This window comes from Thiocystis minor (genome assembly GCF_016653465.1).
Taxonomy (GTDB): Bacteria; Pseudomonadota; Gammaproteobacteria; order Chromatiales; family Chromatiaceae; genus Chromatium; species Chromatium minus.
Window position 1 is genome coordinate 115,344 of the sequence record NZ_NHSQ01000084.1, and the last position, 40,706, is coordinate 156,049.

A 40,706-nucleotide genomic window follows, 5' to 3' on the forward strand; every position below is an offset into this window, starting at 1 on the left:
ATATCATGGTGTTTTCGCCCTTCGCCGGCGCCGTGGAGGCGGGCGCGGTGGCCGGTATCCATGTTGCCGATCGCATCCTTCCGGCGATCAACCGAACCCAGGCGCAACGCGCCCGCGTCCGGTTCAAGCCGTTCTTTCTGAAGGTGGCCTGGCAATATGACTAAGACCGCCTTCACCGCCTTCGCCGCCTTCCTTCCTCGCTCGCCGAGGTCGGAGAGAAATCTCGCGTTGATCTTCGGCCTGCTCGGTCTGATGCTCACCGCCCTGATCGCGCTGCATTGGTTCCTCGTGCTGGAACCGACTCTACGCGCCGAGGCCGAGAGCCGGGCAACCGCCCTGGCTACCGCGAATCTTCAGGAGATCGGGAAACTGCTCGGGAGCGACCAACCGCCAGAGCGCCTGAAGCAGGAGTTGCTGACCGCCCTGGACGCCATCCTGCTGCTCAAGGAACAGCCTACGGGGGTGCCATTCATCCAGAGGATCGAAGTGCGCTTCGACGATGGCGAGTTGGATGCGCCACTCGGGAGCCTCGACCTCTGCCGGGGGATCGGCAAGCAGGAGTGCGCGAACTGTTTCGTCGCCGACATCCCGATCTACCATCCGCGCAGTCATCAGCTCATCGGGATCGCGACCTGTTACTCCAACCCCTGGGTGTTCGAGCACCTGGTCCTGGATATCCGCGTCAAGCTGCTCTGGGTGGTCGGGTTCGTGCTGCTGCTGATCGGCATCGCCTGGCTGGAAACCAGCAGGCTGCTGCGGCGTCTGGGCGAAAGCGAGTCCAATCTGCGCAATGTCATTGAGGCCGCCCCCTTCCCCATGATGCTTCACGAGCCCAACCAGCTCGGATTGCGTCAGGCCAATCGCGCGGCCAAGGACTATCTCGCGCTCCGCGAGGATGCCACCGGCCACTTCTCCAGCGAACCCTGGCTGGCGCTCCATGCCGCGGGTTTGCCGGGCGACGACGGCGAGGCCCGCGAAATGCCCGTCCCCGCCGCGGACGGGACGCCGCGCTGGGCCTTGGTCTCGGCGATCCCCTTGCGGTTTTCCGGCGCGGCCAGCCGGCTCGTCTCGCTGGTCGACGTCTCCGACATGAAGCAGCGTCAGGACGAACTGCGCGCGGCATCGCTCACCGACGGACTCACCGGACTCGCCAACCGGCGCTATTTGTTTCTGCGCATGGCCAAGGAGATCGAGTTGGTCAATCGGTATGGCAACGCCTTGGCAATCATCCTGCTCGATCTGGATCTGTTTAAAACCATCAACGACACCTACGGGCATCGGGTTGGCGATGAGGTTCTGGTCCAGGTCGCCGCCACGCTCGGCACCTGCATTCGTGACGTCGATGTCGCCGGGCGCTACGGCGGCGAGGAATTTCTCGTGATCCTGCCGCACGCGGACGTCGCGAAGGCTCGGGATATCGCCGAGCGAATCCGCATCAATCTCAAGGCGTTGAAGTGGCCGCAGCCGCGCCTGCGGGTGACTATGAGCGCGGGCGTCCAGGAATACCGCAGCGAGAGTCTCGACGAATTCGTCGAGGCTGCGGATCGCAAGCTGTATCAGGCGAAAGAGAGCGGGCGGGATCGGGTGGTTTAAACCCTCTTCCGAGAGAAGACCGATCTTTCTGATCTAAGCTTTTGTAATAATTAAAAATACTTAAAAACGACAACGAATACACTCGTTGTCGTTGTCGTTGTCGTTGTCGTTGTCGTTGTCGTTGTCGTTGTCGTTGATTCGATTACGACAACGACAACGAGTGATGGCCGAAACGATTGATCGACGCCCGACAACCTGTCGGCGGTCCCAGGGGTTGGCGCAAAACCGTCAGCCCTTCATCGAGGAAAAGAACTCGTCATTGGTCTTGGTCGCCTTGAGCTTGTCGTGCAGAAACTCCATCGCGGCCAGTTCGTCCATCGGATGCAGGATCTTGCGCAGAATCCACATCTTCTGAAGCTCCGCCTGACCCATCAGCAACTCCTCGCGGCGGGTGCCGGAGCGGTTGATGTTGATCGAGGGGAAGATCCGACGTTCGGCGATACGGCGATCCATGTGAATCTCCATGTTGCCGGTACCCTTGAATTCCTCGTAGATGACATCGTCCATGCGCGAGCCGGTATCGACCAGCGCGGTCGCCAGAATCGTCAGACTGCCGCCTTCCTCGACATTGCGGGCCGCACCGAAAAAGCGTTTTGGCCGTTGCAGCGCGTTGGCGTCCACGCCGCCGGTCAGCACCTTGCCGGAGGAGGGCACCACGGTGTTATAGGCGCGCGCCAGGCGGGTGATCGAATCGAGCAGAATCACCACGTCGAGTTTGTGCTCGACCAGCCGCTTGGCCTTTTCGATCACCATCTCGGCGACCTGGACATGACGGGTGGCGGGTTCGTCGAAAGTACTGGAGATCACCTCGCCGCGCACCGAACGGCTCATTTCGGTGACCTCTTCCGGACGCTCGTCGATCAGCAACACGATCAGATAACAGTCCGGATGATTGTGTCCGATGGATTGCGCGATATTCTGCAACATCATGGTCTTACCGGCCTTGGGCGGGGAGACGATGAGTCCGCGCTGGCCCTTGCCGATGGGTGCCACCAGATCGATCGTGCGCGCCGTGATGTCCTCGGTGCTGCCGTTGCCGATCTCCAGCGTGAGCCGCTTGTTGGCGAACAGCGGGGTGAAGTTCTCGAACAGGATCTTCGACTTGGCGTTCTCGGGCCGGTCGAAGTTGATGTCGTTGACCTTCAGCAGCGCGAAATAGCGTTCGCCGTCCTTGGGCGGACGAATCTTGCCGGAAATGGTGTCGCCGGTGCGTAGCGCGAAGCGGCGGATCTGGCTGGGCGAGACATAGATGTCGTCGGGGCCGGCCAGGTAGGAAGCATCGGCGGAGCGCAGAAAGCCGAAGCCGTCCGAGAGGATTTCCAGTACGCCGTCGCCGGAAATATCCTCGCCCCGCTTGGCCTGCGCCTTGAGGATGGCAAAGATCAGATCCTGTTTGCGCGAGCGTCCGACGCCCTCGATTTCCATGGATTGAGCCAGGGCAACCAACTCGGGCACGGGCGTTTTCTTCAGTTCGGTTAGATTCATCGCGATTTTCGTTAAGGACAGAGGTCGTGGCTGGTCGGCAGCGCCCGTGAAGGGCCGGAGTCGCGCGGGAAGGCGACTGAAGGGCGGCAGCTTACCGGAGAGAGGGCGCCCGGTCGGGCGCCCCGTGTTGGTTTGTTCCAGGTGGTTTCGTGAAAAACACGCGGATCTGGTCGGCGCGTCGTTTCAAAGATTGCTATCGATGAAGGCCGTCAGTTGCGACTTGGACACGGCGCCGACCTTGGTCGCCTCGACCTCGCCGGCGCGAAACAGCATCAGCGTCGGGATGCCGCGAATGCCGTAGCGCGGCGGCGTGCCGGGGTTTTCGTCGATATTGAGTTTGGCGACCTTGAGCCGGCCCGCGTATTCCCCGGCAATCTCGTCGAGCACCGGCGCGATCATCTTGCACGGCCCGCACCAGTCGGCCCAGTAATCCACGAGCACGGGTTCGGGGGATTTCAAAACCTCTTCTTCGAAAGAGTCATCGGTCACATGGACGATGCTATCGCTCACTGAAGTTATCTCCCATTTGTATTTTGCATTGAGTTGTGTGAAAGGCGTGATGACCGGCCTGTGAAGGCGGCGCGCGGATCGGCTTGAGGAGCGGGCGGGCGGATTGGCGTTGATAACAGCCCTTGGGTAAGATGCTATTTGATCCAAAGCGAAGACAATTTGCAAGCCTTGCCCGTTCGCGAGGCTCATGGCCTCAACGATCGACAATTCCGACACCCAATTTTCATGACAGATAAACATCTCACCCAGGTCCGTTTCGACAGCTTCGACCTCGATCCGCGTATCCTGGCTGGCCTCGCCGATGCGGGCTTTTCCCGCTGCACCCCGATTCAGGCCGAAACCCTCCCGATCGCCCTGGCCGGTCGCGATGTCGCTGGTCAGGCCCAGACCGGTACCGGCAAGACCGCCGCCTTTCTGCTGGTCGTCATGCAGCGACTGCTCAACACGCCGCCACCGCCGCCGGGACAGATCAGCCACCCGCGCGCGCTGATTCTGGCGCCGACGCGCGAACTGGCGGTACAGATCCATCGCGACACGTTGCTGCTCGCCACCCACACCGGACTGCGCAGCGGCCTGGTCTACGGCGGCACCGGCTATCAACAGCAACGCGACGATCTCGCCGCCGGGGTCGATATCCTCATCGGCACGCCGGGACGCCTGATCGACTATCTGAAACAAAACGTCTTCGATCTCAAAGCCATCGAAGTCGTGGTACTCGACGAGGCGGACCGCATGTTCGATCTCGGATTCATCAAGGACATCCGTTTTCTGCTGCGCCGGATGCCGCCCCCCGAGTCGCGGCTTGGCATGCTGTTCTCGGCCACGCTTTCCTATCGGGTGACCGAACTCGCCTACGAGCACATGAACCGCCCGCAACTGATCAAGATCGAGACCGACAAGATCACCGCCGACCGCGTGCGTCAGTGCTGTTACATGACCTCCAACGAGGAAAAGATCCCGCTGCTGATCGGACTGGTGCGCGGCTGGGAGGATGCCCGCATCATGGTCTTCGTCAACACCAAGCGCGAGGCGGACCGGGTCTGGGGCTATCTGCAGGGCAACGGCATCAACACCGCCGTGCTCTCGGGCGACGTGCCGCAGAGCAAGCGTCTCAAGCTGCTACGCGATTTCACCGAAGGCCGGCTGCCGGTGCTGGTCGGCACCGACGTGGCCGCGCGCGGTCTGCACATCCCGGACGTGACCCATGTGGTCAACTACGACCTGCCGGAAGATCCCGAGGATTACGTTCACCGCATCGGCCGCACCGCGCGCGCCGGCGCGGCCGGCGACGCCATCGGCTTCGTCTGCGAGACCTACGCCTTCTGCCTGCCCGATATCGAAACCTTCATCGGCGCCAAGATTCCGGTCTTCCCGGTGGACCCGGCGCTGCTGGCCGAGGTGGATCCGCGCAGCCGATTGCGTCCGGCCCGCGAGGACCGGGAAGAACGGCGCGACGGACGCGGCACCCGCAGCGCGGCACCCGCGCGTGGCGAGCGGACCAGGCGTGAGGGTCCGGGTGCGCGCGAGGAGCGGAGCCGGGCGTCAACGCCAAGGCGCGTTTCCGAAGCCAGGCCAACGGCGTCAGTCAAACCCGCTGAAGCGACGGTGCCGGTCGCCGCGCCGGTCTCGACACCCGCGCTCACGATCGCTCCAGACATTCAACCGATCCCGCATGTGCTTCCGCCAACGTCTCCCGCCAGGGTCCGGCGGCCGGCGTCAACCCGTCCCAAGGTCGAGCGGGCCGCCTTGACCAGTCGACCGCTCTCCCCGGTGACACCGAAACCCGAGCCCGCCCCAGCCACGTTGACCGTGCCGGTCGCGGAGTCCGGTTCGGAACCGGCGACGAGCGTCGACGAGACCAAGCCCAAGCGCCGCCGGCGTCGGCGCAAACCGACCGACAGCGGAGCGGAAGAGCAGCAAGTCAGCTCGAATCCGACGCCGGAAACCGTGGCATAAAACTCGGCGGCTTGCTGGGCGAAGCGCTCCTCGAAGATCCGCTCGTTCTTGAAGCGGTTGAACCAGCTCTCGGTAGGGGTATTGTCCCAGCCGTTTCCCTGGCGGCTCATGGACCGCTTTAGTGTCTCTCGTAACACTTGGGCGTGACTCCCGATTTTTGATGTTTTCCGCCCACTGGAGGCGAGTGTCATGAGGAGATGAGGATCACGTTCATGGGATCCTCGATTCCTCCAAATCTCCGGTAGGCACAGCAAATGATGAGCATCTTTGTTGAGGTCGGGTAGCATCCGGACACGCGGACGCCCATCGACCAGTTCGTCTTTGACTGCGGCTCGGGTCTGCGCCACTGGACGCATCGGTGACCGCTCTGGGTCGATTCTCCCGACCTTCTTTCTGACCGCTGAGGCGGTGTGGCAATGCGGGCAACATCGCCGGTGGCGAAGCGGGCGAATCTTGGAAATTCGCGACGAAATCGTTTTGGAAACAACAACTGCCCGGAACGGAACGATCCTGGACGGATTGGTCGAGGACAGTCAAAGTGTCAGATGCGACAAAGACAGAATGAAGGAGAATCTCAGGCGACTGTCGCCTGAACCGATGTCGCAGTGGGGGACTAATTGGGGGGCCGCTTAAATCAATGATGACATAACCGGCTGAATAAAAAATAATTTATTTATTTAATTGGCGGAGAGGGTGGGATTCGAACCCACGGTACGCTCGCGCGTACACCTGATTTCGAGTCAGGCCCATTCGGCCACTCTGGCACCTCTCCGGGAACGGTCGATCTGCACTGAAATGCAGACCGGGCATTCTAATCCTGGGTCCGCTTCCTGTCTATCCGATTCAGCCTCAACCAGCAATTCTCATTTTGAGGTAGGTGCCCGCTTGCGGTTGATGGAGGTTGGCAGACCCAAAGGCTTTGGCAGGTCATGTCGCCTGCAAGCGGGCTCCGACGATGGCGGATGACACCAAAATGAGCACGGCTGAACCTCAACGCCTGCTAATTTTGTCTGAACTGAACCAGCCAGCCAGGGTCCGCGTAGCCCGGCCATCCTGGCTTGGTTTTCCAGGGCTTACAGCCCTGGCGGTGCAAACCTTATCCCGCCGACTTGAACAACAGCGGCAGTACATCTTCGTAACGGGAGGCGAAGTGCACCTTCAGCCCCTTGCGAACATGCTCCGGCACTTCCTCGAAATCTCCCCGATTATCCTCGGGCAGGATGATTTCCTTGATCCCGGCGCGGCGCGCGGCGATGAGTTTTTCGCGGATGCCGCCGACCGGGAAGACTTCGCCGGTGAGGGTGATCTCGCCGGTCATGGCGATGCGGCGGACCGGTTCGTTGCGCGCCAGCGAAAGCAGGGCGGAGGTCAGGGTGACGCCGGCGGAGGGGCCGTCCTTGGGCGTAGCGCCGGCGGGAACGTGGACATGGATGAATGATTTCTCGAAAAAGCCTGGATCGGCCCCGAATTCCTTGGCATGGCTGACCAGATAGCCGTAGGCGATCTCGGCGGATTCCTTCATGACATCGCCCAACTGCCCGGTCAGCTTGAAACCGCGCGTGAAGCTATGAGTGCGCGCGGCTTCGATGGAGAGCGTCGCGCCGCCCATGGCGGTCCAGGCCAGCCCGGTGACGACGCCGGGACCGCTCAATTTGCGCTCGTCGCGGAAGACCGGGCTGCCGAGATAGCCTTTGAGGTCCGTGTCGGCGATGTCGATGGGCGTTTCCTCGCCCTCCAGCATCCGCACCGCGACCTTGCGCACGATCTTGCCGAGCTGTTTTTCCAGCCGGCGCACGCCGGCGTCGCGCGCGTAGCCCTCGATCAGCGCGCGCAGGGTTTTGGTGTCCAGCTTGACCGCGCCCTTGGGCAGTCCCGCCCGGTCGATCTGGCGCGGCAGGAGATATTTTTTGGCGATCTGGAGCTTTTCCTCGGCGATGTAACCGGAGAGCTGGATGACTTCCATACGGTCGAGCAGCGGGCCGGGAATGCTGTCGAGCTGATTGGCGGTGCAGACGAACAGCACCTTGGACAGATCGAAGCGCAGATCCAGATAGTGATCGAGAAAATCCGAGTTCTGTTCCGGGTCCAGTACTTCCAGCAAGGCCGAGGCCGGGTCGCCGTGATAGGAGGCGCCGATCTTGTCGATCTCGTCGAGCATGATGACCGGGTTGGCGGTCCCGGCGTCCTTCATGGCCTGCAGAAACTTGCCGGGCATGGCACCGATGTAGGTGCGCCGGTGGCCCTTGATTTCGGCCTCGTCGCGGATGCCGCCGACCGAGAAGCGGAAGAACCGTCGCCCCAGCGCATCGGCGATGGAGTGGCCAATGGAGGTTTTGCCCACGCCGGGCGGGCCGACCAGCAGGATGATGGAGCCGGCGATCTCGCCCTTGTGGATGCCGACCGCAAGGAATTCGAGGATGCGCTTTTTGACATCCTCCAGCCCGTAATGGTCGCGGTCGAGAACACGGCGAGCGCGCTTGAGATCCAGTTTATCCGCCGAGTGCTTGCCCCAGGGCAGCAGGGTGATCCAGTCGAGATAGTTGCGGGTGACCGAATACTCGGGCGAGCCGGTCTCCAGGATGCCCATCTTCTCCAGCTCTTCCTCGACCTGCTTTTTCGCCTGTTCGGTCAAGGTCAATTCCTTGATCCGCGACCGAAACTTGTCGATCTCGGCGGTGCGGTCGTCCTTGGCGATGCCCAACTCTTTCTGGATCGCCTTGAGCTGCTCGCGCAGAAAGAATTCGCGCTGCTGCTTCTGCATCTTCTCCTCGACCGTGCGCCGGATCTTCTGCTGGGCGCGGGCCAGTTCGAGTTCGTTGTTGAGCAGAACCAGTACCTTTTCCATGCGCTGAAGCAGGGGCAGGATCTCCAGCACGTCCTGCAGTTGCTCCTTGGTGGAGGTCGTCAGACTGGCCGCGAAATCGGCGAGATGTGAGGGATCGTCCGGGCCGAAGCGATCCAGAAACATCCGCAGTTCTTCCACGTACAGCGGATTGAGCGGAAGCAACTCCTTGATGGTGTTGATGACCGCCATGGCATAGGCTTTGATTTCGCTGCTGGGCGGACCGGCGGGCTCGGGCAGATAGGTGACGCGGGCGCGGAAGGGTGCCTCGGGGTTTGCCCAATCGGCAATGCGGAAGCGCTGGAGACATTCCACCAGCACTTGCAGATGACCGTCCTGCTGATGGATGCGATGCACCCGGCAGGCGGTGCCGATGGCGTGGAAATTCCCGGTGGTGGCTTCCTCCGAGGTTTCGCTGTCCACCAGCAGGACGCCGAGCATTTTGTGATCGGTGTCGGCGACTGCCTTCATGGTCGAGGCCCAATGCTCGGCATCCATCATCAGCGGGACCGCCTGCCCGGGGAAGAAGGGCCGGGAGGCAACGGGCAGGATATGAATCTCGGTGGGCAGGACATCGTTGGCGCGCGCGAGCTGGATCGGCTCCAGATTCTCGCTGACGCCATCCTCGCTCGTATGATCCCCGCGTTCCTCATCCGACATGCCATGTACCTCGCTTGAAAAACCCTGATCCGGGGTAGCGAATTTCAGGTCTTTGGCGTGGATTTGCAAGCGGCATTCGCGAGCCGGGCGTAACTGGCGACATCTAGGTTTTCCGCCCGCAGCGTCTGATCGATCCCGGTTTCATCGAACAGGCTCTGATCAATCAGTTTGGAGAGGCTGTTGCGCAGGGTCTTGCGCCGCTGCCCGAAGGCGGCCGCGACGATGCGCGCATGGAGCGCCGGATCGTCGATCTGATGGGGCTGGGGGCGCAGCGGGCGCAGACGCACAAAGGCGGATTCGACCTTGGGGGCCGGAGTAAAGGCGCCGGGTCCGATCCGAAACAGACAGCTTGCGCTGCACAGGCTCTGCACCATGACCGAGAGACGCCCATAGATCTTGTCGCCCGGGTCGGCGACGATCCGGTCCACGACTTCCTTTTGCAGCATCAAGTGCAGATCGAGGATGCAGTCGGATTGCTCCAGGAAATGAAACAGGATGGGGGTGGAGATGTTGTAGGGCAGATTGCCGACGATGCGCAGTCGCTCGCCATTGCTGGCCAGATCACGCAAATCGAACTTGAGCGCGTCGACATTGTGGATGCGTAGATCCCCGAGCGGACCCAGGCGTTGGCGCAGCGGCTCGATAAGGTCGCGGTCAAGTTCGACCACATCGAGCGTGCCTGCCGCAGTCAGCAAACCTTTGGTGATGGCGCCCTGTCCGGGGCCGATCTCCAGGAGCCGTTCTCCTGGTTTGGCGCCAATGACGGAGTGGATCCGCTCAATGATCGCGGGATCGTGGAGAAAATTCTGGCCGAAGCGTTTGCGGGGATGATGTTCCATCCGGCTAGGGTACTCGAAAGCGCGGGCGGTTGGCGTTTAATCCCGCTGCTCTCGCAACGCGCGTACCTCGGTCTCGCTCAACCCGGTCTTGTCGGCCAGCAGCCGGTTATCGTCGATGACATCCAGCAGGCTCCGGGCGATGCGCAGGCGTTCCTGTTGTTGGCCTTCTTCTCGCCCTTCTTCTCGCCCTTCCTCTCGCCCTTCCTCTCGCCCCAGCTTCCGCCCCAGCTTCCGCCCCTGATGCATCCCCCAGCCATAGGAGGACTGCACCATGCTGGCCTGCTGGTGCAAATCGTCCTGATAGCGTTCGTAGGCGCGCCGCTCGGCATCGGGGAGTTTCAGAATATCCAACTGTTCTTTGGCCTGTTGTAACCCGCGTGCCCGGAAGCCCTCCGGAACCTCCTCGTGCTTGAGAAAATAAATCCACTCGTCCAGCGAGTCTCGCGCTACGTCGTCGAATTGATTCACCTTGATCAGGTAGTACTCCGGGAACAAGGCATGCGGTTCGCGCCGTCGGTAGAGTTCCTCCTGCGCCTCGCTCAGCCGCAATTCGTCGTGCTGGTGCAGACCGATGAAGCGGGTCGCGCCGTGATAGACATAATCCTGCCCCTGACCCAGGTCGAAATAGAGAATGCTGACCGAGATGACCTTGGCCACTTCGCCGTAGGGCTGACCTTCCTGAAGATTTTCCACCACCGTGCGCGCGGTGCTGTGCAGAATCCGCTGCAAATAATCGAACTGCCGTTGATATTGCACCTCGATCAGGACGATCTCGCCCCCGGCATTGCGCGTCTTCAGATCCACCCGGTTCTGTTTCTCGATCGCGGTGTCCTTGTTGCTCTCGCTCTCCAGGATTTCCAGGATCTGAATGTCTTCGCGCAGCAGTTCGCTGAGGAAGCCTTCGAGAATCCCGAAATGGGCCTTGCTGCGTAATAGGCGCTTCATCGCCCAGTCGAAGCTGATCAAGCGACGGGCGCGCGTCATGGTCGCGCTCCCGTCCCTGCCGCGAGGTGGCCCGGATTCCGCTGTGCGGTGCTGTGTGGTGTCATGGTTTCACTGCTCAACAAGATCCAGCGATCAGCCGCCGGGGATTGTTCTAAAGCCATCAAGTAGCGCCAACATAAAGCTAGCAACTGCCAACTGTCTCAACAACTCCGACAAACTTCGTGGGCGAACTGCTCCAATTTGCGGGTATCGGCGGTAAACAGCCGGATGCCTTCGGCAAGCTTTTCGGTCGCCATGGCGTCTTCGTTGAGTTCCCAGCGGAAGCCGGGTTCGTCATAGGCGACCTTCGGAATCTCCAGCGTGCGCGCCCGCTCGGCATCCAGCTTGCGCGGAACCTCGCCCTCCGTGGAGGCCAGCTCGCCCAGCAAGGCGGGCGAGATGGTCAGGTAATCGCAACCGGCCAGTTCCAGAATCTCGTCGAGATTGCGGAAACTGGCGCCCATGACGACCGTCTCATAGCCGTGACGCTTGTAATAGTTGAAGATCCGGGTCACCGATTGGACTCCCGGATCCTCGTCGGCGGGGTAGCCGGCGACGTTTTCGGCTTTTTTATACCAATCGAGGATCCGCCCGACGAAGGGCGAGATCAACGTCACGCCGGCGTCGGCGCAGGCGACGGCCTGGGCGAAGCCGAATAGAAGGGTCAGGTTGCAGTGAATGCCCTGGCGTTCCAGAATCCCGGCGGCGCGGATGCCCTCCCAGGTGGCGGCGATCTTGAACAGCACCTGGCGGCTCGGATCGATGCCCGTGTCCTGATAAAGCGCCACCAGCCCCTCGGCGCGGCGCAGGGTGGCATCCGTGTCGAAGGAGAGCCGCGCGTCGATCTCGGTGGAGACCCGCCCCGGCACGATCTTGAGGATCTCGGTGCCGAAGTTGACGGCCAGTTTGTCCATGGTCCATCTTGCCTGGGCAAGACTGTCGCTGCCGCCCCGCTCCTGACCGAACAGCGCCGCTTCCTGCATCAGGTCGCGATACTGGGGCATCTGGGCCGCTTTGTAGAGCAGCGATGGATTCGTCGTGGCGTCCTGGGGTTGATAATCGATGATCGCCTCGAAATCTCCGGTGTCCGCGACCACGGTGGTCATGCTCTTGAGTTGCGCGAGTTTGCTCATGAGTCGGTCTCTCCGCGTTGGTTGTGAGCGGTCAGTCCGTGACCTTAGCTCAAACGGATGAAGGTTTCGACTGCTCGAACCTCGCGGGGTTTGCCAGGCGGCGTCGATCCATCAATACTTTGACTGACGATTGGATCTTTACCACGCTCCACCCGGTGCGTATGGGCGCTGTAGCCGTTCTCATTTTGACGTATGAGCCCGCTTGCGGGCGATTGACGGGCCTGCGGGTGATTTGCGGGCGCGGGGAGCAAACCCAAAGGCTTTTCGCAGATCATGTCGCCCGCAAGCGGGCTCCTGCGATGGCGGATGACGCCAAAACGAGAACGGCTGTGGGTACTGAGATCAACAAGACAGAGGGATCGGTAAATGACCAAATCCAGCGCGCCCGATCCATCGCTCGATGCGACCCAGCGGGCGGATGTCGTCGCCAAGGAAATTCTGAAAAGACAGTTCGACACCCTGCTCGCGAATCTCGATGGGGTGCGGGCGAATCAGGATCCCGAGTTTCTGCACGATCTGCGCGTCGCCACGCGGCGGACCCGCTCGGCACTGACACAGATCAAAGGGGTTTTCCCGGGCGATCTGGTGGAGATTTACAAATCCCGTTTCGCCTGGCTTCAGCAGGTGACCAATCCGTTGCGCGATCTGGATGTCCATCTGCTGCATTTCGAGGGTTATGAACAGAGTCTGCCCGCGTCCCTGCGGCCGGCTCTGGAGCCGCTGCGCGACTATCTTCTGACGCTCCAGGAGGGCGAACATGGCCGCTTGTTGGCGGCACTCGATTCTGACGAGTTCGTCCATCTGGTCCAGGACTGGTTGGCCTTTCTGGACGCGCCGGTCCCCGAGGTGTCCGGCACCGCCAATGGCCTGCGCCCCGTCAAGGAGCTTGCCGACGAGCGCATCTGGCGACTCGTCAGGCGGGTGCGTCGGGAGGGCCGGGCGTTGCGGGCGGATTCACCGCCCGAGGATCTGCACGAACTGCGCAAGAGCTGCAAGAAGCTGCGGTATCTGATGGAGTTTTTCCGGACGATCTATCCCGACCATGACATCCGTCGCCTGATCGATCTGCTCAAGACCCTGCTCGATCATCTCGGCGGGTTTCAGGATCTGGTGGTCCAGGTTGGCCATCTGTCCGAACTGGCGCAACGGATGCGCGACGAGGGCCGTGCCGAGACCGCAACCCTGCTGGCCATGGGGGCATTGATCGGGCATCTGCTGGAGCGCCAGCAGGCCCTGCGCGACGGTTTCGCGGCGGTCTTTGCCGACGCGTTCGACAAGGAGCGGCGGGCGCTGTGCCGCGAACTTTTTGCGTCCGGGCGCTGAACCGAGATCCGGCGGAGGACCGATGAATCAAGCCGACTTTGCACGCGTGGTCGACGCACTGAGTTTCGCCGCGCACAAACACCGGGATCAGCGGCGCAAGGACCGGGATGCCTCACCCTACATCAATCACCCCATCGCGCTGATGCGCGTGCTCGCGCTGGAGGCCGGGATCCAGGATCCGCTCGTCCTCGGCGCGGCGCTGCTCCATGACACGGTGGAAGACACCGAGACCACACCCGAGGAACTCGCGGAACGGTTTGGCCCCGCGATCCGCGATCTGGTCATGGAGGTGACGGACGACAAGGCATTGCCGAAGGCCGAGCGGAAACGCCAGCAGGTGCTTCACGCCGCGGGCGCCAGCGAAGGGGCGCGGCTGGTCAAACTTGCCGACAAGATCTGCAACCTGCGGGATGTGGCGGACAATCCGCCGAGCGGCTGGGATCTCGCGCGCCGCCAAGGCTATTTCGATTGGTCCGCCGAAGTGATCGATCAGTTGCGCGGCACGCATCCCGGACTGGAAGCGATTTTCGATGCGGCTTACGCGCGGCGGCCTTGAGGGGTTGGCCCGACAGCGGAGTCTGCCGGGCCGTTGGACGACAGGCGCTCAATGCGCTCTGGTCTGCTTCACGTCAAAACGGGGCCAACTTTTGCCCGTTTTTATCCCGCTTCGTTCAAGCCGCCGGCTTCCCGTCGCTTGTAGCGCACTGAGGAAATCAGGGCCAAAACGATAAAGGCGACGCCGATCAAACCGGTGATGACCTCGGGGATGTGGATCACGATGCTTGCCAGCATGATGCCCGCCAGGGCACCAATCGCCCAGTGCGCGCCATGCTCCAGAAACACATATTCGTCCAGAGTGCCTTTGTTGACCAGATAAACGGTCAGCGAGCGCACGAACATGGCGCCGATGGCCAGGCCCAGCATGATAATGACGACATCGCGGGTGATGGCGAAGGCGCCGATGACGCCGTCGAAGGAGAAGGATGCATCCAGCACTTCCAGGTAGAGAAAGCCGGCGATACCCGAGCGCTTGGCGGTGTTCACCATGGCAGCGCCTTCCTCCTCGTTCTCGAACAGACTGTCCAGGCTGCTCACGGCGACATAGAGAATCACCCCGCCGATGCCCGCCACCAACAACGAAAGACGCTCGGCGGTTTCAAGCGGCAAGAATCCCTGAAGGAGAAACAGAACGATCAGTGCCAGCATGACCTCGATGGCATCGAGCTTGCCGAGTCTGGATAACCGCTCCTCGACGGCACCGAGCCAATGCAGTTCCTTGGTGGCATCCATCATGAAATAAAGAAAGACCAACAGCAGGAACATCCCGCCAAAAGCCGAGATGCCGATATGGCTTTCCTCCAGATATTTGGCGTACTGCTCCGGTTGTTGCAGGGCCATGGTCGCGACCTCTCCCATGCCTTGTCCCGAGGCGACGGCAACGATCACGATGGGAAAGACGAGTCGCATGCCGAACACGGCGATCAGGATACCCACGGTCAGGAAGATCTGCTGCCATTTGGCATCCATCTCCTTGAGGACCGAGGCGTTCACCACGGCATTGTCGAAAGACAGGCTCACTTCCATGATTCCGAGGATGATGACCAGGAACACGGCGGCCATGCCTCCAGCCGGGGTCTGCAGACCCCAGTAATACGCCGCGATCAGGCAGGCGACGGTGACAATAATGGAATAACGAAAAGCTTTCATTGACTCCCCCTGCATAATCCGAAAGATGAAGTGCGATTTTCTCCGAAGCGCACTCTAACCGATTTTCAAGGCATTCATGCGCTCGATCGCGGTTGCCCGGATGGACCGTGCGGGGTGCCTACCCGACTCATGCATCTTTCCTATTGTTTTTGAATCCCGTCTGCTTGAAAACGGCGACGATCTGCGCGAAGGTGTGCGCAGCGCGTCGTGCGAGACTGCGGTTCGCTGCTCTTCGTCGCACTGGAGAGAGAGTTCGGCGGCTGGACATTCAACGCTACCGACATCCCATCGGAGTCTGACACCGCCGTGGAGTGGCTCAAGCAATCCGTCTGAGTGAGGCCAACATGAGCATCAGAAGACTCCCCGTTTACATCCTGCTCGATACCTCCGGGTCGATGCGCGGCGAGCCCATCCACTCGGTCAACGTCGGTCTCCAGGCGATGCTGAGCGCGCTGCGGCAGGATCCCTACGCGCTGGAGAGCGTCCATCTCTCGATCATCACCTTCGACATCCAGGCGCGCGAATCGCTGCCGCTGACCCCGCTGGCCGATGTGAAACTCGACGAGATCCCGGCGCCCGATTCCGGCGCGACCTTCATGGGCGCGGCGCTGGAACTGCTGATCCAGTGCGTCGACCGCGACGTGAAAAAAAGCACCGCCGACGCCAAGGGCGACTGGCGTCCGCTGCTGTTTCTCATGACCGACGGCAGCCCCTCGGATCTCCATGCCTTCCGGCAGGCCATTCCCGAGGTGAAGATGCGCAATTTCGGCTCGATCGTCGCCTGTGCCGCCGGTCCCAAGGTCAAGCAGGAGGCGCTGCTCGAACTGACCGACCGGGTCGTCCTGCTCGACACCATGGACGCGGCGACCTTCTCGGGCTTTTTCAAATGGGTGTCGGCGAGCGTCGCCGCCGGATCGAGCAGCGCGGGCGTCTCGGATCAGGTGACGCTACCGCCGCCACCACCCGAGGTGCAGCTCGTGCTGTGATCGAACTGAACGCCGACCGATGGCACCGCAAAGGAGCAACGCATGCGCAGGCTTCCCGTGTTTTTCGTCCTCGACTGCTCGGAATCCATGGTGGGAGACCATCTCAGACAGATGGAAGACGGCTTTCAGGCCGTCGTCCGCACGCTGCGCGGCGATCCTCACGCGCTTGAGACCGTCCATCTCTCGGTAATCGCCTTCGCGGGCGTCGCCAACACCATCGTCCCGCTGATCGAGGTGTTTTCCTTCTATCCGCCGAAACTCCCGCTGGGCGGCGGAACCAGTCTCGGGGCCGCGCTCGATGCGCTGATGGCGGAGATCGACCGCTCGGTGGTCAAGACCACCCCTAACCAAAAGGGCGACTGGAAGCCGCTGGTCTATCTGTTCACCGACGGTCATCCGACCGACGACCCTGGTCCAGCCATTGCCCGTTGGAATTCGCACTACGCCAGGAGAGCCTCGCTGATCGCGGTCGGGATCGGCAAGGACACAGATTTTTCGGTGCTGAAGCGCCTGACCGAGAACGTCATCCTGTTCGAGGAGACGCGGGAGGGCGATTTCAGCCGCTTCGTCAACTGGATCAGCGCCTCCGTGGTCGCCCAGAGCAAGAGCCTGGGCGAGGGGCTCGACACCCAGACGCTGCCGGACCTGGACGAGCGTTTCATGAAGGTCGTCAAGGATCCCCCGCCAGCACTCGCCGATGCGGCCTGCGTGACCCTGGTTGGCCGCTGTCAGAAGACCCGCAAGCCCTACCTCATCAAATACGAACGCGAGCTACAGGATGTCGCTACGCTCGACTTCAAGTTCGAGGTGCCGATTTACCGGCTCGCGGGCTGCTATCCGCTCGATGAAGACTATTTCGCCTGGTCGGATACTCGCGCCGTCGACCTGAAGGTGAACACCTCCGATCTGATCGGCGCGCCGGGCTGTCCGCACTGCGGCAACGCCACCGCCTTCGCGGTCTGCGGCTGCGGGAAGCTCTTGTGCATCAATGGCCCGGAAGAGGCGACCTGTCCCTGGTGCGAAAAGCAGGTGACCTTCACCCCCCGTCCGGCGAGCGAGGATGACGGGTTCGATGTTAGACGCGGCAGGGGCTGACGGCGCGATGACATCCATGGCCCGCAAGCCAACGCCCGAGCAGCGTCAAAAATTGGCGCCGGAGATCGAGAATTTGCTCTGGGGGCTGTTCGGACCCAATGATCGTCCATTCTTCGACCGCGGCGACATTGCGCCGCTTACGCTGGATGAGTTTGTCCAGTGCGACGAGGTGTTCGAGGAGACCTTCCGGTTCCTGGACGCGTTGACGGCAATATGGAATCGCCTCTGTCCGGGAAGGCCGCTTAAACCCTGTACTCAGGACCGGCAACCCAAGGAGATTGCAATGCCGATGGCGCTGCCCGTCCAGTCCGAGACTCCGGTGTCCAGGCGCGAGGCGTCCAAGGCCGGCGAGGCGTTGGCAGCGACGGAAGCGAACATCGAGGAGACGAAAGCCATGTCCCTTCCGCACCCGCCCGACACGCCGACGTCCGGCTCCGTTCAGGGCGCGCCCGGACAGGTTCCAGCGGCCAGCATAGCGCCCGCCAAGCCTCGGGAGCCCAGGGCAACTTTCCAACTGCCCAACGGTAAGGTGGGCGTCGACTATGCTGCGCGCATCGAGGGACGGGATGCGGAAGGCCGATCAGTGCGTATCCGGGATGTCCGGATTCCCGATGGCCTTGGTCTGTCCTTCGACCCGGATCGCGGCGAACTGCGCGGAACCCCCGCGCTGGACGGCGACCACCGACTCCCGTTGAGCTGGACCCTGGACGAGAAAACGCGCTATTCGGGCGATTGCCTGCTAATCGTCAACCCCGACCCCAAGAGTCTCTGGAAGGTGATCGAGCCGCCGGACGGTTCGCCTTACCTCAAGCCCCACGCGGATCGCCGTCTGCTGACCGGTCGCGGGTTCAGCATCGCCGCCGCCAGTCGTCGCGGACGCTCGCACGAGCACGCGGGAACCTTCCGCGACGACGATTTTTTCATCGGCCATGATGCACAGACGCAATGGTCCGTGATCCTGGTCGCGGACGGGGCCGGCAGCGCGCGATACTCCCGCGAAGGCGCCTGGCTGGCCGTTGCAAGCGCCGGCGCGCATCTGTCGGAGGCGCTGGCGGGCGAGCTTGGCGCCAGGATGACCGCCGCCCTGGACGGTTGGGAGGCCGATCCCGAAGGCGTCGCGCAGGCCATGGGCGCCGAGTTCCATTATCTGTTCCACCAGTCGGGCACGCTCGCCGTGCAGTCCATCGAACAGGCGGCGCGGAGCGCGGGTGCCGAGGTTCGGGATTATGCGACGACCCTGCTCGCCGCGGCGCTCAAGCGGCAGGACCGCGAGACCTTTCTGGCGATCTTCTGGGTGGGCGACGGCGCCATCGCGGCCTATGGGCCGCGCGGCAAGGTTCGTCTGATGGGGACGCCCGACGGCGGCGAGTTCGCCGGTCAGACGCGTTTTCTGGATCGCGCCGCGCTTTCCGATCAGGGCTTCGCCAAGCGCATCGGCATCGGCCGTTATCCTGACTTGACCGCCGTCATGCTGATGACCGATGGCGTCTCCGATCCGCGCTTCGAGACCGACAACGGGCTGAACGATCCGGTCAAATGGGATGCTCTTTGGGATGAGATCGCGCCGCTGCTGGCCACGTCAGAACCCGATAAGTGTCTGCTCGACTGGCTGCATTTTTTTGCGCCGGGACACCATGACGACCGCACGCTCGCGCTGCTCTGGTGAGCGCTGATGCCAGCGCGATGTCTCCGCGTCCTGGCGTCTGCGTGAGCGCCTGGCCTTCATCGGCGAAGACGAGGCATTCATCCGTTCGCTAATCGCTCACAGCTACGGCAGGCTGAATCTCAGCGAGGACGAGTTCATCTCCAACCGCTCCGTCATCAAAAATCACATCGACAGCGTTGCCTTGGGAAGTCAATCTCCAGCAGACGGAGCCTCCGGCCTTTTAATCCGGTAGAGGCATCGAAGTCAGCAACTCCGAAAAATCGCCAATGGCCAAAAACTCGCTGACCGAGCGGCGCGGTCTCTTGGAGTCCGGCTTCAGCACCGCGACCAGCCAGCGGAAGCCGAATGCCTGAGCCGCCCGCAGGACGCTCAGGTTGTCGTCGACGAACAGCGTGCGCTCCGGGTCGAAGGGTTCGATGGCCTGGAGTGTCGACCAGAAATCCGGCGCCTCTTTCGCCAGCCCCAAATCGTGCGCGGACAGGATGCGTTCGAAATGTCCACCGAGCCGGGTGCGTTCCAGCTTCAGGCCGAGCGACTTCTGGTGCGCGTTGGTGACCAGCACGCGCCGCTTGCCGAGCGCCGCGAGCGTCTCCAGGAAGTCCACCACATGCGGGTGCACGGCGATCAGATGTTCGACTTCCTGCTTGAGCAGGAGGATATCCAGCCCCAGTTCGCGGCTCCAGTGATCCAGGCAATACCAGTTCAGGGTACCCTCGATCTCGCGATAGCGCGGCAGCAGTTCCGCCTTGGCCGCCTCGACCGCTAACCCGCGTGCCTCGGCATAGCGGCGCGGCACATGCTCCAACCAGAAATGGTTATCGAAATGCAGGTCGAGCAGGGTGCCGTCCATGTCCAAAAAGACGCTGTCGATCCGGTTCCAATCGATCATATTTTTGACCTCGGGATGTCGCGTATGCCTCTAAAACCTAAAATTCTTGACCGCCGTCTGGTCGCCGAGAGCCTGTTGTTTCGGGTCGAGCAGGTCGATCTGGAATTCGCCAACGGCAACCGCCGGACCTACGAACGCATCCCCGGCGGCGCCGATTCGGTGATGATTGTGCCCATGCTCGATGCCGAAACGGTATTGCTGATCCGCGAATACGGCGCTGGCACCGACCGTTATGAATTGGGTCTACCCAAGGGTGTGGTCGAGCCTGGCGAGGAGCCCATCGCCGCCGCCAATCGCGAGATCCAGGAGGAAATCGGTTATGCCGCCCGCGATCTGCGCATCATCGACCGCGTGTCGCTGGTGCCCGGCTATATCCAGCACCACAGCTTGATCGTGCTGGCGCAGGGGCTCTATGCGCAACGCCTGCCGGGCGACGAGCCCGAGCCGATCGAGGTCGTGCCCTGGCGGCTGAACGACCTGGACGCACTGCTCGCCCGCGACGATTTCGACGAGGCGCGCTCCATCGCCGCGCTGTTTCTGGCCATGCGAGCGTTACGAAGCTGAGGTGTTTACAGAAAAAACTGATCCCCGTGGTGGCCATTGCCTTCACCTCGACGACAACAGCATTGGAAACTTCGCATGTCATCCTTCACTACCCTCGCGGCGCTGCTGGTCTGCCTCGTCGCCGCATGGCCGCCGCCAACCCTGCTGGCCGCCACGCCCGACCCGTCAGCGGACGAAGCCTACAGCTTCGACGACTTCCCTCGCGAGGAAATTCTCGTGTACCCGGAGTGGTTCAAACGCAGTTTCCTGGACATTCGCGCGGACCTGGCCGAGGCAGTCGCGGCGGGCAAACAGGGGCTGATGGTCTATTTCGGACAGAAACGCTGTCCCTACTGCCATCAGCTCATGCAGGTGAATTTCGGACTCTCCGACATCGTCGAATACACCCGCCGGCATTTCGATGCCGTCCCCATCGATATCTGGGGGACCGAGGAGGTCACCACCCTCGACGGCGAGACCCTGACCGAGCGCGAATGGTCGCAGCGCGAGGACAGCGACTTCACGCCCGCTATCCTGTTCTATGCCGCAGACGGGACCGTCGCGCTGCATCTGCGCGGCTATTACCCGCCCTATCAGTTCCGCGCCGCCCTGGAGTATGTCGCCGACGGACACTACCGGCGCGAATCCTTTCGCGACTATCTGGCGCGTGGCGAGGATCGCATGGTGTTCGAGCCCGAGGATCTGAACGAAGAGTCCTTCTTCACGCCCCCGCCGTATAACCTCGACCGTCGCTATCCGGCCGAGCGTCCGCTGGCCGTCTTCTTCGAGCAGGGCGACTGCCACCCCTGCGACGTGCTGCACGGCCAGGTACTGCGCGCGCCGGCCATCCATCGGTATTTTGGCGAGTTCGACAGCGTTCAGTTGGATCTGCGTTCGGCGACCCCGGTGATCACGCCCGCCGGCCAGCGCACCACGGCGCGCGACTGGGCCGCCGAGCTTGGCCTGTTCTATGCTCCAGCGATCCTCTTTTTCGACGAACAGGGCAAAGAGCTGATACGGGTCGATTCGGTGGTCGGCTTCTACCGACTGCGCAATGTCCTGAACTATCTCGCCAGCCGGGCGTATCTGAGCGAAAGCTATGGGGCCTGGCGGGTGTCGCGGGCGTTTTAAGAGCGAATCTGGTATTTTTGCGCAGTGCAGCATTCGGTGCCTCCAGTGTCGTCTGCCCCTTCCTTCAAGAGAGAGAACAATGCAAAGCGTCTATATCGCCGGCGCCGGTTCCGGCAGCGGAAAATCCGTCGTGGTTCTAGGTTTTATGGAACTATTGTCGGCCGTCAACCAAAAGGTCGGTTTTTTTCGCCCATTCGCGCCAAAGGAATCCGAACCGGACAATCTCACCGACCTGATCCGCAGCCGCTACGATCTGCCTTTTCCACCCGAGATGTTCTACGGCTGTACCCTGGAAACGGCACGTCAGCTCCTCGGCAGCGGTCATTACGATGAGCTGCTCAAGCTCATCATGAACAAATTCAAGATGCTGGAGGAACGCTGCGACCTAGTCGTCTGCGCGGGAACCGACTACAACGGACTCATCCCCTCGCTGGAATTCGACTTCAACGCGGATCTGGCCAATAACTTCGGCTGCCGCCTGGTGGTCGTGGTCAAGGGGTTTGGGCGCGGCCCGCAGGAGGCGGTCGACGCCCTGCATATCGCGCACGAAATGATGCGCGAGCGCGGCGGCGATTTCCTGGCGAGCGTCGTCAATGGCGTGGCCGCCGAGCATGTGGAAACGGTCAAGAGCCGTGCCTACGATCTGCTGACCGAGAACGAAAACGTCTATGTGCTCCCCGAGCAATCCGTCCTCGGAATGCCGACGGTTGGCGAAATCCGTCAGGCGCTCGCTGCCGATTGTCTCTGCGGCGAGGGAGATGCCATGAATCAGGTGGTCACGAATTACAAGATCGCGGCGATGGAGATCCCGGATTTCCTGGGCTATATCGAGGATGGCTGTCTCATCATCACCCCCGGCGACCGCTCCGACATCATTCTCGCGAGTCTGGCGGCGGATGCGTCTTCCTCCTTTCCGCGCGTGGCCGGTCTGCTGCTGACCGGCGGTCTGCGCCCGGCCGAGAAGGTCCAGCGTCTGATCGAGGGTCTGCGCCGCACCAAGGTCTCGATCATGCAGGTGCCCGCCGACACCTTTACCACGGCCATGAACCTCAACCGCATTGAGGCGACCATCCTGCCCGGCGATGACCGTAAGATCGCCGCCGCGCTCGGTCTGTTCGAAAGCTACGTGGACGTAGAGGAATTGCGCGGGCGGATCGCCGTGCATCATTCCGACCGGATCACGCCGCTGATGTTCGAGTATGAACTGATCCGGCGCGCCAAGGCGCGGCGCCAGCGCATCGTGCTCCCGGAAGGCAGCGACGAGCGGATTCTGCGCGCAGCCGAGATTCTGACCCTGCGTCAGGTCGCCGATCTCACCCTGCTCGGCGACCCGGACAAGATCCGCCGCCGCATCGGTGAACTGGGCCTCAAACTCGACGATATCCGCATCATCGACCCTCTGACATCGCCCGACCGCAAGCGTTATGCCCAAACCTATTTCGAGCTGCGCAAGCACAAGTGCATCTCCGAGCAGATGGCGTATGACGTCCTGGAGGATGTCAGCTATTTCGGCACCCTGATGGTCTATCTGGGCGAAGCCGATGGGATGGTCTCCGGCGCCGCCCACACCACCCAACACACCATTCGGCCCGCCTTCGAGACGGTCAAGACCAAGCCTGGCATCAAGCTGGTTTCCAGTGTCTTTTTCATGTGTTTGCCGGATCGGGTGCTGGTCTATGGCGACTGTGCCGTTAACCCCAATCCGAACTCCCGGGATTTGGCCGACATCGCCATCAGCTCCGCCGCGACCGCGGCCGCTTTCGGGATCGAGCCACGCATCGCCATGCTGTCCTATTCGAGCGGCAGCTCGGGCAAGGGCGAGGACGTGGAGAAGGTGCGCGAGGCGGTGCGGATCGCGCGCGAACGCCGCCCCGACCTGAAGCTGGAGGGGCCGATCCAGTACGATGCCGCCGTCGATATCGAGATCGGACGCTCCAAGATGCCCGACAGCGAGGTGGCCGGCCACGCCACCGTGCTGATCTTCCCGGACCTCAACACCGGCAACAATACCTACAAGGCGGTGCAGCGCAGCGCCGGCGCGGTCGCCATCGGCCCGGTGCTGCAGGGGCTGAACAAACCGGTCAACGATTTGAGCCGGGGCTGCACAGTGACGGATATCGTCAATACCGTTGCCATCACCGCCATTCAGGCACAGAACGAACGCGACGCCCTCCAGGAGAACGCCGAATGAAGGTGCTGGTGCTCAATTCGGGGAGTTCCTCGATCAAATATCAACTCTTCCGCAGCGAGGACTGGGTCGCCATCGCCTTTGGGCAGGTGGCGCGGATCGGCGAGGCCGAAGGGGAACTCAAGCTGAACTGGCTCGACGGCGACGGCAATCCTCAGTCCAGACAGGAGACACCGGCAATCCCGACGCATCAGGAAGGCATCGATCACATCGTCGCCGGTCTACGGGCGAGCGGCGCGCTGGCGGATGTCTCTGAGCTGGCGGCGATCGGCCATCGGGTGGTGCACGGCGGACCCAACTTCAAGCATCCGGTGATCGTCGACGACGCCGTGGAGGCCGAGATTCGGGGCGTCGTTCCGTTGGCACCGCTGCATAATCCGGGGCATCTGGCCGGGATCGCGGTGGCGCGTCGGCTGTTTCCAACCGTGCCCTCGGTCGCGGTCTTCGACACCGCCTTTCATCAGACCATGCCGCCGACCGCTTATCGCTACGCGATCCCGGAGTTCCTCTATACCGAGCACCGCATCCGGCGCTATGGCTTCCACGGCACCTCGCATGGTTACGTCGCCAAACGCGCTGCCCGCGTTCTCGGCAAGCCGCTGGAGCAATGCAATCTGATCACCCTGCATCTGGGCAATGGGGCCAGTGCCGCCGCCATTCGCTCGGGCCAGTGCATCGATACCTCGATGGGATTGACCCCGCTGGAGGGATTGGTGATGGGCACGCGCTGCGGCGACATCGACCCGGCCGTGCTCATCTATCTCGGCAAAAATCTGGGGCTCGACGCCGAGGCGCAGGACCAGTTGCTCAATCGTCAGAGCGGTCTGCTCGGGATCTGCGGCGTCAACGACATGCGCGAGATCGAGCAACTTGCCGCGGACGGCAACGCACGCGCCGAACTGGCCATCGGCATTACCGTCCATCGCCTGAAGAAATACATCGGCGCCTATTACGCCGAGTTGGGCCGGGTCGACGCCATCGTCTTTACCGGCGGGATCGGCGAGAATTCGCTTGGCATCCGGCGGCGGGCCTGCGAGGGGTTGGAGCGCCTGGGAATCGCGCTCGACGAGGAGGCCAACGCCTCGCGCGAATCGCGTGGCGAGCGTTGCATCAGCGCGTCGGACGGCGAGGTCAAAGTGCTGGTGATCCCGACCAACGAGGAACTGGAGATCGCCCGGCAGGCGCTGGCGGCGGTTGGGGGCTAACGCGGGCTTTATCAAGCATCGTCGGCGCAAATGCAGGATAATCGCGCCGTTCGATGCCGAAGAGCGATCACCGCCGCAATCCACCCGAAGGAGATAATGATGTCCGACTCCAGCACGTCGTTCTGGAAATCCATGGCGTTTTTTCTGCTGCTTGCCCTGATTGGCGTCTACCTGCTCTATGAGTGGTACGACGACCAACTCTACGCCCGACTCGCGGAAAAGGATGCGCTGATTGACCAGTCGAGCGCACAGATCAGAGCAACCGATACGCGGCTCCATCAAGTGGTCGACGCTCAGGATAGCGTTCAAGCCGAAATCGCTGCCCTGCGGAACCGACATCAAGAAGAAAAAGCCCTTTTGACAGAGCAGTTAGAGAGGCTCGCACAGGAGAAAGCCGCTTTTGGCCAGAATCTGGCATCGCTTCGCGCAACCCACGCGGACGATTTGGCCGCCGAGCAACAGAAGACCCGTCAGGCGGTCAGCGAGCGTGAAGAGCTTGACGCAGCCTATGCCGAGTTGAAACGGCTCCACGAGGCCGATCAAGCAAAAATGATCGCCTTGCAGTCAGACCTGTCAAATGTGCACAAAGCGATTGAAAAAACGGCCGCGGAGCATCAGGCGAAGGTCACAGAGCTGGAAAACCATCTCAATGAGCGGGTCAAGCTGTCCAAAACAACGCCAATGGACGCCGACCTGTTACGCACGGCGTTAGCCGCGGGCGTTCTGACCTCAGACGAGGTCGCTGTCGAGGACGGGCAGGCATTGACCGGTCAACTCGCCGAGACGACGTCGCGATTGGAAGCGCTCCAGGCGGACCATGACGCCGTGCGCCAGCAACTCGCCGAGACGCAGCAACAACTTGAGCGTACTCAGTCCGAACTGGAACAAAGCCAGAGCAAGCTGACCGAGGTCAGTCCGCTCGACGGAGACGGGGACCGCATTGCCGTCTTAAATGAGCAGATTGAAACCGAGAAGAACGTACGCACGGAATTATTGCAACAACACCAGGCCGCGCTGATCGCGCTCATGGATACGCTGGACGATACCAAGCAAAAACTGGCTGCGGTCGAAGACAAATTACGGACGGCCCAAGCGGAAACCAGCGAGACGGATCAAGGCGTTTTGGAGCAGGTCGCGTCAGCCAATGCCCAGGTCGCCACGCTTGAGGCCCGTTTGGAAGAAGATCGGCGCCAATCGGCATCGGCCCAACAGACGCTTCGTGATGAGGCCGAAAAGGCCATCGCAAAACTGCGCGCGCGCGAGGCCGGTTTTGCCGATCTTGGCGGTACTTACACGCCTCGCGGCGTTTTGTTGCGATTGATGGAGGCTGAGCTGCGTTTTTCTCCAGGGCAGGCGACGCTGCCGGCTGGTGAGCTTGCCAGCCTTGAACGCATCGCCGCCTTACTCAAGGAACAGCCTGAGTTGACTGTCCGAATTGAAGGCCACACGGACAGTTTGGGTGGCGCCGAACTAAATCTGTCTCTTTCCCAGCGGCGCGCCGAAGCCGTGAGGCAGTCATTGATCGAGCGTGGCGTTGAGGCGGTGCGCCTGAGCGTCGAAGGGATCGGCGCCGCGCGCCCGATCGCCGACAATGCCACGGCCGCTGGCCGGAGTCTGAACCGGCGTGTAGAAGTGTACGTCAAGGAATAGCCACCGACGCTAAAACCAAGTTCGGGCAGAGCGTCCGCGTCAGCCATCCGCCGGCGTTGATTGGAACTTGCCCGAGTTTGGAAAACGACTTCGCTCGACCGTGCCAAGGCAATAGCAGATCGAAAAGCTTGGGCTATAATTAAAATGGAAATCAAGAAGAGGAGGATTGTCATGAAAACCAAACGCACCGAGCTCGCCGAGGCGGTTCCGCGTCGTGAAATGACCCTTTTCGACGAAATGGATCGCGCTTTCGACGATCTCTTGACACGAGGTGGATTGCGGCGTGGCTGGTTGCATCCGTTCCGTGGGCTGTGGCCGGAGTGGGGTGGCATGGAGACGGCGTTCGAGATCACCCCGATGATTGATGTGATCGACCGCGAGGCCGAGGTTCTGGTCCGGGCTGAGGTGCCGGGTGTCGAGAAGAAAGACCTCGAAGTGGATCTGGCGGGCGATATGCTGACGATCAAGGGCGAGCGCAGGCACGAGGAAACCAAGGATGAGGGCGCCTACTTCCGTTCCGAGATCGCGCACGGTCATTTCAGCCGTACGATCCGGTTGCCGGCCGAAGTGGCGATGGAGGATGTCAAGGCCGAGTTCAAGGATGGCGTGCTTGAGATCCATCTGCCGAAGACGGAGAAGACCGAGCGGCGTCGCATCGAGGTTCAATGAACCAGCGTCAGCGCTGAAGACGCTCTCGATAAAGGAAGAGCGCGCGGCGGAGAGCAGGGAAGCCAGAAAAGGCCGGCCATCGGGTCGGCCTTTTTGTTAACGCGGTCAGCGGGCCTCACAACGAATCGAATCGATCGGGAAGGGCTTTTTCGCCGTGTCACACAAGTCGTGCCACACTCGCCCTGCCAACGGCCAACTTTGATATGACTGCTTCGCCATTGACCTTCACCATCCTCGGCACTGGTGCCGTGGGCGGGTTCTACGGATCGCGATTGCTCCAGGGCGGGGCTGTGGTGCGTTTCATCGCGCACAGCGATGTGGATTTCATTCGCCAGCAGGGATTGCGCGTCGATTCGCCGCTCGGCAACCGGCAGCATGCTCCGGTTGATGTCTATGCCTCCTCGGAGCCGATTCCGCCGAGCGAGGTGGTCTGCATCGCGCTCAAGACGACTCGGAATCACCGTCTGCCGGAACTGCTCAAGCCCTTGATCCACGACGGGACGGTCATTCTGAATCTCCAGAACGGCTTGACCATGGAGGATGAATTGGCCGAAGCGTTTCCCCAGGCATGCCTGATTGCGGGGCTGTGTTTTCTGTGCTCGAACAAGGTCGGTCCCGGACACGTCGCACACCTCGATTACGGTAAGATCAGCTTTGCCCCCTTTGACGATCGCGGGCGCGACTGGATCCCTCGGCTGATGGAGTCGTTTGCTGCGGGCGGGGTCGCGGTCGAATCGTTGCCCTCGCTGACCCAGGCCCGCTGGCGCAAACTCGCCTGGAATATCCCCTTCAACGGGCTGTCGGTCCTGCTGGAGGCGAACACCGATGTCCTCATGGCGGACCCGGACGCGCGGCGGCTGGCAGAGCAGTTGATGGCCGAGGTCGCGGTCGGTGCCACGGCCTGCGGAGTGCCGTTCGAGGATGATTTTACGCGCAAGCTGCTGGAGTCCACGGAACGGATGGCGTCTTATGCGCCCAGCATGCGGTTGGATTTTCTGGCCAGGCGCGAACTGGAAATCGAGTATCTGTACCGTCGACCGCTGCGCGAGGTGGCCAGACAGGGCGTTCGGTTGCCGGCGGTCGAGACGATCGCCAGTCAGTTGGCCTTTGTCGATCGCAGGAATCGTCAGCCGTAATCCGTCCATGGTCGTCCGGTCATCGCACTTGTCGTGCCCATGCCCGCGCCCCTACATGATGAAGATGGATTTAACGCGAGCCAATCCGGAGCACCTAATGAAAGCAATCGAGATGCGCGAAACCGGCGAACCGTCAGTCCTGCAATGGGTTGAGCGGCCCCGCCCCGAGATCGCGGGACCGGAAGAGATTCTGGTCAAACTCAGCGCGGCCGGCGTTAATCCAGTCGATGCCAAGATCCGTCGCAACGGCCCGCTGGCACCCGAGGGGCTTCCCGCGATTCTGGGCTGTGACGGCGCGGGCGTGGTGGAGGCCGTGGGCGAGTCGGTGATCCGCTTCAAACCGGGCGACGAGGTCTGGTTCTGTCACGGCGGTCTCGGCGGCTCCGTCGGGAACTATGCCGAATACATTGTTCTGGATCAACATTTTGCGCAGGCCAAGCCCCGCGCCATCGACATGGTCGAGGCCGCGGCCGCGCCACTCGTGCTACTCACCGCCTGGGAGGCGCTGCATGACCGGGCGCGGCTCGTCGAAGGGCAGCGGGTGTTGATCCATGGCGGCGCGGGCGGTGTAGGACATGTCGCCATCCAGCTTGCCAGGGCGGCCGGCGCGCGTGTCTGCACCACGGTCAGCAGTCCGGAAAAAGCCGATTTCGCCCATGCGCTCGGGGCCGAATACTGCATCAATTACCGGGAGGAGGATCTGGTCGAGTCCGTGATGGAATGGACCGAGGGGCAGGGCGTGGACATTGCCCTCGACACGGTCGGCCCCGCGGTCTTTCGTCAGACCATTCCGGCCATGGCCCAGTATGGCGACCTGGTGACGATTCTGGATCCAGGTCCGGAGCTGGATCTGAAGGAGGCGCGTCTGCGCAATCTGCGCATCAGTTTTGAATTGATGCTAACCCCAATGCTCCGGAACCTCCCACGCGCGCGCATCCATCAGGGCGAAATCCTGCGTCGCTGCGGCGATCTGATCGATGGCGGCGAACTGCGCATTCAGGTCTCCCAAACCTTTCCGCTGGAACAGGCCGCGCAGGCGCACACGCTTATCGAGCAGGGGCATGTGACGGGCAAGCTGGCGCTGGTCATGGCCTGAGCCGGTGAAACCAGGTCCGTCTCTTCCAGAAAGTTTTGCCAGCATGGATCGACTGCGTGTCGCCATCCTGTCCGATACTCACGGCGCGCTTGATGCGCGCATCCAGGAACTCGTGAGTCAATGCGATCTGGCCATGCATGGCGGCGACATCGGACATGCCGCCATCCTCGCCCAGCTTCAGCCCCGGCTGGGGCGAGTGCTGGCGGTGTTCGGCAATAACGATGTCGCGCGCAAATGGCCGGAGGAAGATCGGCAACTTCTCGTGCATCTGCCGGAATGGCTTGATCAGCCGCTGCCTGGCGGGCATCTGGTGGTGATCCACGGTCATCAGACCAATGCGCGCGATCGTCACAGACTGCTGCGCGGACGTTTCCCGCATGCCCGGGCAATCGTCTATGGACACAGTCATCGGCTGCTGCTGGAGGTCGACGCTCGGCCCTGGATCCTCAACCCTGGCGCGGCCGGGCGTTCTCGCACGCACGGCGGGCCTTCCTGCATGGTCCTGACCGCGACTCCGATGGAGTGGCAGGTCGAGACCTATCGTTATCCTCTATCCTTATCGAATCAGGGCGTCAGATACACCTGCCAGCATGAGCATACCCAGCCCCAATTCTCTCAAGCCGCCCAAATCGCTGCTCCGTCAGGTCGGTCGCGCGATCGCTGATTTTCGCATGATCGGCGCGGGCGACCGCATTCTGCTCGGCGTTTCAGGCGGCAAGGATTCGCTCTCGCTGCTCCAGATCCTCCACCATCTGCGCACCTATGCGCCGGTGCGCTTCGAACTCGCCGTGCTGACCGTCGACCCGGAGGTGCCGGGCTTCGATCCCCGTTCGCTCAAGGACTATTACGACACCCTCGGCATCCCTTGGCACTACGAACAGCAACCGCTGATGGAACAGGCCCGGGAGCACATGGATGGAGATTCCTTCTGCGCCTATTGCTCGCGCATGAAGCGCGGCATCATGTACCGCATCTGCCGCGAGCAGGGCTACAACGTCCTCGCGCTCGGGCAACACCTGGACGACCTGGCCGAGAGCCTGCTGATGTCGCTATTCCACGGCGGTCAACTGCGAACCATGAAGGCCCATTACACCAACCAGGAAGGCAACGTTCGCGTCATCCGCCCGTTGGTCTACTGTCGCGAGCGCCAGACCGCCGACTATGCCGTGCGGGCCAGCCTGCCGGTCATCCCGGACTCCTGTCCCGCCTGCTTTTCCATGCCGACCCGGCGCGAACACATGAAGGCGCTGCTGGCCCGCGAGGAGGCCGGTCACGGCCACCTGTTCGCCAACATCCTGCATGCGATCCGGCCGATCATGACCGAGGGCGGACTGCCGGAGCCGGGCTGGCCGCTGAAAGCCGCGCCAGAAGGGGACGCTGCGGCGGACTGAAGGATCTGGCGGGTGCCTTGAGAAAACACGGATCCTTGCGGATGTTCTATTCTTTACCTCGCGTCTGCTCCCGCGGTCATGTGCTCATGCCAACCTGGCCGATCCATCGAAACGTCGTCGATCATGAGTCATGATGGACGTGGTTTCGGTTGAACGGAAACGCATTGGCTGGTCTGACACCACCGCCCATTCCAAACGCTCGACTTCACAGGGGAGATCGTCATGGGCAAATACGTCAAACGTCAAACCCCTCGCGCCATGCCAAACGCGGAACGGGTCGCTCGCTTCGTCAAGGATCTGCAACAGCCTTTCCTGGTGGCGGGATGCCGGGGCGAGACGACGCAGCAGAACGATCGGCCGCGTTTCGACATCCATGGCCAATTCCGCTTTGCGACGGGCGGCCTCGATCAATTCCAGGACAAGCACCTGGTGGTCTTCGCTCACGGCTATAACAACACGCCAGACGATGCGCTACGCTCGGCCAATGAATTTTTCGGAAAGATCCATGAGTCGATTGTGCACGATGGCATCGATCCCGCCACCTGTGTCTATCTGCTCTTTACCTGGCCGGGCGATACCGGTCCGGTTTTTTTTAACACGGCTCAGGAATATGCCCATCTCTCCGGGGTGGCGCTCTACCGTTTGTTGAGCGAGGCGCAGACCGTCGCCGCCCCGAAATCCATCTCGCTGGTGTCCCATTCGCTGGGTGCGCATGTGGTGCTGCGTTGCCTGGCGGTGTTGGGAGAGCGCTTCTTTCGGGAGAAGTCGACCTTGCGAGTCGACCATGCCCTGCTGCTGGCCGCCGCCGTCGAGGATGATGTCTTTCATAACCCTGATCGCCTGGAGGAATATCACTTTCCGGAAGCCGCTTTTGGGGTGTCCAGCCTGCACATCTCCACTTCGCGCTCCGACGAGGTTCTGGGCGGGGCGTTCCGCGTCAACGAGCATGACGCGGCCCTGGGTTTCAAAGGCCCGGAATCCATGTCACCGCTCGCCTCGCTGGCGCGCCGGGTCGATGAGGTCTCGAATGGTCAGGCGAGGTTCCGATTCGAGATCCACGATTTCAGCCCCAACTCGGCGACCATCATGAATCCCGCCTTGCATGTGTATGATCATGGCGGCTATTGGACGAATCCAGAGCAAACGAATTATTACGTCAACCTGATCCATCGGGCGTGATGTTGGGTTTTTCTGATATGGTTTGAAAGTTGATTGTGCGGCGAGGCTTTAAACGTCCGGGACGGGTTGAATAACCCGACCCTGATCATGTGCTATTTGCGTGAGACTCCATTCGGCGCGGAAAAGAGGGCACACAATAAAAGGTGTTGATCGTCAATGAATTGTTTTTGCAAAAAGTGTGCGCAATATGAAAATAGTCAAGTTCGATCTGTCCATCGACGGCGTGAAAGCGAGAAGACGTTGCCTTGGAGCAGGAGCGAGCCGGTATGCCGCTGATACACGCGCGAGTTCCCTTTCAAGGTGGCCAATCGGAGAACGCTGTCATCGAAGCCAAACTTGACAGGCTTAGGCATGGCGGGAAGCCTCGTGTGCTCGACTTGTTTGCCGGGTGCGGCGGCTTGTCACTGGGCTTTCATGCAGCCGGCTTCAAGATCATGGGAGCGGTCGAAATCGATGCGGCGGCCGCCAAGTCGCACGCCCGCAACTTTCATCGCGAGACTTTACCGGAACTATTTCAGGCGCACGCCAAATCACGAGATATTACACTGATTGAGCCTGAGCAACTCCTGTTCGATTTTGGCCTGACGGATCCATTGGTCAGTCAGATTGATGTCATCGTTGGAGGCCCCCCTTGTCAAGCCTTTGCCCGCGTTGGCAGGGCCAAGCTGCGGGAGGTTGCAGCACACCCCGAGGCATTTCTGCGCGATCCGCGCAGTAATCTCTACATCCGTTATCTCGATTACGTCCGGGCGCTGAAGCCAGTCGCCTTACTGATGGAAAACGTTCCGGATATCGTCAACTATGGTGGTCATAACATTGCCGAGGAGATTTGCGAGGTATTGGACGACCTGGGTTACGAGCCGCGCTACACGCTGTTAAACGCTGTCTTTTATGGTGTACCCCAGATGCGCGAACGCATGCTGCTGGTTGCTTACCGCAGGGAGCTTGGAGCGAGGTGCTGGCACCCAGATCCCACCCATTGGATTGATTTGCCGCAAGGCTACCATGGCTCGAGGCAGGTCGCCCTGCAGACCATTAGGAGGGATCTCATTCAATCGGACCCCTACTTTGTCGATCCTCCACAGCCTTGCCAGGATCGCTGCCATGCGGCTATCACAGCTGAGGATGCTTTGTCTGATCTGCCCTGTATTGATGATGACTCCGAACTTAAGAAGAGCAAGGGGCCTCGTCGGTTTCATTGGCTGACGCGCTATCCGACCACGCCGCACAATGATTATCAGCGGCTGATGCGCGAATGGGATGGATTCGAGTCGCAGGAAGGTGTGTATGATCACGTCATCCGGTTCCTACCACGCGACTACAAGATTTTTGCCCGCATGCGGCCGGGCGATCAGTATCCCGAGGCTCACCGGCTCGCGCTCAGAATGTTCGAGGAGCGATTGGACGAGATCGAGCGGAGTGAAGGCCACCGGCTGAGGCTTGGTTCGACACGTTACGAGCAGGAGAGGGTTGCCCATGTGCCGGGCTATGATCCAGACAAGTTTCCGAACAAGTGGCGAAAGATGGAAGCGGACAGGCCGGCGAGGACGTTGATGGCGCACCTCGGCAAGGACGGCTATTCCCACATTCATTATGATCACGCCCAGGCACGGACGATTTCTGTTCGTGAAGCGGCAAGGCTTCAGTCCTTTCCTGACGGATTTGTTTTCGAGGGGCCAATGAACCCGGCGTTCAGGCAGGTGGGCAATGCGGTTCCCGTGCTGCTTGCGAAAGCGCTTGGCGAGACGATGATCGTTCAAATAACCGGGATAAGGATTGACGCGAATGAAGAGGAAAATCACGATCAAGCGGCTGTCGGGGTCTGATCTAACGCTGTTCGAAACACAGTATCGAAACACGCCGGGAGCCAAACAAAAAGCCATCAATCTCGACCGCGATGTTTTCATTGACGGGCTTTTCCCTGGTCTTCCACAGCGGATCAATCTCACCGATGGCAGAGTGATCGTCTCATTGCTCGTTTACGGTCCTGGCGGAGCTGACGCCCATGGCATCACACGAAAAATCCTGAAGCAGCAGAAGAACTGGCGGCTGAACGGCGAACTTATCGTTAATCCGCCCGAGGAGCCCCAGCGCTACGATGCGTTGCAGAAGGGGGATTTCGCGATTATCGACTTCGCCGGCGAGGTTGAGCCTCATACGGCGCGCGTGTATCTGATCTCAGGCGCGATGCCACGAGACAAGGCGCTGCATTCGGCACTCGATGCAAAGTACGGAGCGCTTTTTACCCAGCACAAGGGTATGGCTGAGATCGACCAGGAGAGTCTTGCCAACGTGGTTGATGGCGTCGGTTTGTCAGACGGACATCCTGTTCTCGATCTCGTGGACCTGGACGCCCTTGAAGATGCGGCCCAAGGTGGCCTGGAAGGGGCAGCCAAACTGCAACAGCGCCGCCGTGCCCGAGGCGTAACCAGCGAGGAATTGGGCAGGGCAAAGCGGAGCGCGGAACAGATCGGACGACTCGGCGAAGAAGTTCTCGATGCTTGGCTCGATTCGCAACAGCGGGCAGGCGTTGGGCACGAGTACATATGGGAGTCGGTACTCAACGCGGTCTCCCCGTATGACTTCACTCTTCTGGAGAAAAAAACGCCGGCGCGTCGCATCGACGCAAAATCCACGGCGGGTGACTTCAGAAACCCGATTCATGTCTCCATGGCGGAGCTTCTGGAGATGGCTGAGGGCGATCTTCCCTACGATATTTACCGACTGTACGGGGTTGGTGAGGCGACCGCGCGTTTAAGGATTGTCAGTAACCTGCGTCCGTTTGCCGCTGCAGTTCTGATGAACCTGTCCGGTCTTCCGGAATATGTCACCGTTGACGCGATATCGATTAAACCTCAGGCATTGAATTTCGAAAGAGAAATCCAAATCGATCTTGCTGAAAACGAGGAAAAGGATGCAGACGATACCACTGCTCCCTGAATTCGCTTCCGCTGGATCAGACGTGTTAACGCCGGATCAGCGTCGACACTGCATGTCATGTATCCGGGGTCGGGATACCAAACCGGAAAGGATCGTTCGATCATTGGTGTTCAGGATGGGTTACCGGTACCGGCTGCATGATCGGCGCCTTCCTGGCAAACCAGACTTGGTGTTCCGCGGACGCCGCAAGGTGATTTTTGTCCATGGTTGTTTTTGGCACACGCATGACTGTCGGAACGGTCAGGTTAAACCCAAAACGAACAGTGATTTTTGGGAGTCCAAGCGCAGGAGGACGCAAGAGAGGGATGCAGAGAACATCGCTGCGTTGGAAAAGGCGATGTGGACTTCCCTCATCATCTGGGAGTGCGAAACCAAGGACGCTGCGACGCTCGTTAAAAAATTAAGAAAATTTCTCGATTAAGCTGTGTGGTATGTGCGCCCGGATTCACGTCTATTGATGTTCAGATGGGGTGTTTGCCCCATCCTGAACATCATCCTCCGGCGGCAATCCTTGCGGCCGCCTACACCCGCAACAACAACCGTGCCGGATCTTCCAGCGTCTCCTTGATGGCGACCAGAAACTGCACCGCCTCGCGTCCGTCGATGATCCGATGATCGTAGGTCAGGGCCAGATACATCATGGGGGCGATGACGATCTGGCCATTCTCCACGATGGGGCGCTCCTGGATCTTGTGCATCCCTAGAATCGCGCTTTGCGGCGGGTTGAGGATGGGCGTGGAGAGCAGTGAGCCAAACACCCCGCCGTTGGTGATGGAAAAGGTGCCGCCGGTGAGTTCTTCGTAGCTCAGGCTGCCGTCTTGCGCCTTCTGGCCAAAGTCGGCGATGGCCTTTTCGATGTCGGCCATGCTCAACTGGTCGCAGTTGCGCAGGGTGGGGACGACCAGTCCGCGCGGTGAACTGACGGCGATGCCGATGTCGAAATAGCCGTAATAGATGATGTCCTCGTCGTCGACCGAGGCGTTGATGCTCGGGAAGCGCTGTAGCGCATCCACCGCCGCCTTGACAAAGAAAGACATGAAGCCCAGCCGCGTGCCGTAACGGGTCTCGAACAGTCCTTTGTACTTCTCGCGCAGTTCCAGCACCGCTCGCAGATTGACCTCATTGAAGGTGGTCAGCAGGGCGGCGTTTTGCTGCGCCTGGACCAGCCGCTCGGCGATGCGCGCGCGCAGACGGGTCATGGGCACCCGCTGTTCGGGGCGTCCGGCCTCGCCGGTCAGGCTCGGGGCCGACGATTCGGTCAGGGTGAGCGCGTCCGGGTCGTGCTCGGGTGCCGCCTGTTCGCGCTCGTCCAGCCAAGCAACCACGTCGGTCTTCTGGATCCGGCCATCCTTGCCGGTGCCGGGAATCTGCTGGGGATCCAGGTTCATCTCCTTGACCAAACGGCGGGCGGCGGGGGCGATCACCTGCCCTGGTCGCGGTCGCTGGGGCGGCGAATTCATGGGGGCAATGGATTCGAGCGGCGCCCTGCTGGAGGACGGCGCGACGCTGGGACGTGGCGTGCCCGGCGTGCCGGGAGCCTTGCGCGCGCCGGATTCGATCAGCCCGAGCACGGCGTCGGTTTGCACGAGATCGCCCTCGCGGGCCTGGATCGTGCCGAGCACGCCATCCACGGGCGAGGGCACCTCCAGCACGACCTTGTCGGTTTCCAAATCGACCAGATTTTCGCCCTCCCGGACCTGGTCGCCGGGTTGCTTGTGCCAGGCCGCGACGGTGGCGTCGGCGACGGATTCGGGGAGGGCGGGGACGCGGACTTCGCGGCTCATTGCGGGGGGATCCTTTTGTTCATTTTCGGGTTGAATTGGCCGGTCAGGGCTTCGTCGATCAGCCGTTCATGCTGCTCGACATGGGCGGCGCGATGGCCGACGGCCGGAGCCGCGGAACTGGCGCGTCCGACATAATAGGGGCGTTTGCCCATCTGGATCAGATTATGGAAGCGATGCTTGATCTGGTCCCAGGCGCCCTGGTTCTGTGGCTCTTCCTGACACCAGACGATCTCTTCGGTCGCGCCATAACGATCGATCACGGCGGCGAATCGCTCGCTGGGGAAGGGGTAAAGCTGTTCGAGCCGGATGATGGCCGCATTGGTCAGGCCACGGGTACGGCGCGCTTCGAGCAGGTCGAAATAGACCTTGCCGCAGCAGAAGATCAGCCGTTCCACGCCGGCGGGATCGATGGGATCGATCTCCGGGATGACGGTCTGATACTGCCCGCCGGCGAGTTCGTCCAGCGCGGAGACCGCCAGACGATGCCGCAGCAGGCTCTTGGGCGTCATCACGATTAGCGGTTTGCGATAGTCGCGCACCATCTGGCGACGCAGCAGATGGAACATCTGTGCCGGAGTGGTGGGCACGCAGACCTGGATATTGTGTTCCGAGCTGAGCTGCAGAAAGCGTTCGAGGCGCGCCGACGAGTGTTCCGCGCCCTGACCCTCCAGCCCATGCGGCAGCAGCAGAACCAGCCCGCAACACAGCCCCCATTTGGTGCCGGCGGAGGTGATGAACTGATCGATCACCACCTGCGCGCCGTTGGCAAAGTCGCCGAATTGGGCCTCCCACAAAGTGAGCGCGGCGGGCTCGGCAGTGGCGAAACCGTATTCGTAGCCGAGCACCGCCTCCTCGGAGAGGATGGAGTCGATGGCGATGAAGGCACCCTGTTGCTCGCTCAGATGCTGAAGCGGGGTATAGGACTCGCCGGTCAGTTGATCGTGGATCTTGGCGTGTCGATGGACGAAGGTGCCACGACCGACATCCTGCCCGGACAGACGCACCGGGATGCCGTCGTCGAGCAGGGTTGCGTAGGCCAGATTCTCGGCGAAGCCCCAGTTCAGAAGTTGATCGCCCTGGCCCATCTTGCGCCGCTCGTCCCACAGCTTCTCGACCCGCGGATGGAGCGCGAAGCCCTCGGGCAGACGCAGCATGGACTCGGTGAGCGCCTGGAGTTTGGCGAGCGGGACGCCGGTGTCCAGATCCTGATCCCAGTCGGTGCCTCGGCAGAAGCCCCAGTCGACCCGATAGAGATGATCGAGTCCGCAGAGCACGGGGCGTGCGACCACCACGCCATGCTCGATCGAATCGCGGTAGTCGGCAATCATGGTATCCAACGCGTCCTTTTCGATGAGCCCGCCGGCGACGAGCCGGTCGGCATAGACGGCGCGCGGGGTCGGATGATTCCGGATTTTGGCGTACATCATCGGCTGGGTCACGGCCGGTTCGTCGGCCTCGTTGTGGCCAAGACGGCGATAACAGACCAGATCGATGATGACGTCCTTGTGGAACTGGTTGCGGAAATCCAGGGCCATGCGGGTGACGAAAATCACTGCCTCGGGATCGTCGCCGTTGACATGGAACACGGGCGCCTGGACCAGCTTGCCGACATCGGTGCAATAGGCGCTGGAACGCGCGTCCAGCGGGTGGCTGGTGGTGAAACCGATCTGGTTGTTGATGACGATGTGAACCGTGCCGCCGGTTGAATAACTGCGGGTCTGCGAGAGTTGCAGGGTCTCCATCACCACGCCCTGCCCAGCGAAGGCCGCGTCGCCGTGGATCAGCACCGGCAGGACCAGATCCCCCGTGCGATCGGCGCGGCGGCGCTGGCGGGCGCGCACCGAACCCTCGATGACCGGGTTGATGATCTCCAGGTGCGAGGGGTTGAAGCCCAGAACCAGATGGACGATGCCGCCAGGCGTTTCGATGTCGGTGGCGAAGCCCATGTGGTATTTGACATCGCCGGCCATCTTGCGCCAGTCCATGTGAACCCGACCCTCGAACTCGTCGAAGATGTCGGTGGGGGGCTTACCGAAAATGTTTGTCAGCACATTCAGGCGTCCGCGATGCGCCATGCCGATGACGATTTCCTGCTGACCCTTGCGCCCGGCGCGCTGGATGAGTTCGTCCAGCAGGGGGATGAGCGCGTCGCCGCCCTCCAGCGAGAAGCGTTTCTGGCCCACGTAGCGCTGGTGCAGATATTTCTCGAAGCCCTCGGCGGCGGTCAGCAGGGTCAGCAGCCAGCGGCGATCAGCGTCGTCCAGTTCGGGCGTGGCGCGATAGCCTTCGAGGCGCTTCTGGATCCAGCGCCGCTCCGGGGTGCTGGTGATGTGCATATATTCGGAGCCGACCGTGCCGCAGTAGGTCTGATCGACCATCGCGATGATGTCGCGCAGCGGCATGCGGTCGGGGGCGTAGAGCGAACCGGTGTGGAAGACCAGGTCGAGATCGTTTGGCTCCAGGTTGTGATAGGCGGGATCCAGGTCGGCGATCCGGGATGTCTCGCGCAGCTTGATGGGATCCAGGTTGGCGACCTGATGGCCGCGGTAGCGATAGCCGGTGATCAGTCCCAGCACTGCGGACTGTTTCTCGGCGGCGGCGGGTTCGAGATGCTCGGTCGAGCGGGCGCGGGCGCGCGAGCGGCTTTCCCGGGCCAGGCGCATGAAGTTCTCGCGGACCGGACCATGCGGGGTTTCGGCGGCCTCGTTCGCGGCCGGTTGACGAATGCCGTCGAAACGCACCCGCCAGGCCAGGTCGATGCTTTCGGGATCGGCGAGGTAGCGCTCGTACAGATCCTCGATGAAATCCGCGTTGCCGCCATAGAGGGCGCTGGAACTCCGAAACAATTCTAGGATTGCGCTCATGCTTGGGATTGGCTGGGTTGGCAATTTTGTTTTTTAGAACGCGAATTTATATCATATTCTCCACAATCCTGAACACGCCGCCGGTCTCGGTTGTGTCAGTGCACAAAAAGCGAGCATTGTGGACAAGAACGACTCCACCACCGAATTCGACGAGCGCAAGCGTCAGAGGATCCGTCTCGCCCGGCTTGAGGCGGACATGGCCTATTTTCAGGCCCGCATCGAACTGATCGGGGAAGCCAACACGAATAACCGGGTGGCGCAGCGCAAGGCGTTTAATTTTTTGCACAAGACAGTGGCAAGCAAGATCCTGAAGCTCAAGCGCCGCTTTAGCGATCTGGGTTAGGACGCGGTCCATTTTCCAGTCCCCGATGCCTAATTCCTGCCCAGCATGGTTGTCAGGTGTCAGGTGTCAGGTGTCAGGTGTCAGGTGCCAGGGAATTTTCACCCATGCTAATCGTGATTCTGCGCCGCCCAGGTCATCCCTGGCCGGTCCTGTTGGCCGCTCGCCGTGACGAATTGGCCGCGAGTACTTTGCTGCCTCCTGCTCGCCACTGGCCTGATCGTCCCGAGGTCATCGCAACCTTCGACCCGCGGACCGAAGGAAGCTGGCTTGGCCTGAACGATCATGGCGTGGTGGCCGCGCTGGTGGAGCGGGCGGAGACGTTGCATGCCGGATCGGGCCAGCGCAGCCGTGGCGAACTGGTGTTGGAAGCGCTGGACCATGCCGAGGCCAGCGAGGCGGCCGGCGCGCTCGCCGATCTGCATCCGGACGCCTATCGGCCCTTCAATCTGCTCGTGGCCGATCCCCGCGCGGCCTATTGGGTCCGTCATGGCGATCCTGGTCCGATTCGTGTCCAGCCGATCCCGCCAGGATGGCATCTGCTGGCCGAGACCGAGTTGGACGATCCCGCTCATCCCTGGATCGCCGACTGTCTCTCCTGGTTTAAGGCGGCGGCGGTGCCGGACCCCGAGCAGGGCGATTGGTCGGGCTGGCGCGAGGTACTCGCGCGTCTCGATGGCGACGGCGTGCGCTCAAGCGCCTTGATTGCGCTCCCCGCCTTTCCCGGATTCAACAGCCGGCCCATCTGGCACCAGGCCGAGGGCGGTTCGGATCGGGATGCCAGGGCGAGCGCGCTTAAACATTCCGTTTTTCGGGTAGTTGACGGATGATCGCGAGAAACGACTATCGGAGTTTCTCATGTCAGCCAGCCTTCTTGAGCATTTTGCGTCCCTGGAAGATCCCCGGATCGAACGTAACAAGC

At 61.5% G+C, this 40,706-nt stretch carries 34 protein-coding genes and 1 tRNA gene (1 of these 35 only partly in view); 24 read left to right on the top strand and 11 right to left on the bottom strand.

The window, feature by feature from the left end:
• Both CCR95_RS12105 and CCR95_RS12110 read left to right on the top strand, forming a co-directional pair.
• Positions 1 to 164, top strand: the 3' end of a protein-coding gene (locus CCR95_RS12105; protein WP_201094625.1) for a hypothetical protein. 427 nt of this gene lie to the left of the window's left edge; 164 of the gene's 591 nt are visible here — the last part of the coding sequence; the start codon falls outside the window, past its left edge; its stop codon occupies positions 162 to 164.
• Positions 157 to 1,593, top strand: coding sequence for a sensor domain-containing diguanylate cyclase (locus CCR95_RS12110; RefSeq protein WP_201094626.1), 1,437 nt, complete (start codon positions 157 to 159; stop codon positions 1,591 to 1,593). The genes CCR95_RS12105 and CCR95_RS12110 overlap by 8 nt, the downstream gene beginning before the upstream one ends.
• Positions 1,594 to 1,821: 228 nt before the next feature.
• Here the strand turns inward: CCR95_RS12110 and rho are convergent, their stop codons facing one another.
• Positions 1,822 to 3,078 carry a transcription termination factor Rho gene (gene rho / locus CCR95_RS12115; RefSeq protein WP_201094627.1) on the bottom strand — a complete coding sequence of 419 codons (1,257 nt, stop codon included), beginning with the start codon at positions 3,076 to 3,078 and terminating at the stop codon, positions 1,822 to 1,824.
• A 183-nt stretch (positions 3,079 to 3,261) separates the two neighbouring features.
• Positions 3,262 to 3,588 carry a thioredoxin TrxA gene (gene trxA / locus CCR95_RS12120; protein ID WP_014778887.1) on the bottom strand — a complete coding sequence of 109 codons (327 nt, stop codon included), beginning with the start codon at positions 3,586 to 3,588 and terminating at the stop codon, positions 3,262 to 3,264.
• 225 nt (positions 3,589 to 3,813) lie between these two features.
• On the opposite strand from trxA, the gene CCR95_RS12125 reads away from it, so the two are divergent.
• Complete coding sequence (locus CCR95_RS12125) at positions 3,814 to 5,544, top strand: DEAD/DEAH box helicase (RefSeq protein WP_201094628.1); 1,731 nt, start codon at positions 3,814 to 3,816, stop codon at positions 5,542 to 5,544.
• A 682-nt stretch (positions 5,545 to 6,226) separates the two neighbouring features.
• On the opposite strand, the gene CCR95_RS12130 is transcribed toward CCR95_RS12125, so the two are convergent.
• The 5 genes from CCR95_RS12130 to tal form a co-directional block, all read right to left on the bottom strand.
• Positions 6,227 to 6,316 (bottom strand) — tRNA-Ser (locus CCR95_RS12130).
• Between the two features lie 324 nt (positions 6,317 to 6,640).
• A complete protein-coding gene (gene lon / locus CCR95_RS12135; RefSeq protein WP_201094695.1) occupies positions 6,641 to 9,046 on the bottom strand; it encodes an endopeptidase La in 2,406 nt (801 codons plus the stop codon).
• A 44-nt stretch (positions 9,047 to 9,090) separates the two neighbouring features.
• A complete protein-coding gene (gene rsmA, locus CCR95_RS12140; RefSeq protein WP_201094630.1) occupies positions 9,091 to 9,885 on the bottom strand; it encodes a 16S rRNA (adenine(1518)-N(6)/adenine(1519)-N(6))-dimethyltransferase RsmA in 795 nt (264 codons plus the stop codon).
• Positions 9,886 to 9,921: 36 nt separating this feature from the next.
• Complete coding sequence (locus CCR95_RS12145) at positions 9,922 to 10,869, bottom strand: Rpn family recombination-promoting nuclease/putative transposase (RefSeq protein WP_201094632.1); 948 nt, start codon at positions 10,867 to 10,869, stop codon at positions 9,922 to 9,924.
• Between the two features lie 161 nt (positions 10,870 to 11,030).
• On the bottom strand, positions 11,031 to 12,002 hold the full coding sequence (gene tal / locus CCR95_RS12150) for a transaldolase (RefSeq protein ID WP_201094633.1): 972 nt from the start codon (positions 12,000 to 12,002) through the stop codon (positions 11,031 to 11,033).
• A 366-nt stretch (positions 12,003 to 12,368) separates the two neighbouring features.
• On the opposite strand from tal, the gene CCR95_RS12155 reads away from it, so the two are divergent.
• Complete coding sequence (locus tag CCR95_RS12155; RefSeq protein WP_201094634.1) at positions 12,369 to 13,325, top strand: CHAD domain-containing protein; 957 nt, start codon at positions 12,369 to 12,371, stop codon at positions 13,323 to 13,325.
• A gap of 22 nt (positions 13,326 to 13,347) precedes the next feature.
• Positions 13,348 to 13,881, top strand: a complete 534-nt coding sequence (locus CCR95_RS12160) for an HD domain-containing protein (protein ID WP_201094636.1) — start codon at positions 13,348 to 13,350, stop codon at positions 13,879 to 13,881.
• Positions 13,882 to 13,982: 101 nt separating this feature from the next.
• Here the strand turns inward: CCR95_RS12160 and CCR95_RS12165 are convergent, their stop codons facing one another.
• Complete coding sequence (locus CCR95_RS12165; protein WP_201094638.1) at positions 13,983 to 15,032, bottom strand: DUF475 domain-containing protein; 1,050 nt, start codon at positions 15,030 to 15,032, stop codon at positions 13,983 to 13,985.
• A 344-nt stretch (positions 15,033 to 15,376) separates the two neighbouring features.
• On the opposite strand from CCR95_RS12165, the gene CCR95_RS12170 reads away from it, so the two are divergent.
• The 3 genes from CCR95_RS12170 to CCR95_RS12180 are packed head-to-tail and all read left to right on the top strand — an operon-like array spanning position 15,377 to position 18,779.
• Positions 15,377 to 16,018, top strand: a complete 642-nt coding sequence (locus CCR95_RS12170; protein WP_201094640.1) for a vWA domain-containing protein — start codon at positions 15,377 to 15,379, stop codon at positions 16,016 to 16,018.
• 42 nt (positions 16,019 to 16,060) lie between these two features.
• Positions 16,061 to 17,113 carry a TerY-C metal binding domain-containing protein gene (locus CCR95_RS12175; protein WP_201094642.1) on the top strand — a complete coding sequence of 351 codons (1,053 nt, stop codon included), beginning with the start codon at positions 16,061 to 16,063 and terminating at the stop codon, positions 17,111 to 17,113.
• Positions 17,114 to 17,129: 16 nt separating this feature from the next.
• On the top strand, positions 17,130 to 18,779 hold the full coding sequence (locus CCR95_RS12180; RefSeq protein ID WP_242523206.1) for a PP2C family serine/threonine-protein phosphatase: 1,650 nt from the start codon (positions 17,130 to 17,132) through the stop codon (positions 18,777 to 18,779).
• A gap of 220 nt (positions 18,780 to 18,999) precedes the next feature.
• Here the strand turns inward: CCR95_RS12180 and yrfG are convergent, their stop codons facing one another.
• A complete protein-coding gene (gene yrfG, locus CCR95_RS12185) occupies positions 19,000 to 19,668 on the bottom strand; it encodes a GMP/IMP nucleotidase (RefSeq protein WP_201094644.1) in 669 nt (222 codons plus the stop codon).
• A 24-nt stretch (positions 19,669 to 19,692) separates the two neighbouring features.
• Here yrfG and nudE point away from each other — a divergent pair, with 24 nt between their 5' ends.
• From nudE to CCR95_RS12255, 14 genes are all read left to right on the top strand, one after another.
• A complete protein-coding gene (gene nudE / locus CCR95_RS12190) occupies positions 19,693 to 20,232 on the top strand; it encodes an ADP compounds hydrolase NudE (RefSeq protein ID WP_201094646.1) in 540 nt (179 codons plus the stop codon).
• 75 nt (positions 20,233 to 20,307) lie between these two features.
• Positions 20,308 to 21,342, top strand: a complete 1,035-nt coding sequence (locus CCR95_RS12195) for a thioredoxin family protein (protein ID WP_201094647.1) — start codon at positions 20,308 to 20,310, stop codon at positions 21,340 to 21,342.
• A gap of 79 nt (positions 21,343 to 21,421) precedes the next feature.
• Positions 21,422 to 23,533 (top strand): phosphate acetyltransferase, encoded by a 2,112-nt coding sequence (gene pta / locus CCR95_RS12200; RefSeq protein WP_201094649.1) that lies wholly within the window; start codon positions 21,422 to 21,424, stop codon positions 23,531 to 23,533.
• Positions 23,530 to 24,735 (top strand): acetate/propionate family kinase, encoded by a 1,206-nt coding sequence (locus CCR95_RS12205; protein ID WP_201094651.1) that lies wholly within the window; start codon positions 23,530 to 23,532, stop codon positions 24,733 to 24,735. The genes pta and CCR95_RS12205 overlap by 4 nt, the downstream gene beginning before the upstream one ends.
• 99 nt (positions 24,736 to 24,834) lie before the next feature.
• The gene (locus tag CCR95_RS12210) at positions 24,835 to 26,385 is read left to right on the top strand and encodes an OmpA family protein (RefSeq protein ID WP_201094653.1); all 1,551 of its coding nucleotides are present in this window, start codon (positions 24,835 to 24,837) and stop codon (positions 26,383 to 26,385) included.
• 60 nt (positions 26,386 to 26,445) lie between these two features.
• Entirely contained in the window at positions 26,446 to 27,054 is a 609-nt protein-coding gene (locus CCR95_RS12215) for an Hsp20/alpha crystallin family protein (protein ID WP_242523207.1), read from the top strand.
• Between the two features lie 203 nt (positions 27,055 to 27,257).
• Positions 27,258 to 28,190: a 2-dehydropantoate 2-reductase gene (locus tag CCR95_RS12220; protein ID WP_201094655.1), complete on the top strand. Its 933-nt coding sequence runs from the start codon at positions 27,258 to 27,260 to the stop codon at positions 28,188 to 28,190.
• 97 nt (positions 28,191 to 28,287) lie between these two features.
• Positions 28,288 to 29,286 (top strand): zinc-dependent alcohol dehydrogenase family protein, encoded by a 999-nt coding sequence (locus CCR95_RS12225; protein WP_201094658.1) that lies wholly within the window; start codon positions 28,288 to 28,290, stop codon positions 29,284 to 29,286.
• A gap of 43 nt (positions 29,287 to 29,329) precedes the next feature.
• Positions 29,330 to 29,950 (top strand): metallophosphoesterase family protein, encoded by a 621-nt coding sequence (locus tag CCR95_RS12230; protein WP_201094660.1) that lies wholly within the window; start codon positions 29,330 to 29,332, stop codon positions 29,948 to 29,950.
• Positions 29,877 to 30,677, top strand: a complete 801-nt coding sequence (locus tag CCR95_RS12235) for a PP-loop family protein (protein ID WP_201094662.1) — start codon at positions 29,877 to 29,879, stop codon at positions 30,675 to 30,677. The genes CCR95_RS12230 and CCR95_RS12235 overlap by 74 nt, the downstream gene beginning before the upstream one ends.
• 222 nt (positions 30,678 to 30,899) lie before the next feature.
• On the top strand, positions 30,900 to 31,856 hold the full coding sequence (locus tag CCR95_RS12240) for an alpha/beta hydrolase (protein WP_201094664.1): 957 nt from the start codon (positions 30,900 to 30,902) through the stop codon (positions 31,854 to 31,856).
• A 266-nt stretch (positions 31,857 to 32,122) separates the two neighbouring features.
• On the top strand, positions 32,123 to 33,682 hold the full coding sequence (locus tag CCR95_RS12245) for a DNA cytosine methyltransferase (protein ID WP_201094666.1): 1,560 nt from the start codon (positions 32,123 to 32,125) through the stop codon (positions 33,680 to 33,682).
• Positions 33,642 to 34,796 (top strand): protein NO VEIN domain-containing protein, encoded by a 1,155-nt coding sequence (locus tag CCR95_RS12250; protein WP_201094668.1) that lies wholly within the window; start codon positions 33,642 to 33,644, stop codon positions 34,794 to 34,796. The genes CCR95_RS12245 and CCR95_RS12250 overlap by 41 nt, the downstream gene beginning before the upstream one ends.
• The gene (locus CCR95_RS12255) at positions 34,771 to 35,217 is read left to right on the top strand and encodes a very short patch repair endonuclease (protein WP_201094673.1); all 447 of its coding nucleotides are present in this window, start codon (positions 34,771 to 34,773) and stop codon (positions 35,215 to 35,217) included. The genes CCR95_RS12250 and CCR95_RS12255 overlap by 26 nt, the downstream gene beginning before the upstream one ends.
• Positions 35,218 to 35,317: 100 nt before the next feature.
• Here the strand turns inward: CCR95_RS12255 and odhB are convergent, their stop codons facing one another.
• Both odhB and CCR95_RS12265 read right to left on the bottom strand, forming a co-directional pair.
• On the bottom strand, positions 35,318 to 36,580 hold the full coding sequence (gene odhB, locus CCR95_RS12260; protein ID WP_201094674.1) for a 2-oxoglutarate dehydrogenase complex dihydrolipoyllysine-residue succinyltransferase: 1,263 nt from the start codon (positions 36,578 to 36,580) through the stop codon (positions 35,318 to 35,320).
• Complete coding sequence (locus tag CCR95_RS12265; RefSeq protein ID WP_201094675.1) at positions 36,577 to 39,444, bottom strand: 2-oxoglutarate dehydrogenase E1 component; 2,868 nt, start codon at positions 39,442 to 39,444, stop codon at positions 36,577 to 36,579. The genes odhB and CCR95_RS12265 overlap by 4 nt, the downstream gene beginning before the upstream one ends.
• 118 nt (positions 39,445 to 39,562) lie before the next feature.
• On the opposite strand from CCR95_RS12265, the gene CCR95_RS12270 reads away from it, so the two are divergent.
• Positions 39,563 to 39,787 carry a hypothetical protein gene (locus CCR95_RS12270; RefSeq protein WP_201094677.1) on the top strand — a complete coding sequence of 75 codons (225 nt, stop codon included), beginning with the start codon at positions 39,563 to 39,565 and terminating at the stop codon, positions 39,785 to 39,787.
• 104 nt (positions 39,788 to 39,891) lie between these two features.
• Positions 39,892 to 40,614, top strand: a complete 723-nt coding sequence (locus CCR95_RS12275; protein WP_201094679.1) for an NRDE family protein — start codon at positions 39,892 to 39,894, stop codon at positions 40,612 to 40,614.
• The last annotated feature ends 92 nt before the right edge of the window (positions 40,615 to 40,706 follow it).

Excerpts from the sequence above, each read along its gene's own strand:
- rho (WP_201094627.1), bottom strand. The coding sequence starts at position 3,078 with ATGAATCTAACCGAACTGAAGAAAACGCCCGTGCCCGAGTTGGTTGCC.
- CCR95_RS12160 (WP_201094636.1), top strand. The coding sequence starts at position 13,348 with ATGAATCAAGCCGACTTTGCACGCGTGGTCGACGCACTGAGTTTCGCC.
- CCR95_RS12255 (WP_201094673.1), top strand. The coding sequence starts at position 34,771 with ATGCAGACGATACCACTGCTCCCTGAATTCGCTTCCGCTGGATCAGAC.
- CCR95_RS12220 (WP_201094655.1), top strand. The coding sequence starts at position 27,258 with ATGACTGCTTCGCCATTGACCTTCACCATCCTCGGCACTGGTGCCGTG.
- CCR95_RS12175 (WP_201094642.1), top strand. The coding sequence starts at position 16,061 with ATGCGCAGGCTTCCCGTGTTTTTCGTCCTCGACTGCTCGGAATCCATG.
- pta (WP_201094649.1), top strand. The coding sequence starts at position 21,422 with ATGCAAAGCGTCTATATCGCCGGCGCCGGTTCCGGCAGCGGAAAATCC.
- odhB (WP_201094674.1), bottom strand. The coding sequence starts at position 36,580 with ATGAGCCGCGAAGTCCGCGTCCCCGCCCTCCCCGAATCCGTCGCCGAC.
- lon (WP_201094695.1), bottom strand. The coding sequence starts at position 9,046 with ATGTCGGATGAGGAACGCGGGGATCATACGAGCGAGGATGGCGTCAGC.
- CCR95_RS12110 (WP_201094626.1), top strand. The coding sequence starts at position 157 with ATGACTAAGACCGCCTTCACCGCCTTCGCCGCCTTCCTTCCTCGCTCG.
- tal (WP_201094633.1), bottom strand. The coding sequence starts at position 12,002 with ATGAGCAAACTCGCGCAACTCAAGAGCATGACCACCGTGGTCGCGGAC.
- CCR95_RS12205 (WP_201094651.1), top strand. The coding sequence starts at position 23,530 with ATGAAGGTGCTGGTGCTCAATTCGGGGAGTTCCTCGATCAAATATCAA.
- rsmA (WP_201094630.1), bottom strand. The coding sequence starts at position 9,885 with ATGGAACATCATCCCCGCAAACGCTTCGGCCAGAATTTTCTCCACGAT.
- CCR95_RS12245 (WP_201094666.1), top strand. The coding sequence starts at position 32,123 with ATGCCGCTGATACACGCGCGAGTTCCCTTTCAAGGTGGCCAATCGGAG.
- yrfG (WP_201094644.1), bottom strand. The coding sequence starts at position 19,668 with ATGATCGATTGGAACCGGATCGACAGCGTCTTTTTGGACATGGACGGC.
- CCR95_RS12145 (WP_201094632.1), bottom strand. The coding sequence starts at position 10,869 with ATGACGCGCGCCCGTCGCTTGATCAGCTTCGACTGGGCGATGAAGCGC.
- CCR95_RS12240 (WP_201094664.1), top strand. The coding sequence starts at position 30,900 with ATGGGCAAATACGTCAAACGTCAAACCCCTCGCGCCATGCCAAACGCG.
- CCR95_RS12210 (WP_201094653.1), top strand. The coding sequence starts at position 24,835 with ATGTCCGACTCCAGCACGTCGTTCTGGAAATCCATGGCGTTTTTTCTG.
- CCR95_RS12275 (WP_201094679.1), top strand. The coding sequence starts at position 39,892 with ATGCTAATCGTGATTCTGCGCCGCCCAGGTCATCCCTGGCCGGTCCTG.
- CCR95_RS12265 (WP_201094675.1), bottom strand. The coding sequence starts at position 39,444 with ATGAGCGCAATCCTAGAATTGTTTCGGAGTTCCAGCGCCCTCTATGGC.
- nudE (WP_201094646.1), top strand. The coding sequence starts at position 19,693 with ATGCCTCTAAAACCTAAAATTCTTGACCGCCGTCTGGTCGCCGAGAGC.
- CCR95_RS12165 (WP_201094638.1), bottom strand. The coding sequence starts at position 15,032 with ATGAAAGCTTTTCGTTATTCCATTATTGTCACCGTCGCCTGCCTGATC.
- CCR95_RS12235 (WP_201094662.1), top strand. The coding sequence starts at position 29,877 with ATGAGCATACCCAGCCCCAATTCTCTCAAGCCGCCCAAATCGCTGCTC.
- CCR95_RS12155 (WP_201094634.1), top strand. The coding sequence starts at position 12,369 with ATGACCAAATCCAGCGCGCCCGATCCATCGCTCGATGCGACCCAGCGG.
- CCR95_RS12225 (WP_201094658.1), top strand. The coding sequence starts at position 28,288 with ATGAAAGCAATCGAGATGCGCGAAACCGGCGAACCGTCAGTCCTGCAA.
- CCR95_RS12125 (WP_201094628.1), top strand. The coding sequence starts at position 3,814 with ATGACAGATAAACATCTCACCCAGGTCCGTTTCGACAGCTTCGACCTC.
- CCR95_RS12170 (WP_201094640.1), top strand. The coding sequence starts at position 15,377 with ATGAGCATCAGAAGACTCCCCGTTTACATCCTGCTCGATACCTCCGGG.
- CCR95_RS12180 (WP_242523206.1), top strand. The coding sequence starts at position 17,130 with ATGGCCCGCAAGCCAACGCCCGAGCAGCGTCAAAAATTGGCGCCGGAG.
- CCR95_RS12230 (WP_201094660.1), top strand. The coding sequence starts at position 29,330 with ATGGATCGACTGCGTGTCGCCATCCTGTCCGATACTCACGGCGCGCTT.
- CCR95_RS12250 (WP_201094668.1), top strand. The coding sequence starts at position 33,642 with ATGAAGAGGAAAATCACGATCAAGCGGCTGTCGGGGTCTGATCTAACG.
- CCR95_RS12195 (WP_201094647.1), top strand. The coding sequence starts at position 20,308 with ATGTCATCCTTCACTACCCTCGCGGCGCTGCTGGTCTGCCTCGTCGCC.